Source organism: Pseudomonas mangrovi, assembly GCF_003052585.1.
Classification (GTDB): domain Bacteria; phylum Pseudomonadota; class Gammaproteobacteria; order Pseudomonadales; family Pseudomonadaceae; genus Aquipseudomonas; species Aquipseudomonas mangrovi.
The window spans coordinates 1-56,434 of record NZ_QASN01000019.1 but is presented as its reverse complement, the minus strand read 5'-3'; the positions used below and the strand labels follow the sequence as shown (position 1 = coordinate 56,434).

Sequence of the window (56,434 nt, the reverse complement as noted above, 5' to 3'; positions counted from 1 at the left end):
AAGCCAAGGTCCCGTTCTTCACCATTTCCGGTTCCGATTTCGTCGAGATGTTCGTCGGTGTCGGCGCCAGTCGCGTACGCGACATGTTCGAGCAGGCCAAGAAGCACGCTCCTTGCATCATCTTCATCGACGAGATCGATGCTGTCGGTCGTCATCGCGGCGCCGGTCTGGGCGGCGGTCATGACGAGCGCGAGCAGACCCTCAACCAGTTGCTGGTAGAGATGGATGGTTTCGAGATGAATGACGGCATCATCGTCATTGCTGCCACCAACCGCCCCGATGTGCTCGATCCGGCCCTGCTGCGCCCCGGCCGTTTCGACCGCCAGGTGGTTGTCGGCCTGCCGGACATTCGTGGTCGCGAGCAGATCCTCAAGGTTCACATGCGCAAGGTGCCGCTGGGCGACAACGTCGAACCGGCAGTGATCGCGCGCGGTACCCCAGGCTTCTCCGGCGCCGATTTGGCCAATCTGGTCAACGAGGCGGCGCTGTTCGCGGCGCGCTCAAGCAAGCGCCTGGTCGAGATGAAGGAATTCGAACTGGCCAAGGACAAGATCATGATGGGCGCCGAGCGCAAATCGATGGTCATGTCCGAGAAGGAAAAGCTCAATACCGCCTATCACGAAGCGGGGCATGCGATCGTCGGGCGAACTGTTCCCGAGCATGATCCGGTGTACAAGGTGTCGATCATTCCCCGCGGGCGCGCCTTGGGCGTGACCATGTTCCTGCCCGAGGAAGACCGTTACAGCCTCTCCAAGCGCGCGCTGATCAGCCAGATATGCTCGCTGTATGGCGGTCGTATCGCGGAAGAGATGACGCTCGGCTTCGATGGTGTTACCACGGGCGCATCGAACGACATCATGCGGGCCACCCAGTTGGCGCGGAACATGGTCACCAAGTGGGGGCTTTCGGAAAAGCTCGGACCGCTGATGTATGCGGAGGAAGAGGGAGAAGTCTTCCTTGGTCGCAGTGCCGGTAGTCAGCACACCAATGTCTCCGGAGATACGGCCAAGCTGATCGATCTGGAGGTGCGCGAGATCATCGACCATTGCTATGGCACGGCGAAGCGCATTCTCACCGAGAACCGTGACAAGCTTGACCTGATGGCCGAGGCATTGATGAAGTACGAAACCATCGACGCCGACCAGATTGACGACATCATGGCCGGGCGTGTCGCCCGTGAGCCGCGCGACTGGCGTGGCGACGACTCTTCCGGGCCTACCGCGGCGAGTGGTGAGGTTCCAGAGACGCCGATCGGCGGGCCAGCCGGCGAACACTGAGTTTCATGAGTTCGCCGACCAGTGAGCGCTGGCTGCCTTGCGGCAGTCGGCAGCTCGATCTAACGCGCCCGCATGTGATGGGCATCCTCAATGTCACCCCGGATTCCTTCTCGGACGGCGGTCGTTTCGCTGCGCGGGACGCCGCGCTGCGCCATGCGCAGGCCATGGTTGCTGCCGGTGCAAGCCTGATCGACGTCGGTGGCGAGTCGACCCGGCCGGGGGCCCGACCGGTTTCCAGTGAGGAGGAGCTGCAGCGCGTCGCTCCGGTAGTAGAGGCGCTGGTGCGCGAGCTGGATGTCACCGTCTCGGTGGATACCTCTGCGCCCGCAGTCATTCGCGAAACGGCGGCCCTCGGTGCCGGACTGATCAACGATGTGCGTTCTCTGGTGCGTCCTGGTGCGCTGGAAGCCGCAGCGCAGACGCAGATGGCGGTCTGCCTGATGCATATGCGCGGCGAGCCGGGCACGATGCAGGATGACCCCGTCTATGCGGACGTCACCGCCGAGGTGGCGAGTTTTCTCCAGCAACGCATGCTCTGCTGCGAGTCTGCAGGCATTGCGCGCGAGCGCATCGTCCTCGATCCCGGATTTGGTTTTGCCAAGACCTTGGCGCACAATCTGAGCCTTTTCCGCCACATGGAAAGTCTGCACCAGCTGCAGCGCCCTCTATTGGTCGGTGTTTCGCGCAAGAGCATGGTCGGGCAGACGCTGGAAAAGCCGGTGAATCAACGGCTTTTCGGCAGTCTGGCGCTGGCTGCGCTGGCGGTGGCCAAGGGCGTCTGCATTCTCCGGGTACATGATGTGGCCGAAACGGTCGATGTGGTTCGCATGATTGCGGCAGTGGAAGCTGCTGATTGAGAAGTACGGAGCGAGCATGAGCAGAAAATATTTCGGTACCGACGGCATTCGTGGTCGGGTGGGCGAGTATCCGGTCACTCCGGAGTTCGTCTTGCGTCTGGGCTGGGCTGCCGGCATGGCGTTCCGCCGCCATGGCCACTGCAAGGTGCTGATCGGCAAGGACACGCGGATCTCCGGCTACATGTTCGAGTCGGCGTTGCAGGCGGGACTGATCGCAGCGGGTGCCGATGTGATGCTGCTCGGGCCCATGCCCACTCCGGCGGTGGCCTATCTGACGCGCACCTTCCATGCGGACGCCGGTATTGTCATTAGTGCTTCGCACAACCCCCATTACGACAACGGCATCAAATTCTTTTCCGGCAAGGGCACCAAGCTGCCGGATGAAGTCGAGCTGATGATCGAGGAATTGCTGGATACGCCGATGTCCGTCGTCGAGTCCGAGCATCTGGGCAAGGCTTCCAGGGTCAATGACGCAGCCGGGCGTTATATCGAGTTTTGCAAGAGCAGCGTGCCTACCAGTACCGATTTCAGTGGGCTGAAGATCGTCCTCGATTGCGCGCATGGCGCGACCTACAAAGTTGCCCCCAGCGTCTTTCGCGAGTTGGGTGCCGAGGTGATCGTCATCGCCGCGCAGCCGGATGGCGTGAACATCAACGCGGACGTCGGTTCGACCCATATGGGCGCGCTGCAGAAGGCGGTGATCGAGCAAGGTGCCGACATCGGCATCGCCTTTGATGGCGATGGTGATCGGGTGCTAATGGTCGATCACACTGGCGCGGTCGTGGACGGTGACGAGCTGCTCTACATCATTGCCACCGATCTGCAGGAGCGTGGGCGGTTGTCAGGCGGCGTGGTGGGAACGCTGATGAGCAATCTGGGTCTGGAGCTGGCCCTGCAGAAGCGCGAGATTCCCTTTGCTCGGGCCAAGGTCGGCGACCGCTATGTCATGGCCGAGATGAATGCGCGCGGCTGGCAGCTGGGCGGAGAAAACTCCGGGCATATCCTCTGTGCCCAGCACGCCAGTACGGGGGATGCAATCATCGCCGCCCTGCAGGTGGTGCTGGCATTGCGTCGGCGTGGGGGGAGGCTGGCCGAAGAGCGTCTGGCCTGGCACAAGTGTCCGCAGGTGCTGATCAATGTGCGGCTGTCCGGTGCGCTGGATCCGGTGGAGCATCCCAGCGTCAAGGATGCATGCGAGCGGGTTACCGAGCAGATGGCTGGGCGTGGTCGAGTGCTTCTGCGTAAATCCGGAACCGAGCCGCTGGTTCGTGTGATGGTCGAGGGTGACGATGAAACGGTCGTCCGCACGCACGCCGCGGAACTGGCGCGGCTGGTTGCAGAAGTCTGTGGCTGATTGGCTTGCCAGTGCTGGGCCACTTGGTTAACATTCGCCGCCACTCAAATCACGAGGTAGAGCATGCGTCGTCCTCTGGTCGCCGGTAACTGGAAAATGAACGGTACCCGCGCCAGCGTCGCAGAGCTGCTCGATGGTTTGCGCCAGGAAGAAATTCCGGCAGGTGTAGAGGTTGTGGTTTTTCCCTCGCTGATACATGTCGCTCAGGCCGTTTCCGAGCTGGCGGGCAGGTCGATCGGCGTGGGTGCGCAAGATTGTGCGATCGAGCAGCAGCCGGGTGCGCTCACGGGTGAAGTCGCTGCATGTCAGTTGCGTGATGCGGGTTGTTCGATGGTGCTGGTCGGGCATTCTGAGCGCCGCCTGATTCTCGGTGAGGCGGATGCGGTCGTTGTGTGCAAGTTTGTTGCTGCACAGACTGCGGGGCTTGTGCCTGTGCTTTGTGTCGGTGAGACGCTCGAGCAGCGCGAGTCGGGTCAGACCCTTGAGGTCGTGGCGCGGCAGGTGGCGGCGGTGCTGGATGCTTGTGGCGCGCAATCGCTTGCTGGTGCTGTCCTGGCATACGAGCCGGTCTGGGCGATTGGTACTGGTTTGACGGCGTCGCCCGGCCAGGCGCAGGAAGTACATGCTGCCATTCGCGCTCAGGTTGCGCGGTTGGATGAGGTTGTTGCTGGAGGGTTGAGGATTCTGTACGGCGGTAGCGTAAAGGCTGCCAACGCTGCTGAATTGTTTGCCATGCCGGATATCGATGGGGGGCTTGTGGGTGGGGCCTCTCTGAATGCGAACGAGTTTGGTGCGATCTGTCGCGCTGCGGGAAACTAAGAATGCTCGAACTGGAATCTGTGGTAATCGTCCTGCATCTGCTGGGTGCGATCGGTATCGTGGCATTCGTGCTGTTGCAGCAGGGCAAGGGTGCGGAGGCGGGTGCTTCCTTCGGTGGTGGTGCTTCCGGAACTGTATTTGGTAGCCAAGGTTCCACTACCTTTTTCAGTCGCGCTACTGCTATACTTGCCACCGCTTTTTTCTTGACCAGCCTGGGCTTAGCGTACGTAGCTAAACAAAAAGCTCAAGGCTGGGATGATCTGGGTCTGCCGACTCCTGCGGTGCAGGAAGTTCAGCGCGAGCAAGTCCTGGATGATGATGTTCCGGTTCTCGAGGAGCGTCAGCCTGAAGCGCCGGCAGAGGATGTGCCGGAGCTTCAGGAGTAAGAGTTTTGCCGAGGTGGTGGAATTGGTAGACACGCTACCTTGAGGTGGTAGTGGCCATAGGCTGTAGGGGTTCGAGTCCCCTCCTCGGTACCATGTGAGAGCGATAAGGCCCGCAATTGCGGGCTTTATCGTTGGTGGTAGGTCGATTGACCGCTTGAGGCGATCAATCGTATACTCCGCCCCCAGCTTTGGCGCGGGGTGGAGCAGTCTGGTAGCTCGTCGGGCTCATAACCCGAAGGTCGTTGGTTCAAATCCAGCCCCCGCAACCAGTAGTAGCAGAGCCCCTATTCAGGGGCTTTTTGCTAGTTGGGCCACGGTGTCTGTGGTCTCCAAGGGATGGGCGTTTCGCCCATTTTTTATTTGCGGAACATATACGAGGGGGTTCAGGTGTCGAGCAAGCTTGAACAGTTGCAGGCTTTGCTGGCCCCGGTTGTCGAGGCGCTCGGTTATGAGTGCTGGGGCATCGAGTTTCTGGCCCAGGGCAAGCATTCGGTGCTGCGGGTATATATCGATCACGCCAATGGCATCCTGGTCGACGATTGTGAAAAGGTCAGTCGTCAGCTCAGCGGTGTGCTGGATGTAGAGGACCCAATCAGCGTCGAGTACACGCTGGAAGTTTCTTCGCCGGGCATGGACAGGCCGCTGTTCACGCTCGAGCAGTTCGCCAGGCATGCCGGCGAGCAGGTAAAGATCAGATTGCGTTCGCCGTTCGAGGGGCGGCGCAATTTCCAGGGGCTTCTCCGCGGTGTGGAGGAGCAGGATGTCGTGGTGCTGGTGGATGATCACGAATACCTTTTGCCGATCGACTCGGTCGACAAGGCCAACATAATTCCCCGTTTTGATTGAGGGAGGTGGTCGCAGGATCGCAGGGCTGGCGGGCGTGTCATTCGATATGCAGCTGGCGCGATAGGCGACTGTCTTGAGGCGCGGATCCGCGGGATCCCCAATGGATTGCGAAAGGCGAGGCGTACGATGAGTAAAGAAGTACTGCTGGTTGTTGAGTCGGTATCCAATGAAAAGGGCGTGCCGGCCGATGTGATTTTCGAAGCGCTGGAGCTGGCACTGGCCACCGCTACCAAGAAGCGTTATGACGACGAGGTAGAGCTGCGGGTTGAAATCAATCGGCAGACCGGGAACTACGACTCCTACCGCTGCTGGACAGTGGTCGAGGATGACCTGCTGGAAAACCCCGAGGCTGAACTGACCGTCGAGCAGGCGCAGGAGCGTCAGCCCGGTGCCAAGGTTGGCGACCTGATCGAGGAAAAGATCGAGTCCATCGAGTTCGGCCGCATCGCTGCGCAGACTGCCAAGCAGGTCATCGTGCAGAAGGTTCGCGAGGCTGAGCGCGCGCAGGTGGTTGATGCCTATCGCGAGAAGCTTGGCGACATCATCTTCGGTACCGTGAAGAAGGTCACTCGTGACAACGTCATCGTCGATCTGGGCAACAACGCCGAGGCGCTGCTGGCTCGCGAGGACATCATTCCGCGTGAGACCTTCCGGGTCGGCGTGCGCGTGCGTGCGCTGCTCAAGGAAATCCGCACCGAGAACCGTGGCCCGCAGCTGATCCTCTCGCGTACCGCGCCAGAGATGCTGATCGAGCTGTTCCGCATCGAGGTGCCGGAAATCGCCGAGGGCCTGATCGAGGTAATGGCAGCCTCCCGCGACCCGGGTTCGCGCGCCAAGATCGCGGTGCGCTCCAAGGACAAGCGCATCGATCCGCAGGGTGCCTGCATCGGCATGCGCGGTTCGCGCGTACAGGCGGTCTCCGGGGAGCTGGGCGGCGAGCGCGTCGATATCGTGCTGTGGGACGACAATCCCGCGCAGTTCGTCATCAACGCCATGTCGCCTGCGGAAGTCGCTGCGATCATCGTTGACGAAGATGCCCACGCGATGGACATCGCCGTGGCCGAAGACAACCTGGCGCAAGCCATCGGTCGTGGCGGTCAGAACGTGCGTCTGGCCAGCCAACTGACCGGCTGGACCCTGAACGTGATGAGCGAGGCCGATATCCAGGCCAAGCAGCAGGCCGAGACCGGCGACATCATGCAGCACTTCGTCGACGAGCTGGAAGTCGACGAGGAGCTGGCCCAGGTGCTGGTCGAAGAAGGCTTCACCAGCCTGGAAGAGATCGCCTACGTTCCGATGGAAGAGATGCTTAGCATCGACGGCTTCGACGAAGACATCGTCAGCGAGCTGCGTGCCCGAGCCAAGGACCGTCTGCTGACCAAGGCGATCGCCACCGAGGAAAAACTGGCCGACGCCCATCCTGCCGAAGACCTGCTGTCGCTCGAGGGCATGACCTCCGAGCTGGCGGTCGAGCTGGCGGTGCGTGGCGTGGTGACGCGTGAAGATCTGGCCGAGCAGTCGATTGACGATCTGCTCGACATCGACGGTATCGACGCTGAGCGTGCCGGCAAGTTGATCATGGCCGCCCGAGCCCATTGGTTCGAGTAATGGCGGCCTGAGGAGAGAAATGCATGACGCAAGTCACGGTCAAAGAACTGGCCCAAGTGGTCGCTACACCAGTGGAGCGCCTGCTGCAGCAGATGCGTGAGGCGGGCTTGCCGCACACCAGCGCCGAGCAAGTCGTTACCGATGTAGAGAAGCAGGCCCTGCTGGCGCATCTCAAGAGCAGCCACGGTGCCAAAGCCGAAGAGCCGCGCAAGATCACCTTGCAGCGCAAGACCACCAGCACCCTGCGAGTGGCCGGCAGCAAGACCATCAGCGTGGAAGTGCGCAAGAAGAAGACCTTCGTCAAGCGCAGCCCGGAAGAGATCGAGGCCGAGCAGAAGCGTGAGGCCGAGGAGCGTCGTGCCGAAGAAGAAGCCGTACGTCTGAAGGCCGAAGCCGAGGCGCGCGAGCGTGCCGAGGCAGAAGCGCGTCGTCAGGCCGAAGCAGTCAAGTCGGGTGCCGATGCCAGTCTGGTCGCAGCCGTTACTGCCGAGCCGGTCATTGCCGAGGTGCCGGTTGTCGATGCGGCGGCCGAGCGCAAGAAGGAAGAAGTGCGTCGTCAGGAGAAGGCACGCAGCGACGAGGACGAGCGCCGTGATCGCAAGCATGCCCAGCACCGTCCTTCCCTGAAGGAGAAGGAAAAGGCGCCCGCTCCGCGTGTTGCTCCGCGCAGCACCGATGAAGAAAGCGACGGATTCCGCCGTGGCGGCCGTGGCGGCAAAGCCAAGCTCAAGAAGCGCAACCAGCATGGCTTCCAGAACCCGACGGGGCCCATCGTGCGCGAAGTAGCCATTGGCGAAACCATTACCGTTTCCGAGCTGGCACAGCAGATGGCTGTCAAGGGCGCGGAAATCGTCAAGTTCATGTTCAAGATGGGCACCCCGGTGACCATCAACCAGGTGCTGGATCAGGAAACTGCCCAGCTGGTTGCCGAAGAGTTTGGCCACAAGGTCAAACTGGTCAGCGACAACGCCCTGGAAGAGCAGCTGGCCGAGTCGCTCAAGTTCGAAGGTGAGTCGTTCCATCGTGCGCCAGTAGTGACCGTGATGGGTCACGTCGACCATGGCAAGACCTCGCTGCTCGACTACATTCGTCGTGCCAAGGTCGCATCCGGTGAGGCGGGTGGCATCACCCAGCACATCGGCGCCTATCACGTGGAAACCGACCGCGGCATGGTCACCTTCCTCGATACCCCCGGTCACGCGGCGTTCACCCAGATGCGTGCACGTGGTGCCAAGGCCACCGATATCGTGATCCTGGTGGTTGCGGCGGACGACGGCGTGATGCCGCAGACTCAGGAAGCGGTGCAGCATGCCAAGGCTGCCGGCGTTCCGATCGTGGTCGCGGTGAACAAGATGGACAAGCCGGAAGCCAATCCGGACAACATCAAGAACGGTCTCGCCGCACTGGACGTGATTCCGGAAGAGTGGGGCGGCGACGCACCCTTCGTCCCGGTTTCCGCCAAGGCCGGTACCGGTATCGACGAGCTGCTCGAAGCGGTCCTGCTGCAGGCCGAGGTTCTCGAGCTCAAGGCAACACCGTCGGCTCCCGGTCGTGGTGTGGTGGTCGAATCGCGTCTCGACAAGGGTCGCGGCCCGGTGGCTACCGTGCTGGTCCAGGACGGTACCCTGCGTCAGGGCGACATGGTTCTGGTCGGCGTCAACTACGGCCGCGTGCGCGCCATGCTCGACGAGAACGGCAAGTCGATCAAGGAAGCCGGTCCTTCTATCCCGGTCGAGATCCTCGGCCTGGACGGCACGCCGGATGCCGGCGACGAGATGATGGTGGTTGCCGACGAGAAGAAGGCGCGTGAAGTCGCGCTGTTCCGTCAGGGCAAGTTCCGCGAGGTCAAGCTGGCTCGTGCGCATGCCGGCAAGCTGGAAAACATCTTCGAGACCATGGGTCAGGAAGAGAAGAAGACCCTCAACATCGTCCTCAAGTCCGATGTGCGTGGCTCTCTGGAGGCCTTGCAGGGTTCGCTCAGCGGCCTGGGCAACGATGAAGTGCAGGTTCGTGTGGTCGGTGGCGGCGTCGGTGGTATCACCGAGTCGGACGCCAACCTTGCGCTGGCTTCGAACGCCGTTCTGTTCGGCTTCAACGTCCGTGCCGACGCGGGTGCGCGCAAGATCGTCGAGGCCGAAGGCCTGGACATGCGCTACTACAACGTCATCTACGACATCATCGAAGACGTGAAGAAGGCGCTGACCGGCATGCTCGGCAGCGATGTTCGCGAGAACATCCTTGGCATCGCCGAAGTGCGTGACGTGTTCCGTTCGCCGAAGTTTGGTGCGGTGGCGGGCTGCATGGTGGTCGAGGGCGTCGTCTATCGCAACCGTCCGATCCGCGTACTGCGTGAGGACGTGGTGATCTTCGAAGGCGAGCTCGAATCGCTGCGTCGCTTCAAGGACGATGTCGCCGAAGTGCGTAACGGCATGGAGTGCGGTATCGGCGTGAAGAGCTACAACGACGTCAAGGTCGGCGACAAGATCGAGGTGTTCGAGAAGGTCCAGGTTGCTCGTTCGCTCTGACGATCGGTAGCAAGCCTCAAGCGGCAAGCTTCAGGAGGTGGCCTGGTCCACCGAGTGGGCTTGCCGTTTGGTTTTACGGCGAAAGTTTCATGCAGCTGCAGTTGGCAGCTGGAGATAGGGTTTATGGCCAAAGAATACAGTCGCACCCAGCGCATCGGTGACCAGATGCAGCGCGAGCTTGCGCAGCTGATCCAGCGTGAGGTCAAGGATCCGCGTCTGGGTCTGGTGACCATCACTGCGGTGGATGTAAGCCGGGATCTCTCGCACGCCAAGGTATTCATTACCGTCATGGGGCGGGAGAACGAAGAGGGCGTGGTCGAGCAGAGCGTCAAGGTGCTCAAGGATGCCGCAGGCTTTCTGCGCATGCTGCTGGGCAAGGCGATGAAGCTGCGCACCGTGCCCACGCTGCACTTCGTCTATGACGCGAGTGTGCGCCGCGGTACCGATCTGTCGGCGCTGATCGAGCGTGCGGTGGCGGAAGATCGCAGCAAGTCTGCCGGCAGCGAGGAGTAGCAGGTGGTTCAGGTCAAACGTGTCCGGCGCAATGTGAGTGGGATCATCCTGCTCGACAAGCCGCGTGGTTTCACCTCCAACGCCGCCCTGCAGAAGGTGCGCTGGCTACTCAATGCGGAGAAGGCCGGGCATACCGGCAGCCTCGACCCGCTGGCGACCGGCGTGTTGCCGCTGTGCTTCGGTGAGGCGACCAAGTTCTCCCAGTACCTGCTGGATGCCGACAAGGGTTACGAAGCGCTGATGCAGCTGGGTGTGACCACCACCACGGCGGATGCCGAGGGTGAGGTACTGCAGCGGCGCGAGGTCAAGGTCAGTGCTGCCGATATCGAGGCGGCGCTACCGCGCTTTCGTGGCCAGATCGAGCAGATACCTCCGATGTACTCTGCGTTGAAGCGTGATGGCCAGCCGCTCTACAAGCTGGCGCGGGCCGGTGAAGTAGTGGAGCGCGAGGCGCGTTCTGTTACTATTGCGCGCTTGGAACTGCTCGGGCTGGAAGGCGAGCAGGCGCGGATCGCGGTGGCCTGCAGCAAGGGCACCTACATTCGCACCCTGGTCGAAGACCTGGGCGAGGTTCTGGGTTGTGGTGCGCATGTGATCGAGCTGCGCCGAACCCAGGCCGGTCCCTTCGATCTGGCGCAGACGGTGACCCTCGAAGAGTTGGAGGCGGCGCACGAGCAAGGTGGCAACGAGGCAATTGATCGCTTCCTGCTACCTTCGGACAGCGGCCTGCAGCATTGGCCACTACTGCAGTTTTCCGAACACAGTGCCTACTACTGGCTGCACGGCCAGCCGGTACGCGCACCGGAAGCGCCAAAGTTCGGCATGGTTCGGGTACAGGATCACAATGGTCGCTTCATCGGTATCGGTGAAGTGAGCGAAGACGGGCGCATCGCGCCGCGTCGATTGATTGCAACCAGCGCCTAGCGCTGAAAACGGGCCTCGGCTCGTGATTGATTCGGTCGCGAGACCGAAGCCGGTTCGCTGCGGTGAGCCGGTGAGGGTGGCTGTCAACAGGCACGGTCATGCCTCTTATACAAACACGGGAAATGTCCCGGCCTGTTCACTCAAGGAGCCCATCATGGCACTGAGCGTTGAAGAAAAAGCCCAGATCGTTAACGAGTACAAGCAAGCTGAAGGCGATACCGGTTCTCCGGAAGTGCAGGTTGCCCTGCTGACCGCCAACATCAACAAGCTGCAAGGTCACTTCAAGATCAACGGCAAGGACCACCACTCCCGTCGTGGTCTGATCCGCATGGTCAACCAGCGCCGCAAGCTGCTGGATTACCTGAAGGGTAAGGACACCACTCGTTACAGCACCCTGATCGGTCGTCTGGGTCTGCGTCGTTAAGACGTAGCAGAGCTGGAAGTCGGAAGCTGGGAGTTTGAAGTTGCAGGATCGGGGCTAGCCCCGGCCGCCAGCTTCGGGCTTCCAGCTTTTTGGCTTTCGAGGGGACTGCGGGTCCGACTCCCGTTTTCTCTTCAGATTTCCCCAAAGGCAACATAGAGAAGGAAGACACCGTGAACCCGGTAATCAAGAAATTCCAATTCGGTCAGTCGACCGTCACCCTCGAGACAGGCCGTATCGCCCGTCAGGCCTCCGGCGCCGTGCTGGTCACCGTTGACAACGACGTGACCGTGCTGGTCGCAGTCACCGGTGCCAAGTCCGCCGACCCGAGCAAGGGCTTTTTCCCGCTGTCGGTCCACTACCAGGAAAAAACCTACGCTGCCGGCAAGATTCCCGGCGGCTTCTTCAAGCGCGAGGCGCGTCCTTCCGAGAAGGAAACCCTGACCTCGCGCCTGATCGATCGGCCGATCCGCCCGCTGTTCCCGGAAGGCTTCCAGAATGAAGTGCAGGTCATCTGCACCGTCGTCTCCACCAGCAAGAAGACCGATCCGGACATCGCTGCGATGATCGGTACCTCGGCGGCCCTGGCCATCTCCGGCATCCCGTTCAACGGTCCGATCGGTGCCGCGCGCGTCGCCTTCCACCCGGAAACCGGCTACCTGCTGAACCCGACCTACGAGCAGCTCAAGGCCTCCAGCCTGGACATGGTCGTGGCCGGCACCAAAGACGCCGTGCTGATGGTTGAATCCGAAGCCAAAGAGCTGACCGAAGACCAGATGCTCGGCGCCGTACTCTTCGCCCACGACGAGTTCCAGGCCGTGATTCAGGCCGTTACCGAGCTGGCGGCCGAAGCGGCCAAGCCGACCTGGGACTGGCAGCCGAAAGCGGAAAACACCGCCCTGCTGTCGGCCATCCGCAGCGAGTTCGGCGAAGCCATCTCCCAGGCCTACACCATCACCATCAAGCAGGACCGCTATGCGCGCCTCGGCGAGCTGAAGGACCAGGTGGTTGCCAAGTTCTCCGGTGAGGAAGGCCAGCCGTCCGCAGGCGAGGTCAAGGATGCCTTCGGCGAGATCGAATACCGCACCGTGCGCGAGAACATCGTCAACGGCAAGCCGCGTATCGACGGCCGCGACACCCGTACCGTTCGCGGTCTGAACATCGAAGTCGGCGTGCTCGACAAGACCCACGGCTCGGCACTGTTCACCCGTGGCGAAACCCAAGCGCTGGTGGTTGCCACCCTCGGCACCGCCCGTGACGCGCAACTGCTCGATACCCTCGAAGGCGAGAAGAAAGACCCCTTCATGCTGCACTACAACTTCCCGCCCTATTCGGTCGGTGAGTGTGGTCGCATGGGCGCTACCGGTCGCCGCGAAATCGGCCACGGCCGTCTGGCCCGCCGCTCCGTTGCCGCCATGCTGCCGAGCGCCGACGAGTTCCCCTACACCATCCGCGTGGTTTCGGAGATCACCGAGTCCAACGGTTCCAGCTCCATGGCGTCGGTCTGTGGTGCCTCGCTGGCCCTGATGGACGCCGGTGTGCCGATGAAGGCGCCGGTCGCCGGTATCGCCATGGGCCTGGTCAAGGAAGGCGACAAGTTTGCCGTCCTGACCGACATCCTCGGGGACGAAGATCATCTGGGCGACATGGACTTCAAGGTGGCCGGTACCGCCAAGGGCGTCACCGCGCTGCAGATGGACATCAAGATCCAGGGCATCACCGAAGAGATCATGGAGCAGGCGCTGGAGCAGGCGCTGGAAGCTCGCCTGAACATCCTCGGCCAGATGAACCAGGTCATCTCCCAGTCGCGCAGCGAGCTGTCGGCCAATGCGCCGACCATGATTGCGATGAAGATCGACCAGGACAAGATCCGCGACGTGATCGGCAAGGGTGGCGCGACCATCCGTGGTATCTGCGAAGAGACCAAGGCCTCCATCGACATCGAAGATGATGGCTCGATCAAGATCTTCGGCGAGACCAAGGAAGCGGCCGAAGCGGCCAGGCAGCGCGTGCTGGGCATTACTGCCGAAGCCGAGATCGGCAAGATCTATGTCGGTCGCGTCGAGCGCATCGTCGACTTCGGCGCTTTCGTCAACATCCTGCCGGGCAAGGATGGTCTGGTGCACATCTCGATGCTGAGCGATCAGCGTGTCGAGAAAGTCACCGACATCCTCAAGGAAGGCCAGGAAGTGAAGGTGCTGGTTCTGGACGTGGACAACCGCGGCCGTATCAAGCTGTCGATCAAGGATGTCGCGGCGGCGGAAGCCTCCGGCGTCTGAGTCGAGCAGTCATGAGAAAGGGCCCTTCGGGGCCCTTTTTCGTTGCCTATCCAGATCGTCGCCGTCGCAGCAGAATCCCTCCTGATTCTTCAGAGCGTTTTCATGCAGTTTGCATGTTGCGATGGGCGCGACGTGCAATGTGCAAGACAAGCGGTCTTCGGGTTGTCAGTTTAAGTGTTTGAAAAATAACAGTTATTTGCATTGTAAAAAGCTGGCACGGGGTCTGCAATAGTCCTGTTACTGCAGCGCTGCATGGCTGCGGACATCCAGAAAAACAGGAGAATGACCATGACCACCGTATTCAATAAGAAATGGACCCTTGCCGCCCTGGCTGCTTCCGCCCTGAGCCTTTCCGTCAGCCAGGTTGCTCTGGCCGAGAATACTGCCCAGCAAGCTACCTCCGCGCCGCTGATGCTGGCGGGTGACAAGATGGACAAGGCTGGAGATGCCGTTTCCGATACCTGGATCACCAGCAAGGTGAAGTCCAGCTTCCTGGCCGATGACAGCATCAGCGGCCTGGACATCAAGGTAGAAACCAATCAGGGCGTGGTATCGCTGTCCGGCGTAGTGCCCAGCGATGCCGAGCGTGACCTGGCCGTCGAGAAGGCCCGCGCCATCGAAGGCGTTCGTGACGTCTCGGCCGATGGCCTGAAATCTAGCGAGTAAGTTTCGCGGATTCAACCGAGCCCGCACGGCGCAAGCCGTGCGGGCTTTCTTCATGTGTGCCGGGGCAATCCGCAAGGCTGGTTGCCGGTCTCGACAGTTGTCACCAGGGCGGCGACTCGCCATCACGCGTCCTGCTCAGTTGCCGCGCTTGCTCTGGATCCGTGTCAGGCGATTGCCTTCGAAGCGCAGGAACTGGTACATGCCGTTGCGTGGGCCGTAAGTCCATTCCTCCACCGCGACCTCATTGAAGAAACCCCATTCATCCTGGCGTTCGCGGTAGCCAAGAAAGTCACGCGTTACCGGCTCGCCACACTTGCTCGCCACCACCGCTGCCGGATCTCCCAGGCTGACCAGGTCGCTGCCGCAGCGTAGTGTCGAGGCCGCCTGGAGTTGCCAGGGCAGGCTGCATAGCACGAGAGCGCAGGCGAGTCGGGTCATGCTGAAATCTCCTGGCTGCCAAGGCGGACACTCGGCAGTACCTGTCGGGGAAGTGATCGAGGCAGCTCGGCTGAAAATCAGTTGGCGCGCTGGGTCTCGATACGGACCAGACGATTGCCTTCGAAGGTGAGGATGCTGAGCATGCCGTTGCGCGGTCCATAGATCCACTCGTCGACGCGCAGTTCACGGCGATCATAGCCGCCCAGCAGGTAGCCGACCTCATCGCGCTGGTCTGGCTCGCCGCACTTGCGCAGCACCTCGAAGGCTCGATCGCCGACCGAGACCAGCGTGCTGCCGCAGCGCATGGTGTCAGCGTTCGCACCCAGGCTGGTCATCAGTAGTGCCAGACCAGCAAGCCACTTGCTCATCGCAACCTCACTCGGCGCCCAGATGCAGGGTGGTAGAGATACGCCCGTCGGTTTCGGCATCGACCAGCGTCACATCCATCAGATAGACCCGCTCGCTGGCCAGTTGCCCCTGTTCGACCAGGTACTGCTTGATTTCCGCGGCGCGACGCTGCGCCAGTCGGCGAGCAAGCGCCTTGCTGCTGGCCCAGCTGGAAAGCAGCGCACGGCGCATCTGTGCATGGCGTTCGTCGTTGTCGAGTTCGGCCCATTCGGCAGGAGGCTGCTGATTGAGGCGACTGCGATAGATACCCTCGAGCAGAATGTCCTTGTCGCGCGCAGGTACTTCGAGCATGTCCTCGCTGGCCGGGACGCTGTCGCCGCGGCGCTGCAGCATGCGGTAGTAGGTGCTCTGGAATTCCCGCTCCAGACGCATCTGGGCGAGGCTCGGGCCATCGCTGGCCAGAGATGCGCTGCCCTCGATCTCCAGGCGCAGGGTAGGGCGTTCAGTAAGCGCTCTGGCGAGCATGTCCAGCTTTTGGCGTGCGGAGTCGTCCAGGCTTTCTTCGCCGGCGACGAAGTGAACCTGGCTGAGGTCGGTGTCGCCTGCACCGGCCAGCCCGCCGATGAACTTGAACGGCGCCTTGGCGGCGCGTACCACCAGATTGCGCAGCGTCTGCCAGACGATCGGCATCACGCTGAACTGCGGATCATTGAGGTCACCGCTCACCGGCAGGTCGATGTCGATGTTGCCCTGGCTGTCCTTGAGCAGGGCGACCGCCAGGCGTATCGGCAGATCCACTGCGTCCGGGCTGTCGACGCGCTCGCCCAGCTGCAACTGTTCCAGTACCACCTGGTTGCGTGCTTCCAGTCGGCCGCCGTTGATGCGGTAGTGCAGGTCGAGATTGAGGCGGCCCTTGCGAATGCGGTAACCGGCGAACTTGCCGGAGTAGGGCGTCAAGGTGGTCAGCTCGACATGCTTGAAGCGGGTGGCGATGTCGAGCGTCTGCAAGGGGTCAAACGGCGTCAACTCGCCACTGATGCTGACGGGCGCATAGCGATCAACCTTGCCCTTGATATCGACTTTCGCCGACTGCTTGCTGCGATTGTCGAGGGTCCCTATCTCGCCATTGAGCTCCTGCACGGCGGTGGCGAACGCCGGCCGCAGGCTGAAGTCGGCAAAGTGTCCGGAACCGTTGCGGATCTTGATGGCGCCTATGCGCAGCGCCAGGGGCGTGGTGTCGCTGGCGGGCGCGGTGGCGGTCTGCGGCTGTGGCACGAGCAATTCGCTGATGTTGGTGCTGCGATCCTCGTTGATCACGAAGCGGACATAGGGTTGTTCGAATTGCACTGTCTCGATGCCCAGGCTCTTGCCATGCCGGTAGGCAATGCCCTCCAGGGCCAGGCGTGGCCATTTGACGAAGTCGCGCTGGCGCAGGGTATCGAGGGTATGCAGCTGGTTGATGTCGGCACGGCCGTCGACACTCAGGGTCAGTTCCTCGGTCTGGGATGCGATGATCTTCAGTTGGCTGTCGAGCAGTCCACTGCGCAACTCAAGCCGCACGAAGGGCTCCAGATAGGCTTGCGCCAGGCGCAGGTCCACACCTTGGGTCTGCAGGTCCAGCTCGGTGCTGAAGGGCTGCAGCTGAACCGTGCCTCCCGCGTTGAGCGAGCCCTGTTTGCCGAGGCCGGATTTCAGTGTGAGCCCGAAAGGACGCTCGCCGCTGCTGGAGAAGTCTTTCAGGTCCAGGTCAAGTGGCCCGACCAGCAGTTCTACCGGCGAGCGGGGCACGCGATCGGTCAGATGCAGGCGGTAGTCACGCAACTGGGCGTCGGCCAGGACAACCTGCCAGGGTTTCTCCTCGGCCGTCTCCTCATCGCTTTCGGCGACAGGTTGCTCCGGGTTGCGGGGGGTGAGCAGTTTCTGCCAGTCGATTGTGCCGTCCGCTTCACGCGCGGCCCAGGCCTGCAGCTTCTGGCTGCGAACCTGGCCAATGCGCAGTTGTTTCTTGGCCAGATCGAGGGAGCTGTCGCTGATGTCCAGGCGCTCGAGCTGCAACAGAGGCTTGCCATCCGCGTTGATGGCCAAGGGCGCCAGGCTGATCACCAGCTTGTCCAGCGTCAGCTCGGTGCCTTCGTTCAGGCTGAAGCGATAGTCGGTGCTCGCACTGAGTACGCCATCCTGAAGATCGAGTGCTACGGCATCGCGCACATAGGGCCAGATGGCCTTGAGCTGGCCATCCTTGAGGCTGAGCGATCCCCGCGATGCCAGGGGCACCAGGCTGACCTCGCCCTGCCACTCGAGACGACCGCCATTGGGTCCGTTTGCGCTCAGCTGCAGGTCGGCATTGTCCTCGACGAGAGTGCTGAGGTTGTTCAGGGTCAGCTGCAGATCCTGATAGGCGAATTCGATGGCTTCGCTTGGTCGTCGATCATGGAAGCGAAAACGGCCGTCCTCCAAGAGCAGACGTTCCAGTCGCAGAGGGAAAGGCTGCTCGTCTGTCTGCGCTACAGGCTTTGGCTCGGCGGCAGGGCGAAACAGCCGGGACAGGTTGAGCGTGCCGTTCTTGTCCAGCAGTACCTCGACATGCGGCTCGCTCAGTCGCACTTCCTGCAGGATCAATGCACCACGCCAGAGACTTTCCAGCTGCAGGTCGAGATCCAGCTGGCGCAGTGAAACCTGCGGCTGTGCTGCCTCCCCCAGACGGAATCCGTGGATCCGCAACTGCAGGGAGAAGGGATTGAATTCGATGCGTTCGAGCTGGGTAGGCACCAGCGCGCGCTCGGCCAGTTGCTGGCTGGCGATACGCTGGATCATGCCCGGCAGAATCAGAAAGCCGAGCAGGCAGTAGCAGATCAGGGCAAGCGCCAGCACCTTGAGTGCGCGCGTTAGAGCGGTAGGCATGGAAGACTGAACCTGGTCCCTTGGGTGCGTTGGAGTATGGCACGAGCGCCCGGTTCCACGCCGCCCTCAGGCTGCGTTCAAAGTCTCAGGATCAACGTTTTCAGCGGAGGACGACCGTCATTGGAGGGGAAATCTGCGGCAGGGGACAGCTGTTCCCAATCACGCACCGGGCGACCGATCTTGCTGGCGCAGCGCAGGACCTGGTCGCGCCACTCATCCATGGATACCTTTGCCAGGTTGTTGCAGCAGACCAGCACACCATCGTCTGCGGTGGCCAGCAGTGCCGGTTTGAGCAGGCTCTGGTAGTCGCGTGCCAGATCCACGGTGCCGAAGGCGCTGCGCGCCCAGGCAGGCGGATCGAGGAACACCAGATCGAACTGGCGTTGGGCGACACGTGGATAGGACGGCAGCTTCTGGCCGCGCCGCGTGGTGATGGGCAGGCCGGCGAGCTGGCGGATGGCGGGGAAGTAGTCCGATTGCAGGAACTGCATCTTCGGCAATTGCGGATTGAGCTCGCCGTTCTCCTTGCCGACCGCTAGGTTGCCCTCGGCAAAATCCAGATTGAGCACCTCGCCGGCACCACCGGCCGCGGCACAGAGGCCGACCCCGCAGGTGTAGGCGAACAGGTTCAGTACCGAGCGGCCGGTGCTGTTCTGCCTGACCCAGCCGCGGGCGTTGCGCAGGTCGAGGAACAGCAGCGGGTCCTGCCCGGCATGGCGAGCGCGCACCCGATAGGCGAGGCCCCATTCACGTCCGATCAGATCCTCCAGCGCCGCGGCGTCGGCCTGGTAGACGGGGTCGCTGCGGTCGATGCGCGAATTGCCGCCGGAGCGGTCGTTGTAGACCAGTCGCAGGTCCAGCCCGAGGAAGATCTTTACCTGTTCCCAGAGCCTGAGCAGCTCGGCCTGATCGAGCACAGCGTGAAAACTCTGCACCATCAGTTGCTCGCCGTAGCGGTCCAGGGTCAAGCCCGGCGCGCCTTCCTGGCTGCCGTGGAACAGGCGATAACAGTCCGTCCCCTGCTGCTGCAGCTGATCGAACAGGGGGGCGCGACGGTCGAGCGCGGCGTGCAGCGCCTGAGCGAGAGAGGACATTCGCGGGGGTCTCGGAACGGGAGGGCGCAGAGTCTAGCAAGAAAAACGCCGGCGCTTGGCCGGCGTTCTATTACGGTTTGCGGTGGTTTGTGGCGGTATCGAGATGGCCGGTAGTCCGCTCGTTGGGTTTCGCCGTGCTCAGCCCAACCTACGTTCCGCGGTTGATGTTAGCGGGCGATGGCCAGCGCTACGCCCTGGCCGCCGCCGATGCAGAGGGTGGCCAGGCCCTTTTTGGCGTCGCGGCGGATCATTTCGTGCAGCAGGGTGACCAGCACGCGGCAGCCCGAGGCGCCGATCGGGTGGCCCAGGGCGATGGCGCCGCCATTGACGTTGACCTTCTCCGCGCTCCAGCCCAGTTCCTTACCGACGCTCAGCGCCTGGGCGGCGAAGGCTTCGTTGGCCTCGATCAGGTCGAGTTCTTTGAGGCTCCAGCCGGCCTTTTCCAGGCAGCGGCGGGTGGCCGAAACCGGGCCGATACCCATGATTGCCGGGTCCACGCCCGCGTTGGCGTAGGCGGCAATCCGCGCCAGCACCGGCAGCCCCAGTGCCTGGGCCTTGTCAGCGCTCATCAGCAGTACGGCGGCGGCGCCGTCGTTGAGACTGGAAGCGTTGCCTGCGGTGACGCTGCCGTCCTTCTTGAACGCCGGCTTGAGCTTGCCCAGCGATTCGGCCGTGGTGCCGGCGCGTGGCTGCTCGTCGGTGGCGAAGGCGAGCGGGTCGCCCTTGCGCTGCGGGATCAGGATCGGGGTGATCTCGTCGGCGAAGCGGCCGGCTTCGATGGCCGCAACGGCCTTCTGCTGCGAGGCGGCAGCGAAGGCATCCTGTTCCTCGCGGCTGATGCCGTACTTTTCAACCAGGTTCTCGGCGGTAATGCCCATGTGGTAGTCGTTGAAGGCGTCCCACAGGCCATCCTGGATCATGCTGTCGATCAGCTTGCCGTGGCCCATGCGCAGGCCGGTGCGCGCAGCCGGCATGACGTAGGGCGCAAGACTCATGCTCTCCATGCCGCCGGCGATGATGACGTCCGCGTCACCGCAGCGGATCGCCTGGGTCGCCAGGTGCAGCGCCTTGAGGCCCGAGCCGCAGACCTTGTTCAGGGTCATGGCCGGGACTGCGTGCGGTAGGCCCGCGTGGATCGCCGCCTGGCGCGCGGTGTTCTGGCCCGCGCCTGCAGTCAGTACGTGGCCGAGCAGCACTTCATCGACCTGCGTCGCATCGAGGCCGGTCTGCTCGAGCAGGCGACGGATGACTGCTGCGCCCAGTTCCACGGCTGGAACGTTGGCCAGGCTGCCCTGGAAGCTGCCGATGGCGGTGCGGGTGGCGGCGACGATGACGACTTCACGCATGGAATTGACCTCAGGGAGACGAAAAGGAGTCGGCGGGTGACCGGAAGGCTGGCAATGGTCGCATAGTGAGCCGTCGTGAAACAGGTGTTCAGCGCGGAGTCAGCCCCAGACGCCGGTGCGCCAGATGATAGGCGCCGCCACGCACGGCCCAGCGCAAGGTCGGTGCAAGGCTGTGGACCGCTGCATGAATCAGCGTGCCGCGCAGCGGACCGATGCGTTGTCCGAACATGTGCTGGGCCCAGTCGGGCAACAGATCGATGCCGGCATTGAGCAGAAGCCGGCCCACCGGTACGGCCATGGCGCTAGGTGCAGGCGCATGCCGCAGGATCTGCAGTATCTCCAGTGAGCGCTGGTCGCACAGTAGTTGGGGCCGGATTTCCTCCAGGTACGCGGCGATCTCTTCGCGGGATCGCGGGACCTGTTCGGCACCGAGTCGCTCGGCGATCAAGGCGACCTCCGCGTAGTAGCGGTCCTGGTCGACGCCCTTGAGCGGGTCGCGGGCATAGCGCAGATGGGCGGCGAGAAAGCTGGAAACCTCGGCCACGTGGACCCAGGTCAGCAGGGCGGGATCGCTTGCTGCGTAGGGGCGTCCGTCCGGCGCCGTGCCGACGACCTTGAGGTGAACCTTGCGCACCTTGTCGATCAGCCAGTCGGCGTCCTGGCGGGCCGCGAAGGTGGTGCCGGAAATGAACTGGCCGGTGCGCCGTAGTCGGCCGATGAGGTCCTGGCGAAAATTCGAATGATCCCAGACGCCGGCCAGGGCCAGCGGGTGCAGTGCCTGCATCAGCAGCGCGGAAATGCCGCCGATCATCATGCAGGTGAAGTCGCCATGCACCCGCCAGCAGGCTGCCTGGGGGCCGAACAGGCCGGGGTCGCCGGCTGGTCGGGTGAAATCGATCTGGCCCAGAGCAATGGCGCCCAGGCTCAGGACCTGGGCTTCGATATGACGGCGGACGAACTCCACGATGCTCTCCTGGCGGCAGCGGTCGCCCGCAAGGCGCAGATTCTAGCGGTTGAGGCGCTTCTCGATCAGTTCGTCGACCACGCTCGGGTCGGATAGGGTCGAGGTATCACCGAGGCTGTCCAGTTCATTGCAGGCGATCTTGCGCAGGATGCGCCGCATGATCTTGCCGGAACGGGTCTTCGGCAGCCGCGGGGCCCATTGCAGAAAGTCGGGCTTGGCGAAGCTGCCGATCTCCTTGCCGATCAGTGCAATCAGCTCGTTCTTCAGTGCGTCGCTGGGGGCGTGATTGGACATCAGGGTGACGAAGGCGTAGATGCACTGACCCTTGACGTCGTGCGGGCAGCCGACCACCGCCGCTTCGGCAACGTCGTCGTGCAGCACCAGGGCACTTTCCACTTCGGCGGTGCCGATGCGGTGGCCGGAGACGTTGATCACATCATCCACACGGCCGGTGATCCAGTAGTAGCCGTCCTCGTCGCGCCGCGCGCCGTCGCCGGTGAAATAGTAGCCGGGATAGGGTTTGAAATAGGTGTCGATCAGCCGCTGATGATCGCCGTAGACGCTGCGGATCTGGCTTGGCCAGCTGCCCTTGATCGCCAGTACGCCGGATCCGGCACCCTGGATTTCCTTGCCCTGGTCATCCAGCAGCACCGGCTGCACGCCGAAGAACGGCCGGGTCGCCGAGCCGGGCTTGAGCAGCGTGGCGCCGGGCAGTGGACTGATCATGATGGCGCCGGTTTCGGTCTGCCACCAGGTGTCGACGATGGGGCAGCGCGTTTCGCCGACCACGTTGTAGTACCACTCCCAGGCTTCCGGGTTGATCGGCTCGCCCACCGAGCCGAGCAGTCGCAGGCTGCTGCGGCTGGTGCTGCGCACCGCTTCGTCACCTTCGCGCATCAGCGAGCGCAGGGCGGTCGGGGCGGTATAGAAGATGTTCACCTTGTGCTTGTCGACCACCTGCCAGAAGCGCGACGGATCGGGGTAGTTGGGCACGCCTTCGAACATCAGGGTGGTGGCGCCGTTGGCCAGTGGCCCGTAGACGATGTAGCTGTGGCCGGTGACCCAGCCGATGTCGGCGCTGCACCAGTAGATGTCGCCGTCGTGGTAGTCGAACACGTAACGGTGGGTCATCGTTGCCTGCAGCAGGTAGCCGCCGGTGGTGTGCAGCACGCCCTTGGGCTTGCCGGTGCTGCCGGAGGTATAGAGGATGAACAGCGGGTCCTCGGCGTCCATCGGCTCGGGTGGGCAGTCGTCGGACTGCGTTGCCTGGGCCTCGTGGTACCAGATATCGCGGCCGTCGACCCAGTCGATTTCGCCGGCGGTACGCTCGACCACCACCACCGTGGAGACATCCGGGCAGCTCTGCAACGCCTTGTCGACGTTGCTCTTGAGCGGGACGTGCTTGCCGCCACGCACGCCTTCGTCGGCGGTGATGACGGTGCGACAGTCGGCATCGAGAATCCGGTCACGCAGGGCGTCGGGGGAGAAACCGCCGAACACCACCGAGTGGATGGCGCCGATCCGCGCGCAGGCCAGCATCGCGTAGGCAGCCTCGGGAATCATCGGCATGTAGATGCAGACCCGATCACCCTTGCGTACACCGCGCTCGCGCAGCAGGTTGCCCAGTCTGGACACCCGATGATGCAGCTCGCGATAGGTGATGTGGGCCGAGTCGCCGGGGTCGTCGCCTTCCCAGATGATTGCGACCTGCTCGGCACGCTCGGCCAGGTGGCGGTCGACGCAGTTGTGGCTGACGTTCAATTCGCCACCCTTGAACCAGGCGGCGCTGCCGTCGCGGATATCCCCGTCGAAGACCTTGTCCCAGGGCTTGCTCCAGTCGAGAAAATGCTTGGCCTGCTCGCTCCAGAATTCCTCAGGATGGGCGATCGACAGCTTGTAGAGCAGCTCGTAATCCTCGGCCTTGATCAGGGCGCGCTGACGGAAGGCGTCGGGAACGGGGTGGCGGGAAATCTCGAACATGTCGAAGCCCTTCTTGTTGTGATTGTGCGATGCGCAAGGGAGTAGGCGGGACCGATGACTGGGGCGTCAGTGCGCTCGGCCAGTCGATCCAGGACGCCCGGATCGTAGCAGTGAGCTTAGACCAGAGCGCCTGGGATGAGGCGGTTGCTCAGCCGCGATGGCGGCCGCGGAAGAAGTCGATCAGGCCCTGGGTCGAACCGTCCGCTGCGGGCGCCGGCTCGAAGCTGGTCAGCCCCTGGTAGACATTGCGGCCGAGCTCCTTGCCCAGCTCCACGCCCCACTGGTCGAAGGCATTGATGCCCCAGATGGCGCTCTGCACGAACACCTTGTGCTCGTAGAGCGCGACCAGCGCGCCGAGTCGGCGGGGACTGATGCGATCGAGCACCAGGGTGTTGCTCGGCCGGTTGCCGGGAATCACCTTGTGCGGCGCCAGGCGCTGCACCTCATCCTCGCTCATGCCCTTGGCGCGCAGCTCGGCCTCGGCCTCTTCGCGCGATTTGCCGAGCATCAGCGCCTGGCTCTGCGACAGGCAGTTGGCATACAGCCACTGATGGTGGTCGGCGACCGGGTTGTAGCTGACCACCGGGACGATGAAGTCGGCCGGAATCAGCTGAGTGCCCTGGTGCAGCAGCTGGTGGTAGGCATGCTGGCCGTTGCAGCCGACACCGCCCCAGATCACCGGGCCGCTGTCGCAGCTGACCGGGCTGCCGTCCTGGCGCACGCTCTTGCCGTTGGACTCCATGTCCAGCTGCTGCAGATGCTTGGTGATGTTTCGCAGATAGTGGTCGTAAGGCAGGATCGCGTGGCTCTGGGCGTCCCAGAAGTTTCCGTACCAGATGCCCAGCAGGCCGAGAATGACCGGCATGTTCTGCTCGAAGGGTGCCGACTGGAAGTGCTCGTCCATGGCGTGGGCGCCGGCGAGCAGTTCCTTGAAATTGGACATGCCGACGGCCAGAGCAATGGGCAGGCCGATTGCCGACCACAGCGAGTAGCGCCCGCCGACCCAGTCCCACATGGGAAAGATGTTTTCCGCGTGCATGCCGAAGGCTTCGGCCGCCTCCAGGTTGCTGGTCACGGCAATGAAATGGCGGTGCAGTTCGGCCTCCGAGCCGCCCTGGGCCAGGTACCAGCTGCGCGCCGCCATGGCGTTCTTCAGCGTCTCCAGGGTGGTGAAGGATTTCGACGAGACGATGAACAGGGTGGTCTCGGCGCGCAGGCGCGCCGACAGGGCGTGGAATTCGCTGCCGTCGATGTTCGCCAGGTAGTGGCAGCGCACACCCTTCTGGGCAAAGGGCAACAGTGCTTCGGAGACCAGTTGCGGGCCGAGGAAGGAGCCGCCGATGCCGATGTTCACTACGTCGGTGATCGGCTGTTCGTTGTAGCCACGCCACAAGCCGTTGTGGATCCGCCCGACCAGCTCGGTCATCTTGTTCAGCACCCGATGCACCTCGGGCATGATGTTTTCGCCATCCACTACCAACGCATCGCCCATTGGCCGGCGCAGCGCTGTGTGCAGTGCCGGGCGCTGCTCCGAGCCGTTCACCGGCTCGCCTGCGAACAGCGCCTGGATCGACTGCTCCAGCCGTGACTCGCGCGCCAGCCTTACCAGCAGGTCGCGGGTTTCCTGATCGACCAGGTTCTTCGAGTAGTCCAGGAACAACCCGCAACAGCTCAGAGAAAACTGCTGGAAACGTTGGCTGTTCTGCTGGAAGGCGTTGCGCAGACTGAATGTCTGCATGGCTTCGCGATGCTGGCTGAGCGCCTGCCAGGCCGGCAGGCTGGTGACGTCGACGGGATGCTGGTAATAGGCCATCGGCTACGGCTTCCTTGTGCTTGAGCCTGCTTGGAACATGAAAAAGCCCGGAGTGTTCCGGGCTTTTCAGTCTAGCGGCTCAGGCGTGGCCGTGGGGGCTCAGGCAACCTGAACCGGAATCGCGTTGCTGGTGTGGCTGAGCTGATTGCCCGGTGCCATGTACAGCATGCGTGGCTTGAAATTGACCAGCTCGGCTTCGCTGTAATTGGCGTAGGCGCAGATGATCACACGGTTGCCGACTGCGGCTTTGTGCGCTGCGGCGCCGTTGACCGAGATCATCTTCGAGCCTTCCTCGCCACGGATGGCGTAGGTGGTGAAGCGCTCGCCGTTGTCGATGTTGTAGATCTGAATCTGCTCGTATTCGCGAATACCCGCCAGATCGAGCCATTCCCCGTCGATGGCGCACGAGCCTTCATAGTCGAGCACGGAGTGAGTCACTTCGGCACGGTGCAGTTTGGCTTTGAGCATGATGGCTTGCATGGCGGTTTCCTCATCAGGTCCACAAGCGGCGGCTGAGTTTGCCCGAACCGGGAACGGTGATCAAGGTCACGTTGGCCCGTGTGTCAGGTTGCTTGCGCGCCGTTCCTGGCGCTGGCGGCAAAGTCGTCAGGACTTTGCCGAATCGCCGAGATCCACGGCGAGATTGTCGATCAGGCGAGTCGTGCCCAGGTAGGCCGCGGCCAGGATCACGCAATGGCGATCCTCAAGGGTCGCAGGTTGCAGATTGCTGGCCTCGCGAACTTCCAGGTAGTCGGGGCGCAGGCCGGCCTCTTCGAGCTGCCTGGCGCCGTCACGGATCAGGGCGGAAATGTCGCTCTTGCCGTCACGCAGCCTTGCCGCCATCTGCATCAGGGTGGCGTACAGCCGTGGTGCCGCGGCGCGCTGCTCTGCCGTCAGGTAGCCGTTGCGCGAGGACAGCGCCAGGCCGTCCTCGGCCCGTACTGTGGGTTCGCCGAAGATCTCGATCGGCATGTTCAGGTCGCTGACCATGCGGCGGATGACGGCAAGCTGCTGGAAGTCCTTTTCGCCAAACACGGCGAGGTCAGGCAGGGCCATGTTGAACAGTTTGCAGACCACGGTAGAGACACCATCGAAGTGGCCGGGCCGACTGCCGCCACACAACCCTTCGGAAACGCCCGGGACGCTGACCCGGGTCTGACCCTGCATGCCGCGTGGATACATCTCCGCCACTGTCGGCGCAAAGAGCAGGTCGCAACCGGCTTCGAACAAGGTTTCCTGGTCGGCGGCGAGGGTGCGTGGGTACTTGTCCAGATCTTCATTTGCGCCGAACTGCATGGGATTGACGAAGATGCTCGCCACCACGAAGTCTGCCAACTGGGTGGCGCGGCGTACCAGTGCCGCATGGCCGCTGTGCAGATTGCCCATGGTCGGCACCAGGCCGACGCGTTTGCCGGCGGCGCGAGCCTCGGCGACGGCGGCGCGCAGCTCGCGCACGCTGGAAACGGTTTTCATGCGGAGAATCCGTGTTCTGCTGCGGGGAAGCTGACGTCCTTCACCGCCTTGACGTAGGCACCGATGGCGCCGGGGATGTCGTTCTGTTCGGCCATGAAGTTCTTCACGAACTTGGGCGCGCGGCCTCCAAGGGATAGGCCGAGCATGTCGTGCAGGACCAGCACCTGGCCATCGGTTTCACTGCCGGCACCGATGCCGATCACCGGAATCCGCACCGCCTGGCTGACCGCCGCACCGAGGCTGCTGGGTACGCATTCGAGCAGCAGCATGGCGGCGCCGGCCGCTTCCAGCGCCCTGGCGTCTTCGATCATCTGGCGCGCCTGTTCCTCCTGGCGCCCCTGCACCTTGTAGCCGCCGAACACGTTCACCGATTGCGGTGTCAGGCCCAGATGGGCGCAGACCGGGATGCCGCGCTCGGCGAGCAGGCGGATCGACTCGGCCAGCCAGCCGGCACCTTCGACCTTGACCATGTGCGCGCCGGCGCGCATCAGCTCGGCGGAATTGTTCAGGGTCTGCTCGAGGGTCGCGTTGGCCATGAACGGCAGGTCGGCGACGATCATCGCGCCGCGGTTGCCACGTTTGACGCAGGCAGTGTGGTAGGCCATGTCTGCGACCGTGACGGGGAGGGTGCTGTCATGTCCTTGCAGGACCATCCCCAGCGAGTCGCCGATCAGCAGCATCTCCACGCCGGCTTCGCTGGCGGTCTTGGCGAAGATGGCGTCGTAGCAGGTCAGCATGACGATCTTCTCGCCCTTCTGCTTGAGGCTTTGCAGGGTGGTCAGGGTGACATCTGGCATGGGGCGCTCCTCTGTCGGACCTTCGGGTCCGGGCAACGGGACGCCTATAGTCCCGATGGGCGCGGGGCAAGTCAATTGCGAGTGTTACCGGCGTTGTTACCCGGTTACCTGGCCTCGCCAGCGGCGGGAAGGCGCTGCAGGTCACCTGCCGGGCAGGCGCGTAACAGGGCGCTCAGGCGCTGGCCGTCCGGCAGCAGGAACTGCTCGCCGACGATCTCCGCCAGCGGGTAGAGGACGAAGGCGCGCAGGTGCATGTGGTAGTGCGGTACCTGCAGGCGCGGCAGGTCGAGGCGCTGCTGGCCGAACAGCAGGATGTCGAGATCGAGTGTGCGTGGGCCCCAGCGTTCGGCCTTGCGTACCCGGCCCTGGGTCTGTTCGATGTGCTGGAGTGCGTCGAGCAGGGCCAGCGGCGACAGGTCGGTTCGTAGCGCCGCTACCGCATTCACGTAACGTGGCTGGTCGGCCGGGCCGAGCGGGGCGCTGGAGTACAGTGAGGACGTCTGTACGAGCTGGCTGGCGGGTAGCGCACCCAGGGCATCGAGTGCAGCGCGAAGCTGCGCCTCGGGTTCGCCGAGATTGCTGCCCAGTCCGATGTAGGCGAGTTCCATGCTACTCGGCGGCGGGGGCCGAACCAGCCGGCTTGCGCCGGGCGCCGCTGCGCCGGCGCTTGCGTGGAGCAGCGCCTTCCTCGCGGCTGCCAAGGTTGCGAATCATCTCGCGGCGCTCGCTGTCGCTGACCTCCTGGTAGCGGGTCCACCAGTCACCGAGGCCACCGGTCTGTTCGCCGGCGCTTTCGCGCAGCAGCAGGAAGTCGTAGCCGGCGCGGAAGCGCGGGTTCTCCAGCAGCAGGTCGGCGCGTTTGCCGCTGCGCCTGGGCAGGCGCTCCTGCATGTCCCAGATTTCCTTGATCGGCAGGGTGAAACGCTTGGGAATGGCGATCCGTCGGCACTGCTCGGCGATCAGTTCGTGGGCGGCTTCCTGCATCGCCGGGATCGGCGGCAGGCCGCGGTCCTGCTGTGCCAGTACGCGTGCCGGCAGGGCAGGCCAGAGCAGCGCGGCGAACAGAAAGGCCGGGGTGACCGGTTTGCCCTGGGCGATGCGTTCGTCAGTATTGGCCAGTGCCAGGCTGATCAGCTCGTAGCTGTAGTCGGGGTTGTCCTCGAGTGCCTCGGCCGCGGCCGGGAACAGCGGGGCGAACAGGTCGTAGTCGAGCAGCAGCTCGAAGGTGCGTTCGGCCTGGCCGGCCAGGAACAGCTTGAGTACTTCGTCGAACAGGCGCGCCGCCGGAATGTCGCGCAGCATCGGTGCCAGTCGCTCGATGGGTTCGGCAGTGTGGCGCTCGATGTCGAAGTCCAGCTTGGCGGCGAAGCGGATCGCCCGCAGCATGCGCACGGGATCTTCGAGGAAGCGCTGTTCCGGGTTGCCGATCAGGCGCACCAACTGGTTGCGAATGTCGTGCACGCCCTTGGCGTAATCGAGAATGCGGCCGGTGCCGGAGTCGTAATAGAGCGCATTGATGGTGAAGTCGCGGCGCTGTGCGTCGTCTTCCAGAGTGCCGTAGACGTTGTCACGCAGGATGCGGCCGCTGGCGTTGCGTGAGGACAGGTTGTCGTCCTCGTCGTCACCTTCCGGATGATTGGCACGGAAGGTGGCCACTTCGATGATCTCGCGGCCGAAGTGCACGTGGACCAGCTTGAAGCGGCGACCGATCACGCGGGCATTGCGAAACTCGGCGCGGACCTGCTCAGGCGTGGCGCTGGTGGCGACGTCGAAGTCCTTGGGCGTGATGCCGAGCATCAGATCGCGTACGCAGCCGCCGACCAGATAAGCCTGGTAACCGGCTTTCTGCAGGCGATCCACGACGCTGACGGCGTTGCGACTGAGTTGGCCGCGGCTCAGGGAATGCTGGTGGTCGGTCAGAACTTCTGGCGTGCTGCGGATATGCTGGGCACGGCGCAGGGGAGAGCGGAGGGACTTGAACAGCTTCTTCAGCATGAGTGGCACTGTCTGGGAGAGTGACTGGCCGTAAGCGAGTCCGGCCGCGGTTTGCGCGCGGAGTCTAGCATCTGTTGCGGATTAGGTGCAGGTGCGGGTGGTGTCGGAGGGGGAAGTTGGCGGGGAGGCATTTCGCCTCCCCGCAACCAATTGAGTTGCCTGCTCTGTTCTTATTGTTATGACGGGAATCTTGTTTTTATTGTCTTCCCGGCTTTTCTTGCGGTTTCCATGATGAAAACCAAGAGCGAACGGATTGCTTTGGAAGCTGATGGTGCAATGATCGGTCCGTGATCTCTTCGGCTCGTCAGCTGCTTCTATGCAGTCTTGTTGTTGCTGAGCTGAAGCGGGTTGCCCCGGTTGCGTGTCCTCTCCAAAAAAATCAGTTAGCTGCGCCTCCGTCGTTCTTGTTCTTGTTGGTCTGGAGTCGTGTCTGTTGTTCTTGTTTTGGGTACTGGTTTTTGTTGTTGTTGTGCCAGAGATATAGCATTTGCCGTGCCAGTTTTTAAAATCCCTTTAATATCAATGGTTTGATGCTTTTGCAGGGTGGGGTGAGGGCGAAAAAAAGCCGGGGCCCCGTTACTGTAGGCCCCGGCTCTGTTACTCGCGGTCGCGCCGGTAACAGGCGTGCGCCGCGTCTGGCACGCGGATTTCAGCCTGCCACACCGGATCGCTTGCGGGGAATGCCGAGGCGCTGGCGGCGTTCCCACAGACATTTGCGGCTGATGCCGAGCTTGCGTGCCAGCTCGGTCTCGGTCATGTGGTCCTGGTGCTCGAGCACGAAATGCTGGAAGTAGTCTTCCAGGGAAAGGTCTTCGGTCGGCTCGTGACTGGCATTGCCTGCTCGGCCGGCGGCCAGGCGGTCGTCATCGAAGCTCTCGTCGTCGTAGTCGTCCAGCTCGACATCGATGCCCAGCAGCTCGGCACAGATGTCCGGCCCTTCGCAAAGGATTGCGGCGCGCTCGATGGCGTTTTCCAGCTCGCGAACATTGCCCGGCCAGCTGTAGTGCCGAATGGCCTGTTCCGCCTCCTGGGTGAAGCGCAGGTCGCTGCGCTCCATGCGCTTGCCCTGGCGCAGCAGGAAGCTGCTGGCGATCTCGAGGATGTCCTGGCCGCGCTCACGCAATGGCGGCAGCATCAGCGCGATCACGTTCAGGCGGTAGTAGAGGTCTTCGCGGAACTGGTTCTGGCGCGCCAGCGTCTTGAGATCGCGGTGGGTCGCGGCGATCAGTCGGACATCGACCTTCTGTGACTGCACCGAGCCGACGCGGCGAATCTCGCCCTCCTGCAGCACGCGCAGCAGTCGCGCCTGTGCTTCCAGGGGCAGCTCGCCGATTTCGTCGAGGAACAGCGTGCCGCCATCGGCCGCTTCGACCAGGCCGGCGCGCCCGGCGCTGGCACCGGTGAAGGCGCCTTTCTCGTGGCCGAACAGTTCCGACTCGATCAGGCTTTCCGGAATGGCTGCGCAGTTCACCGAGATCATCGGCGCCTTGGCCCGCCGCGACAGGTTGTGCAGGGCGCGCGCGACCAGCTCCTTGCCGGTGCCGGATTCGCCCTGAATCAGTACGGTAGAGTCGGTAGGTGCGACCTTGCGGATCTTGCTGAACAGGCTTTGCATGGAATCGCAGGCGCCGATGATGCCGATCTCCCCGGTGCTGGCGGTGGACGGCTTGTCGTTGCGCTCGTCCTGGCTTTCGCGTGGCGCGTTGCCGCGACTTTCGCGCTCGCGCAGGATGCGCGCCACCGCCTGGAGCATCTCGTCGTGGTCGAAGGGCTTGGCGATGTAGTCGACCGCACCCATCTTCATCGAGTCGACTGCCGAGCGCAGGCTGGCATAGCTGGTCATGATCAGCACCGGGGTGCCCTGACCCAGGCGGATCAGTTCGGTGCCGGGTGCGCCGGGCAGGCGCAGGTCACTGACGATGAGGTCGAAGCCGGGCACATTGAAGCGCTCCTGCGCCTCCTGCACCGAGCCGGCTTCGCTGACTTCGTATTGGTTGCGCTCGAGCAGACGACGCAAGGCAGAACGGATGATGGTCTCGTCTTCGACGATCAGAATATGTGGCATTCGCTTCTCTCGACGATCTCAATTCTCGGGGGACGTCGCCTCGACATGCCGCGGCAGTGTCACCCGGACACGGGTGCCACGCTGGTGCTCCGGATCGGCCGGGCTGTCGATTGTTATCTGTCCATAATGCTCTTCAACGATTGAATAGACCAGTGCGAGCCCCAGCCCGGTCCCCTCGCCGGGGTCCTTGGTGGTGAAGAACGGCTCGAACAGTCGGTCGATGATCGCCTGTGGAATTCCGCTGCCTTCATCCTCCACCAGCAGCGTCACCGTCTGTTCCGAGGCTTCGCTGCGAACCCGTATCGCGCTGCCGGGAGGGGAGGCGTCGCGGGCGTTGGAGAGCAGGTTGACCACTACCTGACCGAGGCGCTGGGTGTCGCCCACGGCCCAGTGGTCGGGGTCGCAGAGGTTGAAGTACTCGACCTCGACGCTGCGCCGGTTCAGCGACAGCAGGGCAATCGCGTCGCGGCTGATCTGCGCCAGGTTGACCGGCTCGTCGCTCTGGCGATGGGCGCCGGCGTGGGCGAAGCTCATCAGCGACTGGACGATCCGCGAGATGCGCTTGGTCTGTTCGATGATCTGGTTGCTGATTTCGCGGATTTCCTCGTTCTCTTCCTCTTCCTCGCGCAGATTCTGCGCCAGGCAGGCGATGCCGGTGACCGGGTTGCCGATCTCGTGGGCGACACCGGCGGCCAGGCGACCGATGCTGGCCAGTCGTTCCGAGTGCACCAGGCGATCCTCCAGCAGCTGGGTCTCGGTGAGGTCCTCGACCAGCAGCACCAGGCCGGTATTGCCCGGCGCCAGCGGCTCGTCGATCGCCGCCTTGTGCAGGTTGAGCCAGCGGGTCTGGCCATCGAACGGCAGTCGCTGCTTGTGCAGGTGCTGGTCGGGCAGGTTGATGAAGTTCTCCAGCAGGCCTTCCCAGGGTGCGCCTACGGTATTCAGGCGCGAACCGAGCACACGCTGCGCCGGGATGCCGGTCAGCTCCTCCATGGCCCGGTTCCACATCAGGATCTCCTGATCCTTGGCCAGCGAGCAGACACCCATGGGCAGCTCCTGCAGGGTCTGGCGGTGGTAGCGGCGCAGGGCATCGAGTTCTGCGGCAAGGCCGGTCAGGCGCGAGCGGTAGTCCTCAAGACGGCTCTCGATGAAATGGATGTCCTCGGTGACATAGGCTTCATTGCCGGTCTTGTAGGGCAGGAAGGTCGCGACTATGTCCTGGGCCACGCTGGGGCCCATCAGCCCGGACAGGTTTGCCTCGATGCGATCGCGCAGGCGCCGCAGCGCGTAGGGGCGGTGCTCGTCGAAGGGCAGCGAGAGGTCGCGCAGGGCGGTATCCACTTCGCGCTGGGCGCTGGGCGCGCCGAGCGGCTTGGCCAGTTGGGTGACGAATTCCTGCGGCGACATGACGATCAGCTCGCGGCGCTGGGGACGGCGCACGTTGTCCACGGCACAGGCTTCCGCCGCGCTGATTTCCTCCGGTGCGGAATCGGTGAACAGCGACACCAGGGCGAAGACCAGGACGTTGGCCGCGAGCGAGGCGATGGCCGCCAGGTGCCAGCTGGTGTCGTCGAGCACGTAGATCAGGTTGAACAGCGGGATATAGATGCCCTGCAGTTCGGTGATCAACGGCAGCAGCATGCTTGCCACCCAGACCCCGATGCCCGCCAGCAGCCCGGCGAGGAAACCGCGCCGGTTCGCGGCCGGCCAGTACAGGACCGAGAGGACGCCGGGGAGGAACTGCAGGGTCGCGACGAAGGCGACGATGCCCAGGTTGGAGAGATCCTGGCGCGAACCGAGCAGCAGGTAGAAGCCATATCCGGCAGCGATGATCGCCATGATCAGCGCGCGCCGGGTCCATTTCAGCCAGCGGTAGATGTTGCCTTCCGCCGGCGGTTGATACAGCGGCAGGACCAGGTGGTTGAGCGCCATCCCCGAGAGCGCCAGGGTGGTGACGATGATCAGGCCGCTGGAGGCGGAAAGCCCGCCGACGTAGGCCACCAGCGACAGCCAGTCACTGTTCACCGCCATGCCGACCCCCAGCGTGAAGTACTCGGGGTTGGTGGCGGCCTTCAGCTCCAGGCCGGCCCACAGGATCACCGGCACCGACAGGCTCATCAGCAGGAGATACAGCGGCAAGCCCCAGCTGGCGCTGACCATGGCGCGCGGGTTGATGTTTTCCGTGAAGGTCATGTGATACATGTGCGGCATCACGATGGCCGAGGCGAAGAACACCAGCAGCAGGGTGCGCCAGGGGCCTTCCTGCAGCGGCGTATGCAGGTCGCTTAAGGTCATCTGGTTGTGGTGCAGCCACAGCTCCAGGCCGTCGAGGCCGCCAAACACCGCATAGAGCGCATAGACACCGATGATGCTCAGAGCGATCAGCTTGACTATCGACTCGAAGGCAATCGCGAACACCAGGCCTTCATGCTTTTCCCGGGTGGCGATGTGGCGCGCGCCGAAGAGGATGGTGAACAGCATGATCAGCGCGCAGTAGCTCAGCGCGACACGCTCCTGCAGCGGGTCGCGGGTGAGAATGCTGATCGAGTCGGTCACTGCCTGAATCTGCAGGGCCAGCAGCGGCAGTACACCGATCAGCATGAACAGCGTGGTCAGGGCGCCGGCCCAGGTGCTGCGGAAGCGAAAGGCAAACAGGTCCGCCAGCGAGGACAGCTGGTAGGTGCGGGTGATGCGCAGGATCGGATAGAGCAGCACCGGCGCCAGCAGGAATGCGCCGGAAACGCCCATGTAGCTGGAGAGGAAGCCGAACCCGTACTGGTGCGCCAGGCCGACCGCGCCATAGAACGCCCAGGCGCTGGCGTAGACGCCCAGTGAAAGGGTGTAGATCAGCGGGTGACGGACGATGCGACGGGGAATGAGGCCGCGGTCGCTGATCCAGGCGATACCGAACAGCATCAGCAGGTAGGCGACGCTGATCAGCATCAGGTGGCTGAGGTTAAAGCTCGTCTGCATCGCGCTGGCTCTGGAGGATGAAGGTGACGACGATCAGGATCAGCCAGAGCAGGTAGGGCCGGTACCAGACGCCATTGGCGTCGATCCACCAGTCCATGATGGCCGGGGAAAAGAGGTAGATGCCGACCACCAGGATCAGCACCAGTCGATAGATGTACATAGGGTTGCCCGTCGAAGGATGCGGCGATGGTAAAGGAAGCGGCAAGTCTTAGGCCACAGTGGCGCCCGTACCTGGCGCGGCGGGAAGCTTGAGCGTGCCTCTAGCGCAATTGCGCCTCGGCCAGGGTACGGCTGCGCGGGATGGCCGAGGCATTCCAGTGTTCGACGCCCCATTCGAGAAGCTCTGCCGGCAGGGCACCCTCCAGCTCTTGGGGTAGCGCCTGGCCCAGCGCGCGCAGGGCTCGGGCCAGCAGCGGCGAGGCCTGCTCGGGAGGCAGCGGCGGCGAACGGTAGCGCTTGCCGAGCTTGTGCCCGTCGGGCTGGATGATCAGCGGCACGTGCAGGTAGCGTGGGTGCGACAGCCCCAGCAGCTCCTGCAGATAGAGCTGGCGCGGGGTGTTGTCGAGCAGGTCGGCGCCGCGCACCACGTCGGTAATTCCCTGGGCGGCGTCATCCAGTACCACGGCCAGCTGATAGGCGTACAGACCGTCGCGGCGGCGGATGACGAAATCGCCCAGCTCGCGCTGCAGATGCTGGCAGAAGCGTCCCTGCACCCGATCCTCGAAACAGTATTCGAGGTTCGGCACGCGCAGGCGGATTGCCGCGTCCGCGGTCGCGTGGTTGGCGTCGCGACAGGTGCCCGGATAGATGCCGGCGCAGCCCTCAAGCTGCTTGCGCGAACAGGTGCATGCGTAGGCCAGGCCTTGCTGCAGCAGGCGCTCGAGCACGCCGGCGTAGGCGGCATGGCGCTGGCTCTGTTTCAGTACCTCGCCATCCCAGTGCAGGCCGTAGCTCTCCAGTGAGCGCAGGATGGTGTCCTGCGCGCCGGGCATCTCGCGGGGCGGATCGAGGTCTTCCATGCGCAGCAGCCAGCGACCGCCGACGTGTCGGGCGTCGAGATAGGAAGCCAGCGCGGCGACCAGCGAGCCGAAATGCAGGTAGCCACTGGGCGTGGGGGCAAAGCGGCCGATGTAGGGAGGGCGTATCGGTTGCATGGTCGCTGCCGGAGCGGACGCTGAGGTCCTGGCGATCTGCATTGGATGGATGGAAATGAAACGGGGCGCCGTGGCGCCCCGTCGTCGGCTCAGGAACCGATCTGCTTTTCCTTGATCTCCGCCAGCGTCTTGCAATCAATGCAAAGCGTGGCGGTGGGGCGGGCTTCGAGGCGGCGGATGCCGATCTCTACGCCACAGGAATCACACCAGCCGTATTCGTTGTCTTCGATCAGCTGGATGGTTTCGTCGATCTTCTTGATCAACTTGCGTTCCCGGTCACGGGCGCGCAGTTCCAGGCTGAATTCCTCTTCCTGGCTGGCGCGATCCGCCGGGTCCGGGAAGTTTGCCGCTTCGTCCTGCATGTGGTGCACGGTGCGGTCGACTTCTTCCATCAGTTCCTGCTTCCACTTCTGCAGGATGCCGGTGAAGTGAGCACGCATCGCATCGCTCATGTACTCCTCGCCCTTCTTTTCCTTGTAGGGCTCGAAAGCGCGGATCAGTTGGCTTGTTGCTTTTGCTTTGCTGGGCATGGATGAACGCCTCTCTCTCTAATCCACTGCGCAGGAAATATCCGTTGCCGGCGTTATCTGTCGGTCCTGCGGCTGCAAGCGGGCGAACTTACCAGATCGACCGGGGGGATGCCACTCCCGGTTGTCCTGCTTGCTGCAGGGGTGGCGCCGACCCGGTTAGAATCGCGCTCCCTTGGTATTTCCTCAGGCTTCACACCCATGTCCTACAGCGCACGCAGCCGTGACATCGAACCCTTTCATGTCATGGCGCTGCTGGAACGCGCCCAGCAACTGCAGGCCCTTGGCAAGGACGTGATCCACCTGGAGATCGGCGAACCGGACTTTGCCACGGCCGCTCCGATCATCGCCGCTGGCCAGGCCGCGCTGGCAGCCGGCCACACCCGCTACACCCCGGCGCGGGGCCTGCCCGCCCTGCGCGAAGCGATCGCCGACCACTACGCCCGGCGCCACGGTCTGAGCATAGAACCGCAACGCATCCTCATCACTCCAGGGGGCTCGGGTGCCTTGCTGCTGGCCAGCAGCCTGCTGGTCGATCCCGGCAAGCAATGGCTGCTGGCCGACCCGGGGTATCCGTGCAATCGGCATTTTCTGCGACTGGTCGAGGCCTCCGCGCAACTGGTGCCGGTCGGGCCGGCGCAGCGCTACCAGCTGGACGCAGCGCTGGTCGCCGAGCACTGGAATGCCGCCAGCGTCGGTGCGCTGGTGGCCTCGCCGGCCAATCCGACCGGCACCCTGCTCGGTCGGACCGAGCTGGCCGACCTGACAAGTGCGCTGCACGCCCGTGGCGGGCATCTGGTGGCGGACGAGATCTACCAGGGCCTGACCTATGGTTGCGAGGCGGTCAGCGCGCTGGAGGTGGATGACGAGGCCTTCGTCCTCAACAGTTTCTCCAAGTATTTCGGCATGACCGGCTGGCGCCTGGGTTGGCTGGTAGCCCCGGAAGCTGCAGTGGCTGATCTGGAGAAGCTGGCACAGAATCTCTATATCAGCGCGCCAACCCTTTCCCAGCATGCGGCACTGGCCTGCTTCACGCCGCAGACCGAGGACATCCTCCAGGCGCGCCGCGCCGAGTTCGCCCGCCGTCGCGACTTTCTGCTGCCGGCGCTGCGCGAGCTGGGCTTTCGCATCGAGGTGGAGCCGGAGGGCGCTTTTTATCTGTACGCCGATATTTCGGCCTTCGGTGGCGACTCCCAGGTGTTCTGCCGGCATTTTCTCGAGCGTGAGTTCGTTGCCTTCACACCGGGCCTGGATTTCGGCAACTACCGTGCCGCGCAGCATGTGCGCTTTGCCTACACCCAGAGCGTGCACAGGCTGGAGGAGGCGGTGCAGCGCATCGCCCGTGGCCTGCGTGACTGGCAAGGCTGATGGAGTTCCTGCCGACGCTTGAAGAAGGCCGCCTTCTGCGGCGCTACAAGCGCTTCCTTGCCGATGTGCGCACGCTCGACGGTGGGGAACTGTGCATCCACTGTCCCAATACCGGCTCGATGCTCAACTGCATGACGCCGGATGCGCGTATCTGGTTCAGCCGCAGCGGCGATCCGCGGCGCAAGCTGCCGGGCACCTGGGAACTGGTCGAGACGCCGCATGGGCGACTTGCCTGCATCAACACCGCGCGCGCCAATCCGCTGGTCGAGGAGGCGCTGCGGCTTGGGGTGATCGGCGAACTGGCAGGCTTCACCGGGCTGCGCCGAGAGGTGCGCTACGGGAGCGAGAACAGCCGGGTGGATTTCTGTCTCGACTATCCGGACGGTCCGCTGTATCTGGAGGTCAAGAGCGTAACCCTGGGCTATGCGAGCACGGCGATCGCTGCCTTTCCGGACGCGCGCACCGAGCGTGGCGCCCGGCATCTGCGCGAGCTGGCGGCACTGGCCCGGCAGGGTGTCAGGGCCGTGCTGCTGTATTGCGTCAACCTTTCGGGGATCGAGGCGGTGCGGGTTGCCGAGGAGATCGACCCGCTCTATGCCGCCGCGTTGCGTGATGCCGCCGCCGCGGGCGTGGAGATGCTCGCCTACGCCGGCGAGCTGTCGTCGCGCGAGATCAGACTGGCGCGGCGTATCGATCTGCTGCTCTGAGGCTCAGGCCTCAGCCCACAATCCCTGATCGTCTTCGCGACATTCGATCGCCTGCAGCTGCGTACCGGGGCAGGGCCCGCTGACGCACTCGCCGCTCTCGATCAGGAACAGCGCACCATGGGTCGCGCACTGGATCAGGCTGTTGCTGTCGTCGAGGAAACGGTCGGGTTGCCACTCGAGCGGGACACCGCGATGCGGGCAGCGATTGAGGTAGACGTAGGCGCGGCCGTGCCTGCGCACCGCCAGCAGCGAGCGGCCCGGCAGCGCGAAGCCGCGGCTGCAACCCTCTGCCAGCTCGTCGGACGCACATAGACGGATCATCGGCTTCTCCTGCCCGGAACAACTGCGGGGGAGGCGATTATCCCGATGTCGCGGCATCGGCACCAGGTGCTCGGCGCGCTGGGCACTGGCGATGCCGTCGCAGGCCTCTTATCCTGCCGCCTGCTCCGGCCATTCGATGTACGCCTGCCCCATGAAGTCGCCGCCCAATTCACCTCTGCTGCTGAGCCTGCTCGTTGCCTTGCTGCTGCTGAGCATCTGGCTCTCGCTGGCGCTGGGGCCGGTCAGCCTGGATGCCGGTCAGGTTCTTGCGGCCTTGCCTGGGCTGGTCGGGCTGGGCGGTGACGGGCCGCCAGACCAGGCGCTGCTGATACTCGGACAGATACGCCTGCCGCGCACGCTGCTGGGTCTGTGCGTGGGCGCCGTGCTGGCGCTCTGCGGGGTGGCGATGCAGGGGTTGTTCCGCAATCCGCTGGCGGACCCCGGCCTGCTTGGCGTGTCCAGTGGCGCGGCGCTGGGGGCGGCGTTGGCAATCGTCGGCGGCGTCGCCCTGGGACATTCGCTGCGCGGGCTGGAGCCTTACCTGCTGTCGCTCTGCGCCTTTCTTGGCGGGTTGGCGGCGACGGCGCTGGTCTACCGTCTCGGTAGACGTGAAGGCCAGACCCATGTCGCGACCATGCTGCTGGCGGGAATTGCCGTCACCGCCCTGGCGGCGGCGGCGGTGGGTTTCTTCACCTATCTGGCTGACGACGCCGAGCTGCGCAAGCTGACGTTCTGGAATCTCGGCAGCCTCAACGGCGCGAGTTATGAGCGACTCTGGCCGCTGCTGCTGGTCACGCTGCTGGTCAGTCTATGGTTGCCGCGACGGGCGAAGGCCCTCAATGCCCTGCTGCTTGGCGAGTCAGAAGCGCGCCACCTGGGATTCGAAGTGCAGCGACTGAAGCGCGAGCTGGTGCTGTGCACGGCGCTGGGGGTAGGCGCTGCGGTGGCGGCAGCGGGTCTGGTCGGTTTCATTGGTCTGGTGGTGCCGCATCTGATGCGGCTACTGGTAGGGCCTGATCACCGTCTGCTGCTGCCTGCGGCCGGGCTGGCCGGTGCCTGCCTGCTGCTACTGGCGGATCTGCTGGCGCGGCTGCTACTGGCGCCTGCGGAGTTGCCCATTGGTATCGTGACCGCGCTGATCGGTGCGCCCTTCTTCCTGTTTCTTCTGCTAAGGGGACGTCACTGATGCTGCGAGCAGAAGGGTTGCAGCTGCGCCGAGCGGGCTTGGCCGTGCTGAATGATATCGATCTGGATCTTCGCGCCGGTGAAGTGCTCGGTGTGCTCGGCCCCAATGGCGCCGGCAAGAGCACTTTGATGGCGGCCCTCTGCGGCGAGCTGCCGCTGGCGGCGGGCAGTGTGGCGCTGGCCGGGAGAGCGCTACGTGCCTGGCGCGGCACCGAACGGGCGCAGCGGCTGGCGGTACTACCGCAACGCTCGAGCCTGGACTTCGCCTTCCGGGTGGAGGAAGTGGTGGCGATGGGGCGCATGCCGCACGCCAGCGGCAGCGAGGAAGACGCCCGTATCGTCGGTCGTGCGCTGCAGGCAGCGGACATCGAGCACCTGGCAGGACGCAGCTACCTGACGCTGTCCGGCGGCGAGCGTCAGCGTGTGCACGTCGCTCGCATCTTTGCCCAGCTCTGGCCTGGCGCGGCGGGCAAGGTACTGCTGCTGGACGAGCCGGTGTCGATGCTCGATCCGCTGCATCAGCACCTGACGCTGCAGGCTGTTCGCCAGTTGGCGGCCGACGGCGTGGCGGTGCTGGTCATCCTGCATGACCTCAACCTGGCTGCGCGTTACTGTGATCGCCTGCTGTTGCTGAGATCCGGCTGCGTGCGGGCGTTCGGAACGCCGCACGAGGTGTTGCAGGCGGAAATCCTGAAGCAGGTGTTCGATCTCGAGGTGCTGGTGCAGACTCATCCCGGCCTCGGTCACCCGCTGATCATCGACCGCTGAGGAGGGCAGATGAACCTGTTTCGCGCACTGCTGATCATGCTGGCCCTTTCCGGATGTCAGGCGAGTCTTCCACCACTGCCGCCATGGCAGGGCAGCGAGCGGCTCGATCATGCGCAACTGGGTGTCATCCTCGATCTGCGCAGTGGCCGGGCATTGCAGCCTGCCGAGCTGATCGATGCACTGGCGGAGGTGGAGCAGATCCTGGTTGGTGAACAACACGACAACCGTGATCACCACGCGTTGCAGCTATGGCTTCTGCAGGCGCTGCAGCAGCGCCGGGCGCAGGGCAGCCTGCTGCTGGAAATGCTCGAGCCGGCGCAGCAGCCGGCCGTGACGCGGACGCGCCAGTTGCTGGCGGAGGGTGAGGAGATCGCTTCGGTGCAGGCGTCGCTCGCCTGGAAGGAGGGCTGGCCGTGGCAACTGTATGGCGGCCTGGTCACCTATGCGCTTGAACAGCCCTACCCGCTGCTGGCAGCCAATATCGACCGCGAGGAGATGCTGGAGATCTTCCGCACGCCGCCGGTGCTCGAAGGCACGGCAAGCAATCGTCCAGGGGTGCGCCAGACGCTCATCGAGCAGCTTCGCGAGTCGCACTGCGGCATGCTCGGCGACGATCGGCTGCCGGCGATGCTGGCGGTACAACAGCAGCGCGACCGGCGCATGGCTGAGGCGCTGCAGCGTGCTCCGCAACCAAGCATGCTGCTGGCCGGCGCCTTCCACGTGCGACGTGATCTCGGCGTGCCGCTGCACCTGCAGGATCTCGGCTCGCGCGCGCAGGTCCGGGTGCTTCTGCTGTTGCCGGCAGGAAGCGCGGTGGACGCAAGCATGGCCGACTATGTCTGGTTTACCGCCGCACCAGCCGAGCAGGACTATTGCGCGCAGTTCAGAAGCAAGAGCTGAGTCTTCGTCGCAGGGGCTCACAAGGCGGTCAATGCAATGATCTCGCAGGCTGCTGGCCTGAAACTCTCTGCCTGGCGGCGCCGCCGAACAAAAGCGGCAGACAAAAAAAGACCCGGCAGAGCCGGGTCTAAAACCGTGTTTAGCCTGATGAGGAGATAATCTGAAAGTCCACTGCCTGGTCTTCCAGGTTACCCGCCGATCTCGCGATCAGCTGTGCTAATAATAACTATTATCATTTGAGAGTCAACCCTGTTTTCTCGGTTTGTTGATTCGGCGATGAGCGGTCATCATCCGCGGCCGCACGGCTCTGGTGGTGCGAGGCCACTCCGCTAGCGAGCGGGCAGAAAAAACCCGCCTTGAGGCGGGTCGAAGCGGCAAACGAGGTGTTCAGGGCATTCAGTCTTTGCTCAGACGCAGCTGCGTGATCTCCTTGTTCATCAGATCAATCCGTCGCGCCATGCTTTCTATCAGGCTGTGGGCGATGCGCGGATTGCTCTGCATCAGGCTGAGGAACTGCTCCTTCGGAATGACCATGACCGTGCAGGGCTCGCTGGCGATCACCGTGGCGCTGCGCTTCTCGCGGGTGAACACCGCCATGGCGCCAAAGATCTCGTCCTTCTGCACATCGCCGACCTTGTGCCCATCGACATAGGCCTCGGCATGGCCTTCGATGATGACGAAGACGTGGTCCGCTTCATCGTGCTGATGGATCAGTTCTTCGCCGGCGGCAAAGTGCTGGAAGCCGGTGGCAGGCCGGATCTCGGGTTGCTTTAGTCGCGCCAGGGCGTCCGAGAGCAGTGCGGTGTGGCCGATCAGGTACTGGGTGAACAGCTCCTGACGTTCCTCGCTGGCGTGTATGTGCTTGAAGGCGTCGCTACGTGCGTAGGGCTGCAGGCTTACCGGTTCGTCGCTGCTGTAACGCCAGCTGGGTAGCTCAAGGCCCTGGCGAAGTCCGACCAGATCTCCTTCCTGGAGATAGAAGAGAGGACGGTCATCGACCTGTGCGTGCAGCAGCCCGTCTTTTATCAGGAAGAGTTGGTTGCTTGGCACCATCTGCGAGAGATCGTCGATCTGATCAAAGGTAAGCAGTGGGCCGGCGGGCTCGAGTCCTTCCAGGAGCTGGGCCGGGATGCCTTGCAGGCGGTTCATCAGCTGGTCGGCGTAGGCCGGTTGCTCCCCGAGTAGGTACATACGGTGTGTTTCCTTGAACTGGCTGGAACGCTCAGGCGTTCAGCAAACAATAGGCGGCCTTCGGCGTCTCGTAAATCCCCCGCCGCGACAGGTTGTGAGCTAAGGCATGTTGTCGTCGTCGGCGGCCTCGAGGAGCTCGCGCAGTCGGGTCTTGTGGGTGATGGAAAGCTGATTCCAGTGTACGTCCAGCAGCGCACCTTCTATGGCATACAAGAGGACGAGCGAAGGGCGGAAGCCGCGTGCGCGTACGTTGCGAAACGCCTGCACGGCACCCAGCTCGCGCAGAGTGCGCTCATCCCGGATGCCTGCGGCGTGCAACCATTGTGCTGAGGTGCGCCCGAGGTTGCGCAGGGTCTGCAGCTGTTCCTCTGCGGCAGGCCTGCTGCGTTGCTGGCTTGGCGAAGACTTCTTCATTGATTGCGCCCGGCGATGACGTGAAGCTTCCAGCAGATGTCGCGGGGCTGCTCCGCATCGCCCCAGGCGCTTGTCAGCTCGGCGCGCAGCGATTCGAGCGGATTGCACCCGGTGAGCTTCTCGCAGGTGCGCACGGCGGACCAGGTGCCCAGATAGCCCAGAAGCTGGCTCAGAGACCAGCTTAGCCGGATCTGCTGTGGCGGGGCTGGCAACGGCGGCAGCGGCAGCACGATGTCGCTATAGCCAAGATCGACGCTGGCGCGGCCGCTGGGCCAGTAGGCAGCGACCAGCGAGCTATGCAGGTAGGTGGTCAGTTCGTCGATCCGCGGGCTGATCTGCGCCAGCCCATAGCACCAGGCGCAGAACAGTCCGCCTGGACGCAGGGTTCGACTGACTTCGCTGAAGAAGTCTGAGCCGGCGAACCAGTGCAGCGCCTGGGCGACGACGATCAGATCAAGGCAGTCATCCGTCAGCGGCAACTGCCGGGCATCGCAGACGATGCGCTGAGCCCGTGGCGGGAAGTGGCCGGCGCTCAGCAGCGGCAGGCTGGTGTCGCAGGACAGTACTTCGGCGAAGCGAGCGCCCAGCGGCACGCTCGCTTGGCCAGACCCGCATGCGATATCCAGCGCCCGTTGGTGCTCGGCGCAGTTTGCGGTCAGCCAGTCGAACAGCTCCGTCGGATAGTCGGGGCGGAACTCGGCGTATGCACCGGCCCGTTCGCCGAACAGGCTTGCGACCTCCGTCACCGGGTGACTCGGTAGCGCAGGCGCGTGCCGAAATTCACCGACATCAGAATTTCATCCGGATCGAGCTCGAAGGGGAAGAAGGTCCCGGAGATCTGTGCATGAGCCAGGCTGGCGCCTTCGAGCAGGGCGTTGCGCAGATCCACGCCGCGCAGATCTGCCCCGCGGAAGTAGGCGTCGCGAAAGTCGACCCCTTTGGCATCCAGGTTGCGAAGGTCGAGCCCGCGAAAATCGCCTTCGCGCATGTCGACGCTGGGGTAGGAAATCCGCTGCGAGTTGAATGTGGTGATGTCTTCACTGCGCAGCAGACGATAGAGGGGACTTTCCAGTTGGTGCGGCTGAGTCATCGGGCGCCTTCCAGTGATTGCCTGGCGGAAGTATAGAGCGCCTGCGAATATCTGCCGCGAGGGTCCTCAAATGCCCGGCAGGCGCTGCCGGATCTGCTCCACCAGAGAGTCCAGACTGGCGGCATCGTTGGTGTCCACCCGCTTGCTCAGGCTCTGCTCCGTCGCATCCAGCGCTTCGCGCGACGCCTGCTGCGCCTGGATCACTTCCAGGGTCGCGTCGGAGGGGTCGCTGCCTTCCTTCCGGCGTAGCTCAAGCCAGCCGGCAATGACTTGCTCTGGCGCCTGGCAGTCAAGGATGAGAAAAGGCACGCCGGTCTCTTCGGCGATCTGCCAGGCAGCCTTGCGCTGTGCGCCCCTCAGGTAGGTTGCGTCGATGACCACCGGAAAGCCCGCGTGCAGGGCCTGATCCGCCAGTTGGTGGAGTCGCTGGTAGGTGGCTTGCGTGGCCTGCTCGTCGTAGATGCCTGCCCCGACGGCGGCGGTCTGCGCGCCCGTGCTGGCATGCAGACGCTTGCGCTCCACGTCCGAGCGCAGGCGAATGGCGCCGAAGGCTTCGACAAGACGCATGGCGACCTGGCTCTTGCCGACGGCAGACACGCCATGGGTGACGAACAGAAAACGCGAAGGAATACCGCTGTAGCCTTCCGCCAGATTGGCGTAGCGGCGGTACTGACGCAGGATCACCGCGCGCTGTACCGGGTCCTGTTCCTGGCCCAGGCGGAACAGGCTGACTTTCGCCCTTACCAGCGCGCGGTACGATTTGTAGAGGTTGAGCAGATCCAGGGCCTGGTAGTCACCGGTGGCTTCGAGCCAGCCGTTGATGAAGCGCCGCGCCAGCGGGCGCAGGCCGCGGTCTTCCAGGTCCATGGCCAGAAAGGCTGCGTCCGAGGCAATGTCGATCAGCCGGAAGGGCTCGTTGAACTCGATGCAATCGAACAGAACCACCTTGCCGTCCAGCAAGGTGGCATTGCCCAGGTGGATGTCTCCGTGGCATTCGCGGATCGATCCATTGCCTGCACGGGCGGTCAGCAGTGGCTCCAGGCGAGTGAAGCTGCTCTCGGTCCAGGCTTCCAGAGCGTCGAGCTGGAGCAGGTCGGCCTTGTCGCTCAGCAGCGGGCGAATCTGCTCGAAGTTCTGCCGCAGCGGCGCGACGATCGATTCTGCCGAGCACAGCGGATGGTTCTTTTCCACTGGCGGAGTGGCCTGGTGAAAGCGCGCAATCTGTTCGGCAAGCGCGTCAATGTGCTGTGCTGTCAGTTCGCCACGAGCCTGGACCTTGTCCAGCAGTTGCCCCTGCGGGAACTGGCGCATCTTCAGCAGATATTCGACGGGGGAGCCCTCGCCGGCAAGCTGGGGTTCGGCTTCGCTACCGGTGACCGGTATGACATCAAGGTACAGGTTGTCGGTAAGTCGCTGGTTGAGTCGCAGCTCCTCCTCGCAGAAGTGCTTGCGTGCATCCAGTGTGGTGAAATTGAGGAAACCGAAGTCCACCGGCTTCTTGATCTTGTAGGCGAAGGGGCCGGTCAGGATGACCCAGGAAATGTGCGTCTCGATGACCTCGAAAGTCTCTACCGGATGAGGGTAGAGGGCGGGGTTCTGCAGCGCGGCGATCAGGGTTTGGCTCACGGGCTGTCCTTCAGTTCAACAGTCGGATTTGGCGCGCATTATGGCGGCTGTGACCGCCCCTGCAAACCGCGGTGGCTTCCTGCCCGGTACAGACAAAGTGCGTATAATCCGCCGCCATGACTCGATCCCGCACTTCCCGTTCCCGTAAGAAACGCCACCCTGGCCGCCTGCGTTGGCTGTTCGGCTGGGCGCTCAAACTCTCGCTCGTTGGTCTGGTGGTCCTGGCCGGCTTCGCCGTCTATCTCGACGCTGTCGTGCAGGAGAAGTTTTCCGGCAAGCGCTGGACAGTTCCTGCGAAGGTCTATGCGCGGCCGCTGGAGCTGTTCGTCGGCCAGAAGCTCGCCCGGGATGACTTCCTCAGGGAGCTGGATGCGCTGGGCTACCGGCGCGAAAGCAATGTCGCCGGGCCGGGCGTCGCAGCGGTGGCAGGCAATACCGTCGAGCTGCATACGCGCGGCTTCCAGTTCTATGAAGGGCCGGAGCGAGCTCAGCGCGTACGTGTGCGTTTCTCCGGCAACCATGTGGTAGGCCTCGATCAGGCCGGTGGCGGGAGTCTTGCGGTTGCGCGAATGGAACCCCTGCTGATCGGCGGGCTCTATCCGGCGCACAACGAGGATCGGATTCTGATCAAGCTGGATCAGGTGCCGCCCTATCTGGTTGAAACGCTGGTCGCGGTCGAGGACAGGGATTTCTTCAGTCACCTGGGTGTATCGCCCAAGTCGATCGCGCGGGCCATATGGGTGAACGCTACCGCCGGACAGATGCGTCAGGGCGGCAGTACCCTGACGCAGCAGTTGGTGAAGAACTTCTACCTGACCAGCGAGCGGACCCTCAGCCGCAAGCTCACCGAAGCAATGATGGCGGTACTGCTGGAACTGCATTACGAAAAGGAGGACATCCTTGAGGCCTATCTGAACGAAGTCTTTCTCGGTCAGGACGGCCAGCGGGCCGTACATGGCTTCGGTCTGGCGTCGCAATATTTCTTCAATCAGCCGCTTGCCGAGTTGCAGCTCGATCAGGTGGCACTACTGGTGGGGATGGTCAAGGGGCCTACTTATTACAATCCCCGACGCCATCCCGAGCGGACCCTGGCTCGCCGCAACCTGATCCTGGATCTGCTGGCTGAGCAGGGCGTCGTCAGTGTCGAACAGGCTACCGCGGCGAAGCAGAAGCCGCTGGGGGTTTCCGCCCGCGGCACGTTGGCCAACAGCTCCTATCCGGCCTTCCTCGATCTGGTCAAGCGGCAGCTGCGGCAGGACTATCAGGAATCTGACCTGACCGAGGAGGGGCTGCGGATCTTCACCAGTTTCGATCCGATCATCCAGCTCAAGGCGGAAGCGGCTCTGGCCGACACCTTCAAGCGTCTGGACGGGCGCAAGGGTGTCGACGAGGTCCAGGCAGCGATGGTCGTCAGCAATCCGGAAACCGGCGAGGTTCAGGCGCTGGTTGGCAGTCGCCAGCCGCGCTTTGCCGGGTTCAATCGGGCTCTGGATGCGCAGCGGCCAATCGGCTCGCTGATCAAGCCGGCCATTTATCTCGCCGCGCTGGAAAGGCCCAGTCAGTACACCCTGACCAGTTGGCTCGAGGATGAGCCGATATCGATCAAGGGGCGCGATGGACAGGTCTGGCAGCCGCAGAACTATGATCGCAAGGCTCATGGCACCATCTATCTCTATCAGGGGCTGGCCAGCTCCTACAATCTGTCCACGGCGCGCCTGGGGCTGGATCTGGGGGTTCCCACGGTACTGAAGACGGTGGAGAGGCTCGGGGTTGAACAGAGCTGGCCCGCCTATCCCTCGATGCTGCTTGGCGCAGGCGGAATGACCCCGATGCAGGTCACCGGGATGTACCAGACGCTGGCCAATGGCGGCTTCAATACTCCCTTGCGCGGGATTCGCAGCGTGCTGACCGCAGAGGGAGAGCCGCTCAAGCGCTATCCCTTCCAGATCCAGCAGCGCTTTGATCCGGGGGCCATCTATCTGGTGCAGGAAGCAATGCAGCGTGTCATGCGTGAGGGTACCGGCCGCTCGGTCTACGGGCAGTTGCCTGCGAGGCTGAACGTGGCAGGCAAGACCGGAACCAGCAATGACTCGCGCGATAGCTGGTTCGCAGGTTTCAGCCAGGACCTGCTCGCGGTGGTCTGGCTTGGCCGGGACGACAACGGACCGACGCCGCTCACCGGCGCTTCCGGGGCGCTGCAGGTGTGGGCCAGCTTCATGCGTCAGGCAGATCCGATGTCACTTGAAGCACCGATGCCGGATAACGTTACGCTTGCCTGGGTGGATGCCTACACCGGCGAAGGTTCCGACGCGGGCTGCCCGAATGCGGTGCAGATGCCCTACATCCGCGGCAGTCAGCCGTCGCCGGGCGTGTCCTGCGGTGGCCAGGAGGCCGGCGGGGTGATGGACTGGGTGCGCGGCTGGCTCGACTAAGGCTCTGGTAGGGCTGCGCGAAGCTTTAGTTGTCCGCTGTGGCAGGACTGCGTCGGCCGATCAGGCCGGCGTTGGAGTCATGGCCGCATTACATGATTTTTAGCGGATCTTTGATCAACGGCTAGCAAAGGGTGCGATATATGAAATTGACGGTTCCTGCATTGCTCTGCGTGGTCGCGCTTGGAGGCTGTGCGACCGTACAGCGTGGATCCATTCCCGTGGTGGAGGCTTCGGGTAGTGCCTCCGAGCTGGAGCGCGACGCGGATTACACCCGTGCGACGTCCGGTCAGTCCTACGGGGCCCAGCCGGTGACCGAGCCGTCCGCGGGTGACGCGGTGGTGGTGATGGTGCCGCAGCAATCGGCCGGATCGCCTTTGCAGGTCTGGTCGGCAGACTCTCCCCAGGCGCCGCAGCCCAGCTATGACACTCCAGTCATTTCCCAGTCGCCCAGCGGCATTCCCAGCGGCGGGCTTGCCGCAGACGAGCAACTGGACGGCCCAGTGCTGGCATTGCTGACCGCCGCGCAGCAGCAGCAGGCGGGAGGAGACCTGAACGGGGCTTCGTCGAGTCTTGAGCGGGCGCAGCGGATTGCACCCCGTGAGCCGCAGGTGCTCTATCGCTTGGCGGAAGTGCGATTGGCCCAGGGCGATGCGGTCCAGGCCGAGCAGTTTGCGCGCCGCGGTCTGAGCTATGCGGCGGGTCGTCCGGCGCTGCAGGCGAGCCTGTGGGACCTGATTGCACAATCCCGCGAGCGAATGGGGGATGCAGCAGGTGCAGCCCAGGCGCGCCAGAATGCGCGGGTTAGCCTGTGACCGATGTGGGGCTGATGGCGGAACTTGCCGACCACCTGCTCGCCATCGAGCGGGCGTTGCGAGTGGCGGGTCTCTGGTCCAGCGAGCCGCCCTCGCCTCAGGCCCTGGCAAGCGAGCAGCCATTCTGCATCGACACCTTGACGTTCGAGCAGTGGCTGCAATGGGTACTGTTGCCGCGAATGAAGGTGTTGCTGGAGAAGAACTTGCCGCTGCCCAGTGCATCCGGTGTGACCGAGATGGCCGAAGTCGTCTGGGCGACGCGCGCCGACTCGCTAGTCGGCGTGATGCGCGCGCTGCAGGATTTCGACCGGTTGCTCGCGGCGCATGCTAGGCGCTCGCTTTAGACTGCCTGGGGTCAGTCGCAGTTCTCGCTGATGGCTTTCTGCGCTTCTTCGATTTTCGCCTGACGCTCTTCTTCTGAAAGACGGCGCAACTCGCCTTCTTCCTCGATCCGCACGCGGGGATTGTTCTGCAACTGAACGAGGTTGGTCCGGACCTGCAGGCAATAGCTCTCCAGTGCTTCCTGGTCCGCTGCAATCTTGGCTTTCACGTCCGTTTCGACTTCCTTCTGTTTTTCCTGGTCGCCTTTGTCTTGCGCTGGCTGGGATCGCTGAGGTGGAGTGGAGGGCTGTGAAATGACCGGGTTGATGCGCTCGGCCTGCACCCCTTGCGGAGGCTGGGTGCCGAAGTGAGTAACCCCCTGGGCATCGACCCACTTGTAGATCGACCCAGCCATTGCCGGAGCGGCGAGGGCGAGCAACAGACTGCTACTGAGGATGAGGCGGCGCATACGAGTTCCTTCGTTAGTGCGGAAAGATGACGGTTACTATAACCAAAAGCACCGAAATGACATGCAAGGCTCGTCACAGCGCCAGAAAGGCTCTCTGGCGACTTGACTTGCCGGCCTCTAATCCGAACAATTCGCCGTTCGCTGTAGTAAGGCTGCCAGAAGCATGCCTTCTCGGTAGATCATGAGGCGCAAACCCGCGTCGACCTGTTACACCCGCAACGCGTTACCTCGCGCTGGGTGGGAGATCCCCGCAACACTCTGGGTGCTCCCGATGCTTGCTCAGTAGTAGCTGACGTAGTCGGCGACCACCGTCGCTCATGCTCTGCTTGGCAGTAAACCTGAATCGAGCCGCCCGCGAGGGGTGGTTTTCTGGCGTTCTAGAGGTGAAAAACGTGGAACTCTTGTCCGGCGCTGAGATGGTCGTCCGCTTCCTGCGTGACGAAGGCGTTAAGTATATCTATGGGTACCCGGGCGGTGCCCTGCTGCACATCTACGATGCCCTGTTCAAGGAAAAGGAAGTCACGCACATCCTGGTGCGTCATGAGCAGGCCGCAACCCATATGGCGGACGGCTATGCCCGTGCGACCGGCAAGGCAGGTGTCGTTCTGGTGACCTCCGGTCCCGGCGCGACCAATGCCATCACCGGTATCGCCACCGCCTACATGGATTCCATCCCGATGGTGGTCATTTCCGGCCAGGTGCCGAGTACCATGGTCGGGACCGATGCTTTCCAGGAGACCGACATGATCGGCATCTCCCGGCCGATCGTGAAGCACAGCTTCATGATCAAGCATCCGTCGGAAATCCCTGAGGTGATGAAGAAGGCTTTCTACATCGCTGAATCCGGTCGTCCGGGGCCGGTTGTGGTGGATATTCCCAAGGACATGACCAACCCGGCGGAGAAGTTCGAATACGTCTACCCGAAGAAGGTCAAGCTGCGCTCCTATAGCCCGGCTGCCCGCGGTCATTCCGGCCAGATCCGCAAGGCCGTCGAGATGCTGCTCGCGGCTAAGCGTCCTGTGCTTTATGCCGGCGGTGGCGTGATTCTGGGTGGCGCTTCGGCGCAGCTCACCGAGCTTGCGAAGTCGCTCAACCTGCCGGTGACCAATACCCTGATGGGTCTTGGCTGCTATCCGGGCTCGGATCGCCAGTTCGTCGGCATGCTCGGCATGCACGGCAGCTACACGGCCAACCTGACCATGCACCATGCGGACGTGATTCTCGCCGTTGGGGCGCGCTTCGATGACCGCGTGATCAATGGGGCGGCCAAGTTCTGCCCGAACGCCAAGATCATCCATGTCGATGTCGATCCGGCGTCCATCTCCAAGACCATCAAGGCGGACATTCCCATCGTCGGTCCGGTGGATAGCGTGCTGACCGAAATGGTGGCGATCCTCAAGGAGATCGGCCAGGCACCGAACAAGGAAGTGGTGGCAAGTTGGTGGAAGCAGATCGAGGAGTGGCGTGGCAGTGGCCGCCTGTTCCCCTACAACGAGGGTGACGGCAGCATCATCAAGCCGCAGGCCGTCGTCGAGGCGCTGTGCGAAGTGACTCGTGGCGACGCCTATGTCAGCTCCGACGTGGGCCAGCACCAGATGTTCGCGGCGCAGTACTACCGCTTCGACAAGCCCAATCGCTGGATCAACTCCGGCGGCCTGGGCACCATGGGTTTCGGTCTGCCGGCGGCGATGGGCGTGAAGCTGAACTTCCCTGAGGCGGACGTCGCCTGCGTTACCGGTGAAGGCAGCATCCAGATGAATATCCAGGAGCTGTCGACCTGCCTGCAGTACGACCTGCCGGTGAAGATCATCAACCTGAACAACGGTGCGCTGGGCATGGTTCGCCAGTGGCAGGACATGCAGTACAGCAGTCGCTACTCGCATTCCTACATGGAGTCTCTGCCGGACTTCGTCAAGCTGGCCGAGGCCTATGGTCACGTCGGTATGCGCATCACCGAGCTCAAGGACCTCAAGCCAAAGCTCGAGGAAGCCTTTGCCCTCAAGGATCGCCTGGTGTTCCTCGATATCGCGGTCGATACCAGCGAGCACGTTTACCCGATGCAGATCCGTGATGGCGCAATGCGCGACATGTGGCTGAGCAAGACGGAGCGGACCTGATCATGCGTCATATCATTTCCCTGTTGATGGAAAACGAACCGGGCTCGCTGTCTCGCGTGGTGGGTCTGTTCTCGCAGCGCAACTACAACATCGAAAGCCTTACCGTGGCGCCGACCGAGGATCCGACGCTGTCGCGCCTGACCCTGACCACCATCGGGCATGACGAGGTGATCGAGCAGATCACCAAGAACCTCAACAAGCTGATCGAGGTGGTGAAGCTGGTCGATCTGTCGGAGAGCGCGCACATCGAGCGCGAGCTGCTGTTGGTCAAGGTCAAGGCAACCGGCGCCCAGCGCGCCGAGATCAAGCGTACGACCGACATCTTCCGCGGCCAGATCGTCGACGTCACCAGTAGCGTCTACACCATCCAGCTGGCAGGAACGAGTGAGAAACTGGACAGCTTCATCCAGGCGATCGGCACCACGTCGATTCTGGAGACCGTCCGCAGTGGCGTCACCGGCATTGCCCGTGGCGACAAAGTGCTGAGCATCTGACCCCTTTAATGATCGGCCGAGCAGGCCGGAGAAACGAGGAACCGTTCATGAAAGTGTATTACGACAAAGACTGCGACCTTTCCATCATCCAGGGCAAGAAAGTCGCCATCATCGGCTACGGTTCGCAGGGCCATGCGCATGCCTGCAACCTGAAGGATTCCGGTGTCGACGTCACTGTCGGTCTGCGTGCTGGTTCGGCTACCGTCGCCAAAGCCGAAGCCCACGGTCTGAAAGTCACCGACGTGAAGAGCGCCGTCGCTGCGGCCGATCTGGTCATGATCCTGACTCCCGACGAGTTTCAGTCCAAGTTGTACAAGGAAGAAGTCGAGCCGAACCTGAAGAAGGGCGCCACCCTGGCGTTCGCCCACGGTTTCGCCATCCACTACAACCAGGTCGTGCCGCGCGCCGATCTGGACGTGATCATGATTGCACCCAAGGCTCCGGGTCACACCGTGCGCTCCGAGTTCGTCAAGGGCGGCGGCATTCCTGACCTGGTTGCGATCTATCAGGACGCTTCGGGCAATGCCAAGAACGTTGCCTTGTCCTACGCCTGTGGCGTCGGCGGTGGCCGTACCGGGATCATCGAAACAACCTTCAAGGACGAGACCGAAACCGACCTGTTCGGCGAGCAGGCTGTCCTCTGTGGTGGTTGCGTCGAACTGGTCAAGGCCGGTTTCGACACTCTGGTAGAAGCTGGCTACGCGCCGGAGATGGCCTACTTCGAGTGTCTGCACGAACTGAAGCTGATCGTCGACCTGATGTTCGAAGGCGGCATCGCCAACATGAACTACTCGATTTCCAACAACGCCGAGTACGGTGAGTACGTGACCGGCCCGGAAGTCATCAATGCCGAGTCCCGTGCGGCCATGCGCAACGCACTCAAGCGCATCCAGAACGGCGAGTACGCGAAGATGTTCATCGCCGAAGGCGCGCACAACTACCCGTCGATGACTGCCTATCGTCGCAACAACGCGGCACACGGCATCGAAGTGGTTGGCGAGAAGCTGCGCGCGATGATGCCCTGGATCGCCGCCAACAAGATCGTCGACAAGGCCAAGAACTGATCGCTTGGTGACGAGGAAAAAACGCGGCCATGGCCGCGTTTTTTCGTTCTGCTCCAGGCATCTGGTATAAAGCCGGTCACTTGGTCCGAACCCAAGGCGCAAGGACCTGTCCCATCCGTAAACGCGCGCAAGGTATTGCAAATGAGCGAACGTCCAGAAGACTCCAGCAGCGAATCTGCACCGGAAAGCCTCTTGCCCATCGATGAGCACATCGAGGAAGGGCGAGACGCCGAGGGTCGCAAGGTTCGTCATCGTGGCATCTATCTACTGCCCAATCTGTTCACCACGGCGAATCTGTTCGCCGGCTTCTACTCGATCATCAACGCCATGAACGGCAACTACTATGTTGCGGCGGCGGCGGTGTTCGTTGCGATGGTGCTTGACGGTCTGGATGGTCGGGTAGCGCGGCTGACCAATACCCAGAGTGCCTTCGGCGCCGAGTACGACTCATTGTCCGACATGGTGGCCTTCGGCATGGCGCCGGCGCTGCTCGCCTTCGAGTGGGCGCTGGGCAGTCTGGGCAAGGTCGGCTGGATGGTGGCCTTCATCTATGTTGCAGGCGCGGCATTGCGCCTGGCGCGCTTCAATACGCAGATCGGCAAGGTCGACAAGAAATGGTTTATCGGGCTCGCTAGTCCGGCGGCGGCAGGCGTGGTCGCGGGGACCGTGTGGGCCTTTAGCGACTTCGGCATCAAGGGCTCGAACATGTCCTTCGTCGTGGCTATGCTGGTTGCTGCGGCAGGCATGCTGATGGTCAGCAATATCAAGTACTACAGCTTCAAGGACCTGGATCTGAAAGGGCGCGTACCTTTCGTTGCGATCCTGGCCGTGGTGCTGGTCTTTGCGGTTGTCTTCAGCGATCCGCCAAGGGTGCTGCTACTGATCTTCCTGGTCTACGCGGTATCCGGCCCGGTTCAGTACCTCCTGCAGTTGCGTCGACGCAAGCAGGTGGAATGATCTGATTATTGAAAGCCCTGGAAGACAGGGCTTTCGCGCAAATGAAGGCGGAGGATCTGCATGCTCATCAAGGTGCCTAAGGTGTCATCCGCCGCTGAGTCCGAGGTGACCCCAGAGGCGGTCTACCTTTCTCGCCGCAGCGTATTGGCTGCGCTTGCTGCTGGCTCTTTGAGTGGTGCGCTAGCATTGCCGGCTCGCGCTGATGAGCGCTTTGCGGATGTTCCGTCGCCCGAGTCCGTGCCGCCATTTCTAGAGTCGCGACTGGCCGCAGTCCCTGCGGTGGAGCTCCCGTCAGGAGAGGAGGTCACACCGTTTTTCGATGCGACCCACTACAACAACTTCTACGAGTTCGGTTCCAGCAAGCAGGATCCTTCCCGTCATGCTGGTGAGCTGGTCACCGATCCATGGTCGGTGGAGATAGACGGCGAGGTTGCTCGACCTGGCCGCTACTCGCTTGAGGATCTTCTCTCCCAAGTGACACTGCAGGAGCGCATTTACCGGCTGCGTTGCGTCGAAGGTTGGTCGATGGTGATTCCCTGGATCGGCTTTCCTCTGGCTGAACTGATTCGGCGAGTAGAGCCCAGTGGCCACGCTCGCTACCTCCAATTCGAGACTTTGGTGCGGCGCGAGCAGATGCGTGGCGTACGTTCGGAGCTCGGGTTGATCGCGTGGCCTTATATAGAAGGACTTCGACTGGACGAGGCCATGCATCCGCTGACGATACTCGCTGTCGGTATGTATGGCCGCTCGCTGCCCAATCAGAACGGTGCGCCGCTGCGGTTGGTGGTGCCGTGGAAGTATGGCTTCAAGAGCATCAAGTCGATCATCCGCATCAGCTTCGTTCGTGACCGCCCGGCAACTACCTGGCAGACGATGGCGCCTGAGGAGTATGGGTTCTACGCCAACGTCAATCCGGCAGTCAGCCATCCGCGCTGGTCGCAGGCCAGGGAGCGGCGTCTGCCAAACAGCCTGTTTAAGCCGAATGTGCGCCCGACGCAGCTGTTCAACGGATATGCGGAAGAGGTCGCGTCTCTCTATTCGGGAATTGATCTGCGCAGGGATTACTGAATGCCGTTTCCTGGTTTCAGAGCGGCGGTATTTCTGCTCGCGCTTGCGCCGCTGCCCGTCTGGATAGCGCAGGCGGTTTACGGGACGCTGGCGCCGGATCCCGGCAAGGTGCTGCTGATCAGATTCGCCCATGGCGCGCTGGTCTTATTATTGGTGGCGCTGGCGGTATCTTCTCTTCGCAGACTGACCGGATGGGTGGGGTGGTTGGCGATAAGACGTCAACTCGGGCTGTGGTCGTTCTTCTATGGCCTGCTTCACCTGCTGGCCTACCTCTTCTTCATTCTGGGAATGGACCTGAGTGCGCTGCCCCAGGAGCTGGTGGAGCGCCCTTACGTTCTGGTCGGTGCGCTGGCCTTTTTCGGGCTGGCGCTGCTGGCGCTGACATCGAATCGTTACAGCATCCGCCGCCTGGGTTCGCGATGGCGACTGCTGCACCGTCTTGTCTATCCAGTCCTTGTGCTGGTGCTGCTGCACTATCTATGGGTGGTTCGTGCAGACGTTGGCGAATGGAGTCTTTACGCCTTCGCAGGGGCTTTGCTGTTGTTGGAGCGAGCGCCGCTCAGGCGGCTCATCCAGGGGCTGAAGAAAAGTTTCAACAAAAGTGCCAAATAGCTGTTGACGCTGAGAATCGCAGGCCTATAATGCGCACCACTTCCAGCGTGACTCGTTCGGAAAAGCCTTTGTAAAACAAGAGCTTAGAAGAAAATAAAGGTTGCGCTGGTGGCGGATTCGAGTAGAATGCGCCGGGCTTCAGGAGGTGGTTTGATCCTGAGGTTGTCTCGGAGTC

52 protein-coding genes and 2 tRNA genes (1 of these 54 cut by a window edge) are annotated in these 56,434 nt (G+C 63.1%); 29 read left to right on the top strand and 25 right to left on the bottom strand.

Features of this window, described 5'->3' with window-relative positions; all coding sequences use genetic code 11:
• From ftsH to DBO85_RS11220, 15 genes are all read left to right on the top strand, one after another.
• Window positions 1-1,277 carry the 3' portion of an ATP-dependent zinc metalloprotease FtsH gene (ftsH, locus tag DBO85_RS11290; RefSeq protein WP_108107383.1) on the top strand. Its footprint begins 628 nt before the window's first position, so the window shows 1,277 of its 1,905 coding nt (coding positions 629-1,905); its start codon lies off the left edge, out of view; the stop codon is at window positions 1,275-1,277.
• 5 nt (window positions 1,278-1,282) lie between these two features.
• Window positions 1,283-2,134, top strand: coding sequence for a dihydropteroate synthase (folP, locus tag DBO85_RS11285; protein WP_108107382.1), 852 nt, complete (start codon window positions 1,283-1,285; stop codon window positions 2,132-2,134).
• A gap of 16 nt (window positions 2,135-2,150) precedes the next feature.
• Complete coding sequence (glmM, locus tag DBO85_RS11280) at window positions 2,151-3,488, top strand: phosphoglucosamine mutase (RefSeq protein ID WP_108107381.1); 1,338 nt, start codon at window positions 2,151-2,153, stop codon at window positions 3,486-3,488.
• 63 nt (window positions 3,489-3,551) lie between these two features.
• Window positions 3,552-4,307 (top strand): triose-phosphate isomerase, encoded by a 756-nt coding sequence (gene tpiA, locus DBO85_RS11275; protein ID WP_108107380.1) that lies wholly within the window; start codon window positions 3,552-3,554, stop codon window positions 4,305-4,307.
• A gap of 2 nt (window positions 4,308-4,309) precedes the next feature.
• Window positions 4,310-4,693: a preprotein translocase subunit SecG gene (gene secG / locus DBO85_RS11270; RefSeq protein WP_108107379.1), complete on the top strand. Its 384-nt coding sequence runs from the start codon at window positions 4,310-4,312 to the stop codon at window positions 4,691-4,693.
• A gap of 7 nt (window positions 4,694-4,700) precedes the next feature.
• Window positions 4,701-4,786 (top strand) — tRNA-Leu (locus DBO85_RS11265).
• Window positions 4,787-4,885: 99 nt separating this feature from the next.
• Window positions 4,886-4,962: transfer RNA gene (locus DBO85_RS11260), tRNA-Met, on the top strand.
• 118 nt (window positions 4,963-5,080) lie between these two features.
• Window positions 5,081-5,539 (top strand): ribosome maturation factor RimP, encoded by a 459-nt coding sequence (gene rimP, locus DBO85_RS11255; protein ID WP_108107378.1) that lies wholly within the window; start codon window positions 5,081-5,083, stop codon window positions 5,537-5,539.
• Window positions 5,540-5,665: 126 nt separating this feature from the next.
• Window positions 5,666-7,147, top strand: coding sequence for a transcription termination factor NusA (nusA, locus tag DBO85_RS11250; RefSeq protein WP_108107377.1), 1,482 nt, complete (start codon window positions 5,666-5,668; stop codon window positions 7,145-7,147).
• 23 nt (window positions 7,148-7,170) lie between these two features.
• Window positions 7,171-9,672, top strand: a complete 2,502-nt coding sequence (gene infB, locus DBO85_RS11245; protein ID WP_108107376.1) for a translation initiation factor IF-2 — start codon at window positions 7,171-7,173, stop codon at window positions 9,670-9,672.
• A 123-nt stretch (window positions 9,673-9,795) separates the two neighbouring features.
• Window positions 9,796-10,185 carry a 30S ribosome-binding factor RbfA gene (gene rbfA, locus DBO85_RS11240; RefSeq protein ID WP_108107375.1) on the top strand — a complete coding sequence of 130 codons (390 nt, stop codon included), beginning with the start codon at window positions 9,796-9,798 and terminating at the stop codon, window positions 10,183-10,185.
• Between the two features lie 3 nt (window positions 10,186-10,188).
• A complete protein-coding gene (gene truB / locus DBO85_RS11235; protein WP_108107374.1) occupies window positions 10,189-11,109 on the top strand; it encodes a tRNA pseudouridine(55) synthase TruB in 921 nt (306 codons plus the stop codon).
• Between the two features lie 154 nt (window positions 11,110-11,263).
• The gene (gene rpsO / locus DBO85_RS11230; RefSeq protein WP_108107373.1) at window positions 11,264-11,533 is read left to right on the top strand and encodes a 30S ribosomal protein S15; all 270 of its coding nucleotides are present in this window, start codon (window positions 11,264-11,266) and stop codon (window positions 11,531-11,533) included.
• A gap of 170 nt (window positions 11,534-11,703) precedes the next feature.
• Window positions 11,704-13,809, top strand: a complete 2,106-nt coding sequence (gene pnp / locus DBO85_RS11225; protein WP_108107372.1) for a polyribonucleotide nucleotidyltransferase — start codon at window positions 11,704-11,706, stop codon at window positions 13,807-13,809.
• 288 nt (window positions 13,810-14,097) lie between these two features.
• Window positions 14,098-14,475 (top strand): BON domain-containing protein, encoded by a 378-nt coding sequence (locus tag DBO85_RS11220; protein WP_108107371.1) that lies wholly within the window; start codon window positions 14,098-14,100, stop codon window positions 14,473-14,475.
• A gap of 135 nt (window positions 14,476-14,610) precedes the next feature.
• Here the strand turns inward: DBO85_RS11220 and DBO85_RS11215 are convergent, their stop codons facing one another.
• The 18 genes from DBO85_RS11215 to dksA all read right to left on the bottom strand — a co-directional run bounded on the left by DBO85_RS11215 (window position 14,611) and on the right by dksA (window position 36,346).
• On the bottom strand, window positions 14,611-14,913 hold the full coding sequence (locus DBO85_RS11215; protein ID WP_108107370.1) for a DUF2845 domain-containing protein: 303 nt from the start codon (window positions 14,911-14,913) through the stop codon (window positions 14,611-14,613).
• 77 nt (window positions 14,914-14,990) lie between these two features.
• Window positions 14,991-15,281 (bottom strand): DUF2845 domain-containing protein, encoded by a 291-nt coding sequence (locus DBO85_RS11210; RefSeq protein WP_108107369.1) that lies wholly within the window; start codon window positions 15,279-15,281, stop codon window positions 14,991-14,993.
• Window positions 15,282-15,288: 7 nt separating this feature from the next.
• On the bottom strand, window positions 15,289-18,162 hold the full coding sequence (locus tag DBO85_RS11205) for a DUF748 domain-containing protein (protein ID WP_108107368.1): 2,874 nt from the start codon (window positions 18,160-18,162) through the stop codon (window positions 15,289-15,291).
• A 77-nt stretch (window positions 18,163-18,239) separates the two neighbouring features.
• Complete coding sequence (locus DBO85_RS11200; RefSeq protein ID WP_108107367.1) at window positions 18,240-19,256, bottom strand: class I SAM-dependent rRNA methyltransferase; 1,017 nt, start codon at window positions 19,254-19,256, stop codon at window positions 18,240-18,242.
• Between the two features lie 167 nt (window positions 19,257-19,423).
• Window positions 19,424-20,602 (bottom strand): acetyl-CoA C-acetyltransferase, encoded by a 1,179-nt coding sequence (locus DBO85_RS11195; RefSeq protein ID WP_108107366.1) that lies wholly within the window; start codon window positions 20,600-20,602, stop codon window positions 19,424-19,426.
• Window positions 20,603-20,690: 88 nt separating this feature from the next.
• A complete protein-coding gene (locus DBO85_RS11190) occupies window positions 20,691-21,566 on the bottom strand; it encodes an oxygenase MpaB family protein (RefSeq protein WP_108107365.1) in 876 nt (291 codons plus the stop codon).
• Between the two features lie 42 nt (window positions 21,567-21,608).
• Entirely contained in the window at window positions 21,609-23,546 is a 1,938-nt protein-coding gene (gene acs, locus DBO85_RS11185) for an acetate--CoA ligase (RefSeq protein WP_108107364.1), read from the bottom strand.
• A gap of 148 nt (window positions 23,547-23,694) precedes the next feature.
• A complete protein-coding gene (gene pgi, locus DBO85_RS11180) occupies window positions 23,695-25,359 on the bottom strand; it encodes a glucose-6-phosphate isomerase (protein ID WP_108107363.1) in 1,665 nt (554 codons plus the stop codon).
• Window positions 25,360-25,458: 99 nt separating this feature from the next.
• Window positions 25,459-25,839 carry an aspartate 1-decarboxylase gene (gene panD, locus DBO85_RS11175; RefSeq protein WP_108107362.1) on the bottom strand — a complete coding sequence of 127 codons (381 nt, stop codon included), beginning with the start codon at window positions 25,837-25,839 and terminating at the stop codon, window positions 25,459-25,461.
• A gap of 126 nt (window positions 25,840-25,965) precedes the next feature.
• The gene (gene panC / locus DBO85_RS11170) at window positions 25,966-26,832 is read right to left on the bottom strand and encodes a pantoate--beta-alanine ligase (protein WP_108107361.1); all 867 of its coding nucleotides are present in this window, start codon (window positions 26,830-26,832) and stop codon (window positions 25,966-25,968) included.
• On the bottom strand, window positions 26,829-27,629 hold the full coding sequence (gene panB, locus DBO85_RS11165) for a 3-methyl-2-oxobutanoate hydroxymethyltransferase (protein WP_108107360.1): 801 nt from the start codon (window positions 27,627-27,629) through the stop codon (window positions 26,829-26,831). Before panB ends, panC begins: the two co-directional genes overlap by 4 nt.
• Before the next feature lie 104 nt (window positions 27,630-27,733).
• Window positions 27,734-28,237 (bottom strand): 2-amino-4-hydroxy-6-hydroxymethyldihydropteridine diphosphokinase, encoded by a 504-nt coding sequence (folK, locus tag DBO85_RS11160; protein WP_108107359.1) that lies wholly within the window; start codon window positions 28,235-28,237, stop codon window positions 27,734-27,736.
• Between the two features lies 1 nt (window position 28,238).
• Window positions 28,239-29,624: a polynucleotide adenylyltransferase PcnB gene (locus DBO85_RS11155; protein ID WP_108107358.1), complete on the bottom strand. Its 1,386-nt coding sequence runs from the start codon at window positions 29,622-29,624 to the stop codon at window positions 28,239-28,241.
• A gap of 649 nt (window positions 29,625-30,273) precedes the next feature.
• Complete coding sequence (locus DBO85_RS11150; protein ID WP_108107357.1) at window positions 30,274-31,689, bottom strand: sigma-54-dependent transcriptional regulator; 1,416 nt, start codon at window positions 31,687-31,689, stop codon at window positions 30,274-30,276.
• Between the two features lie 18 nt (window positions 31,690-31,707).
• Window positions 31,708-34,662 (bottom strand): sensor histidine kinase, encoded by a 2,955-nt coding sequence (locus tag DBO85_RS11145; RefSeq protein ID WP_108107356.1) that lies wholly within the window; start codon window positions 34,660-34,662, stop codon window positions 31,708-31,710.
• Entirely contained in the window at window positions 34,646-34,822 is a 177-nt protein-coding gene (locus DBO85_RS11140; protein WP_108107355.1) for a hypothetical protein, read from the bottom strand. The genes DBO85_RS11145 and DBO85_RS11140 overlap by 17 nt, the downstream gene beginning before the upstream one ends.
• Before the next feature lie 100 nt (window positions 34,823-34,922).
• Window positions 34,923-35,816, bottom strand: coding sequence for a tRNA glutamyl-Q(34) synthetase GluQRS (gene gluQRS / locus DBO85_RS11135; protein ID WP_108107354.1), 894 nt, complete (start codon window positions 35,814-35,816; stop codon window positions 34,923-34,925).
• Window positions 35,817-35,905: 89 nt separating this feature from the next.
• A complete protein-coding gene (gene dksA / locus DBO85_RS11130; protein WP_108107353.1) occupies window positions 35,906-36,346 on the bottom strand; it encodes an RNA polymerase-binding protein DksA in 441 nt (146 codons plus the stop codon).
• A 198-nt stretch (window positions 36,347-36,544) separates the two neighbouring features.
• Here dksA and DBO85_RS11125 point away from each other — a divergent pair, with 198 nt between their 5' ends.
• Both DBO85_RS11125 and sfsA read left to right on the top strand, forming a co-directional pair.
• A complete protein-coding gene (locus DBO85_RS11125) occupies window positions 36,545-37,711 on the top strand; it encodes a pyridoxal phosphate-dependent aminotransferase (RefSeq protein WP_108107352.1) in 1,167 nt (388 codons plus the stop codon).
• Window positions 37,711-38,418 carry a DNA/RNA nuclease SfsA gene (gene sfsA, locus DBO85_RS11120; protein WP_108107351.1) on the top strand — a complete coding sequence of 236 codons (708 nt, stop codon included), beginning with the start codon at window positions 37,711-37,713 and terminating at the stop codon, window positions 38,416-38,418. Before DBO85_RS11125 ends, sfsA begins: the two co-directional genes overlap by 1 nt.
• Window positions 38,419-38,421: 3 nt before the next feature.
• Here sfsA and DBO85_RS11115 read toward each other — a convergent pair whose 3' ends face one another.
• Complete coding sequence (locus DBO85_RS11115) at window positions 38,422-38,739, bottom strand: Rieske (2Fe-2S) protein (RefSeq protein WP_108107350.1); 318 nt, start codon at window positions 38,737-38,739, stop codon at window positions 38,422-38,424.
• A 205-nt stretch (window positions 38,740-38,944) separates the two neighbouring features.
• Between DBO85_RS11115 and DBO85_RS11110 the strand changes: the two genes are divergently transcribed.
• Genes DBO85_RS11110 through DBO85_RS11100 form a run of 3 tightly spaced genes read left to right on the top strand, consistent with a single transcriptional unit; the run spans window position 38,945 to window position 41,592 of the window.
• Window positions 38,945-39,925 carry a FecCD family ABC transporter permease gene (locus DBO85_RS11110; RefSeq protein WP_177429768.1) on the top strand — a complete coding sequence of 327 codons (981 nt, stop codon included), beginning with the start codon at window positions 38,945-38,947 and terminating at the stop codon, window positions 39,923-39,925.
• Window positions 39,925-40,692 carry a heme ABC transporter ATP-binding protein gene (locus DBO85_RS11105; RefSeq protein WP_108107348.1) on the top strand — a complete coding sequence of 256 codons (768 nt, stop codon included), beginning with the start codon at window positions 39,925-39,927 and terminating at the stop codon, window positions 40,690-40,692. The genes DBO85_RS11110 and DBO85_RS11105 overlap by 1 nt, the downstream gene beginning before the upstream one ends.
• A gap of 9 nt (window positions 40,693-40,701) precedes the next feature.
• The gene (locus DBO85_RS11100) at window positions 40,702-41,592 is read left to right on the top strand and encodes a ChaN family lipoprotein (RefSeq protein WP_108107347.1); all 891 of its coding nucleotides are present in this window, start codon (window positions 40,702-40,704) and stop codon (window positions 41,590-41,592) included.
• A 396-nt stretch (window positions 41,593-41,988) separates the two neighbouring features.
• Here the strand turns inward: DBO85_RS11100 and DBO85_RS11095 are convergent, their stop codons facing one another.
• The 5 genes from DBO85_RS11095 to DBO85_RS11075 form a co-directional block, all read right to left on the bottom strand.
• A complete protein-coding gene (locus DBO85_RS11095; RefSeq protein ID WP_108107346.1) occupies window positions 41,989-42,783 on the bottom strand; it encodes a Crp/Fnr family transcriptional regulator in 795 nt (264 codons plus the stop codon).
• A 99-nt stretch (window positions 42,784-42,882) separates the two neighbouring features.
• Window positions 42,883-43,197, bottom strand: a complete 315-nt coding sequence (locus DBO85_RS11090) for a TfoX/Sxy family protein (protein ID WP_108107345.1) — start codon at window positions 43,195-43,197, stop codon at window positions 42,883-42,885.
• A complete protein-coding gene (locus tag DBO85_RS11085) occupies window positions 43,194-43,943 on the bottom strand; it encodes a class I SAM-dependent methyltransferase (RefSeq protein ID WP_108107344.1) in 750 nt (249 codons plus the stop codon). The genes DBO85_RS11090 and DBO85_RS11085 overlap by 4 nt, the downstream gene beginning before the upstream one ends.
• The gene (locus DBO85_RS11080; RefSeq protein ID WP_108107343.1) at window positions 43,940-44,287 is read right to left on the bottom strand and encodes a pentapeptide repeat-containing protein; all 348 of its coding nucleotides are present in this window, start codon (window positions 44,285-44,287) and stop codon (window positions 43,940-43,942) included. Before DBO85_RS11080 ends, DBO85_RS11085 begins: the two co-directional genes overlap by 4 nt.
• A 66-nt stretch (window positions 44,288-44,353) precedes the next feature.
• Window positions 44,354-45,913 carry a bifunctional aminoglycoside phosphotransferase/ATP-binding protein gene (locus DBO85_RS11075; protein ID WP_108107342.1) on the bottom strand — a complete coding sequence of 520 codons (1,560 nt, stop codon included), beginning with the start codon at window positions 45,911-45,913 and terminating at the stop codon, window positions 44,354-44,356.
• A 116-nt stretch (window positions 45,914-46,029) separates the two neighbouring features.
• Between DBO85_RS11075 and mrcB the strand changes: the two genes are divergently transcribed.
• The 3 genes from mrcB to DBO85_RS11060 all read left to right on the top strand — a co-directional run bounded on the left by mrcB (window position 46,030) and on the right by DBO85_RS11060 (window position 49,501).
• The gene (gene mrcB / locus DBO85_RS11070; RefSeq protein ID WP_108107341.1) at window positions 46,030-48,345 is read left to right on the top strand and encodes a penicillin-binding protein 1B; all 2,316 of its coding nucleotides are present in this window, start codon (window positions 46,030-46,032) and stop codon (window positions 48,343-48,345) included.
• A 140-nt stretch (window positions 48,346-48,485) separates the two neighbouring features.
• Window positions 48,486-49,157, top strand: a complete 672-nt coding sequence (locus DBO85_RS11065; protein ID WP_108107340.1) for a hypothetical protein — start codon at window positions 48,486-48,488, stop codon at window positions 49,155-49,157.
• Between the two features lie 14 nt (window positions 49,158-49,171).
• Window positions 49,172-49,501: a YqcC family protein gene (locus DBO85_RS11060; protein ID WP_108107339.1), complete on the top strand. Its 330-nt coding sequence runs from the start codon at window positions 49,172-49,174 to the stop codon at window positions 49,499-49,501.
• Between the two features lie 11 nt (window positions 49,502-49,512).
• On the opposite strand, the gene DBO85_RS11055 is transcribed toward DBO85_RS11060, so the two are convergent.
• Window positions 49,513-49,947 carry a DUF4124 domain-containing protein gene (locus DBO85_RS11055; protein WP_108107338.1) on the bottom strand — a complete coding sequence of 145 codons (435 nt, stop codon included), beginning with the start codon at window positions 49,945-49,947 and terminating at the stop codon, window positions 49,513-49,515.
• 392 nt (window positions 49,948-50,339) lie between these two features.
• Here DBO85_RS11055 and DBO85_RS11050 point away from each other — a divergent pair, with 392 nt between their 5' ends.
• The 6 genes from DBO85_RS11050 (at window position 50,340) to DBO85_RS11025 (ending at window position 56,259) form a co-directional block, all read left to right on the top strand.
• Window positions 50,340-52,064, top strand: a complete 1,725-nt coding sequence (locus DBO85_RS11050) for an acetolactate synthase 3 large subunit (RefSeq protein ID WP_108107337.1) — start codon at window positions 50,340-50,342, stop codon at window positions 52,062-52,064.
• 2 nt (window positions 52,065-52,066) lie between these two features.
• The gene (ilvN, locus tag DBO85_RS11045; RefSeq protein WP_108107336.1) at window positions 52,067-52,558 is read left to right on the top strand and encodes an acetolactate synthase small subunit; all 492 of its coding nucleotides are present in this window, start codon (window positions 52,067-52,069) and stop codon (window positions 52,556-52,558) included.
• Between the two features lie 47 nt (window positions 52,559-52,605).
• Entirely contained in the window at window positions 52,606-53,622 is a 1,017-nt protein-coding gene (gene ilvC, locus DBO85_RS11040) for a ketol-acid reductoisomerase (RefSeq protein WP_108107335.1), read from the top strand.
• A 141-nt stretch (window positions 53,623-53,763) separates the two neighbouring features.
• Entirely contained in the window at window positions 53,764-54,579 is an 816-nt protein-coding gene (gene pssA / locus DBO85_RS11035; RefSeq protein ID WP_108107334.1) for a CDP-diacylglycerol--serine O-phosphatidyltransferase, read from the top strand.
• Window positions 54,580-54,639: 60 nt separating this feature from the next.
• Window positions 54,640-55,647, top strand: coding sequence for a protein-methionine-sulfoxide reductase catalytic subunit MsrP (msrP, locus tag DBO85_RS11030; protein ID WP_108107333.1), 1,008 nt, complete (start codon window positions 54,640-54,642; stop codon window positions 55,645-55,647).
• Window positions 55,648-56,259, top strand: a complete 612-nt coding sequence (locus DBO85_RS11025) for a ferric reductase-like transmembrane domain-containing protein (protein WP_108107332.1) — start codon at window positions 55,648-55,650, stop codon at window positions 56,257-56,259.
• Window positions 56,260-56,434 lie beyond the last annotated feature (175 nt).

Bases quoted from the DNA above. Each gene is read 5' to 3' on its own strand.
- DBO85_RS11105 (WP_108107348.1), top strand. From the start codon at position 39,925: ATGCTGCGAGCAGAAGGGTTGCAGCTGCGCCGAGCGGGCTTGGCCGTG.
- DBO85_RS11145 (WP_108107356.1), bottom strand. From the start codon at position 34,662: ATGCAGACGAGCTTTAACCTCAGCCACCTGATGCTGATCAGCGTCGCC.
- DBO85_RS11205 (WP_108107368.1), bottom strand. From the start codon at position 18,162: ATGCCTACCGCTCTAACGCGCGCACTCAAGGTGCTGGCGCTTGCCCTG.
- infB (WP_108107376.1), top strand. From the start codon at position 7,171: ATGACGCAAGTCACGGTCAAAGAACTGGCCCAAGTGGTCGCTACACCA.
- acs (WP_108107364.1), bottom strand. From the start codon at position 23,546: ATGTTCGAGATTTCCCGCCACCCCGTTCCCGACGCCTTCCGTCAGCGC.
- DBO85_RS11060 (WP_108107339.1), top strand. From the start codon at position 49,172: ATGGCGGAACTTGCCGACCACCTGCTCGCCATCGAGCGGGCGTTGCGA.
- DBO85_RS11090 (WP_108107345.1), bottom strand. From the start codon at position 43,197: ATGAAGAAGTCTTCGCCAAGCCAGCAACGCAGCAGGCCTGCCGCAGAG.
- secG (WP_108107379.1), top strand. From the start codon at position 4,310: ATGCTCGAACTGGAATCTGTGGTAATCGTCCTGCATCTGCTGGGTGCG.
- DBO85_RS11155 (WP_108107358.1), bottom strand. From the start codon at position 29,624: ATGCTGAAGAAGCTGTTCAAGTCCCTCCGCTCTCCCCTGCGCCGTGCC.
- DBO85_RS11150 (WP_108107357.1), bottom strand. From the start codon at position 31,689: ATGCCACATATTCTGATCGTCGAAGACGAGACCATCATCCGTTCTGCC.
- DBO85_RS11210 (WP_108107369.1), bottom strand. From the start codon at position 15,281: ATGAGCAAGTGGCTTGCTGGTCTGGCACTACTGATGACCAGCCTGGGT.
- DBO85_RS11220 (WP_108107371.1), top strand. From the start codon at position 14,098: ATGACCACCGTATTCAATAAGAAATGGACCCTTGCCGCCCTGGCTGCT.
- rbfA (WP_108107375.1), top strand. From the start codon at position 9,796: ATGGCCAAAGAATACAGTCGCACCCAGCGCATCGGTGACCAGATGCAG.
- DBO85_RS11080 (WP_108107343.1), bottom strand. From the start codon at position 44,287: ATGACTCAGCCGCACCAACTGGAAAGTCCCCTCTATCGTCTGCTGCGC.
- DBO85_RS11055 (WP_108107338.1), bottom strand. From the start codon at position 49,947: ATGCGCCGCCTCATCCTCAGTAGCAGTCTGTTGCTCGCCCTCGCCGCT.
- DBO85_RS11195 (WP_108107366.1), bottom strand. From the start codon at position 20,602: ATGCGTGAAGTCGTCATCGTCGCCGCCACCCGCACCGCCATCGGCAGC.
- DBO85_RS11100 (WP_108107347.1), top strand. From the start codon at position 40,702: ATGAACCTGTTTCGCGCACTGCTGATCATGCTGGCCCTTTCCGGATGT.
- dksA (WP_108107353.1), bottom strand. From the start codon at position 36,346: ATGCCCAGCAAAGCAAAAGCAACAAGCCAACTGATCCGCGCTTTCGAG.
- panD (WP_108107362.1), bottom strand. From the start codon at position 25,839: ATGCAAGCCATCATGCTCAAAGCCAAACTGCACCGTGCCGAAGTGACT.
- DBO85_RS11140 (WP_108107355.1), bottom strand. From the start codon at position 34,822: ATGTACATCTATCGACTGGTGCTGATCCTGGTGGTCGGCATCTACCTC.
- DBO85_RS11025 (WP_108107332.1), top strand. From the start codon at position 55,648: ATGCCGTTTCCTGGTTTCAGAGCGGCGGTATTTCTGCTCGCGCTTGCG.
- DBO85_RS11095 (WP_108107346.1), bottom strand. From the start codon at position 42,783: ATGTACCTACTCGGGGAGCAACCGGCCTACGCCGACCAGCTGATGAAC.
- DBO85_RS11125 (WP_108107352.1), top strand. From the start codon at position 36,545: ATGTCCTACAGCGCACGCAGCCGTGACATCGAACCCTTTCATGTCATG.
- panB (WP_108107360.1), bottom strand. From the start codon at position 27,629: ATGCCAGATGTCACCCTGACCACCCTGCAAAGCCTCAAGCAGAAGGGC.
- pgi (WP_108107363.1), bottom strand. From the start codon at position 25,359: ATGGCCTATTACCAGCATCCCGTCGACGTCACCAGCCTGCCGGCCTGG.
- nusA (WP_108107377.1), top strand. From the start codon at position 5,666: ATGAGTAAAGAAGTACTGCTGGTTGTTGAGTCGGTATCCAATGAAAAG.
- DBO85_RS11065 (WP_108107340.1), top strand. From the start codon at position 48,486: ATGAAATTGACGGTTCCTGCATTGCTCTGCGTGGTCGCGCTTGGAGGC.
- glmM (WP_108107381.1), top strand. From the start codon at position 2,151: ATGAGCAGAAAATATTTCGGTACCGACGGCATTCGTGGTCGGGTGGGC.
- ilvN (WP_108107336.1), top strand. From the start codon at position 52,067: ATGCGTCATATCATTTCCCTGTTGATGGAAAACGAACCGGGCTCGCTG.
- DBO85_RS11215 (WP_108107370.1), bottom strand. From the start codon at position 14,913: ATGACCCGACTCGCCTGCGCTCTCGTGCTATGCAGCCTGCCCTGGCAA.
- folP (WP_108107382.1), top strand. From the start codon at position 1,283: ATGAGTTCGCCGACCAGTGAGCGCTGGCTGCCTTGCGGCAGTCGGCAG.
- gluQRS (WP_108107354.1), bottom strand. From the start codon at position 35,816: ATGCAACCGATACGCCCTCCCTACATCGGCCGCTTTGCCCCCACGCCC.
- rpsO (WP_108107373.1), top strand. From the start codon at position 11,264: ATGGCACTGAGCGTTGAAGAAAAAGCCCAGATCGTTAACGAGTACAAG.
- DBO85_RS11115 (WP_108107350.1), bottom strand. From the start codon at position 38,739: ATGATCCGTCTATGTGCGTCCGACGAGCTGGCAGAGGGTTGCAGCCGC.
- ilvC (WP_108107335.1), top strand. From the start codon at position 52,606: ATGAAAGTGTATTACGACAAAGACTGCGACCTTTCCATCATCCAGGGC.
- folK (WP_108107359.1), bottom strand. From the start codon at position 28,237: ATGGAACTCGCCTACATCGGACTGGGCAGCAATCTCGGCGAACCCGAG.
- pssA (WP_108107334.1), top strand. From the start codon at position 53,764: ATGAGCGAACGTCCAGAAGACTCCAGCAGCGAATCTGCACCGGAAAGC.
- mrcB (WP_108107341.1), top strand. From the start codon at position 46,030: ATGACTCGATCCCGCACTTCCCGTTCCCGTAAGAAACGCCACCCTGGC.
- panC (WP_108107361.1), bottom strand. From the start codon at position 26,832: ATGAAAACCGTTTCCAGCGTGCGCGAGCTGCGCGCCGCCGTCGCCGAG.
- DBO85_RS11200 (WP_108107367.1), bottom strand. From the start codon at position 19,256: ATGTCCTCTCTCGCTCAGGCGCTGCACGCCGCGCTCGACCGTCGCGCC.
- sfsA (WP_108107351.1), top strand. From the start codon at position 37,711: ATGGAGTTCCTGCCGACGCTTGAAGAAGGCCGCCTTCTGCGGCGCTAC.
- tpiA (WP_108107380.1), top strand. From the start codon at position 3,552: ATGCGTCGTCCTCTGGTCGCCGGTAACTGGAAAATGAACGGTACCCGC.
- msrP (WP_108107333.1), top strand. From the start codon at position 54,640: ATGCTCATCAAGGTGCCTAAGGTGTCATCCGCCGCTGAGTCCGAGGTG.